55 protein-coding genes, 1 tRNA gene and 3 pseudogenes are annotated in these 52,674 nt (G+C 68.9%); 29 read left to right on the forward strand and 30 right to left on the reverse strand.

The window, feature by feature from the left end:
- Window positions 1–295 precede the first annotated feature (295 nt).
- The 6 genes and pseudogenes from AB0D12_RS36865 to AB0D12_RS36890 all read right to left on the reverse strand — a co-directional run bounded on the left by AB0D12_RS36865 (window position 296) and on the right by AB0D12_RS36890 (window position 4,013).
- Window positions 296–505 (reverse strand): hypothetical protein, encoded by a 210-nt coding sequence (locus tag AB0D12_RS36865; RefSeq protein WP_362693168.1) that lies wholly within the window; start codon window positions 503–505, stop codon window positions 296–298.
- 581 nt (window positions 506–1,086) lie between these two features.
- Window positions 1,087–1,950, reverse strand: a complete 864-nt coding sequence (locus AB0D12_RS36870; RefSeq protein ID WP_362693171.1) for an ROK family protein — start codon at window positions 1,948–1,950, stop codon at window positions 1,087–1,089.
- Window positions 1,951–2,032: 82 nt separating this feature from the next.
- Window positions 2,033–2,143, reverse strand: a pseudogene (locus AB0D12_RS36875) (IS5/IS1182 family transposase); the annotation flags it as partial.
- A 230-nt stretch (window positions 2,144–2,373) separates the two neighbouring features.
- Complete coding sequence (locus AB0D12_RS36880) at window positions 2,374–2,808, reverse strand: GNAT family N-acetyltransferase (RefSeq protein ID WP_362693174.1); 435 nt, start codon at window positions 2,806–2,808, stop codon at window positions 2,374–2,376.
- A gap of 265 nt (window positions 2,809–3,073) precedes the next feature.
- Window positions 3,074–3,214, reverse strand: coding sequence for a hypothetical protein (locus AB0D12_RS36885; RefSeq protein WP_327327246.1), 141 nt, complete (start codon window positions 3,212–3,214; stop codon window positions 3,074–3,076).
- Window positions 3,215–3,302: 88 nt separating this feature from the next.
- Window positions 3,303–4,013 (reverse strand): endonuclease V, encoded by a 711-nt coding sequence (locus AB0D12_RS36890; protein ID WP_362693177.1) that lies wholly within the window; start codon window positions 4,011–4,013, stop codon window positions 3,303–3,305.
- A gap of 78 nt (window positions 4,014–4,091) precedes the next feature.
- On the opposite strand from AB0D12_RS36890, the gene AB0D12_RS36895 reads away from it, so the two are divergent.
- Window positions 4,092–4,391, forward strand: a complete 300-nt coding sequence (locus tag AB0D12_RS36895; protein ID WP_327327244.1) for a YciI family protein — start codon at window positions 4,092–4,094, stop codon at window positions 4,389–4,391.
- A gap of 21 nt (window positions 4,392–4,412) precedes the next feature.
- Here the strand turns inward: AB0D12_RS36895 and AB0D12_RS36900 are convergent, their stop codons facing one another.
- A complete protein-coding gene (locus AB0D12_RS36900; protein ID WP_362693180.1) occupies window positions 4,413–5,519 on the reverse strand; it encodes an oxidoreductase in 1,107 nt (368 codons plus the stop codon).
- A 74-nt stretch (window positions 5,520–5,593) separates the two neighbouring features.
- Here AB0D12_RS36900 and AB0D12_RS36905 point away from each other — a divergent pair, with 74 nt between their 5' ends.
- Together AB0D12_RS36905 and AB0D12_RS36910 are read left to right on the forward strand one after the other, a co-directional pair.
- Entirely contained in the window at window positions 5,594–5,998 is a 405-nt protein-coding gene (locus AB0D12_RS36905; RefSeq protein WP_362693182.1) for a (4Fe-4S)-binding protein, read from the forward strand.
- A 144-nt stretch (window positions 5,999–6,142) separates the two neighbouring features.
- Window positions 6,143–6,559 carry an SsgA family sporulation/cell division regulator gene (locus AB0D12_RS36910; protein WP_362693185.1) on the forward strand — a complete coding sequence of 139 codons (417 nt, stop codon included), beginning with the start codon at window positions 6,143–6,145 and terminating at the stop codon, window positions 6,557–6,559.
- 56 nt (window positions 6,560–6,615) lie between these two features.
- Here AB0D12_RS36910 and AB0D12_RS36915 read toward each other — a convergent pair whose 3' ends face one another.
- Window positions 6,616–7,293 carry a GPP34 family phosphoprotein gene (locus AB0D12_RS36915; protein WP_362693188.1) on the reverse strand — a complete coding sequence of 226 codons (678 nt, stop codon included), beginning with the start codon at window positions 7,291–7,293 and terminating at the stop codon, window positions 6,616–6,618.
- Between the two features lie 331 nt (window positions 7,294–7,624).
- Between AB0D12_RS36915 and AB0D12_RS36920 the strand changes: the two genes are divergently transcribed.
- From AB0D12_RS36920 to AB0D12_RS36935, 4 genes are all read left to right on the forward strand, one after another.
- Window positions 7,625–9,262 carry an ABC-F family ATP-binding cassette domain-containing protein gene (locus tag AB0D12_RS36920; protein WP_362693191.1) on the forward strand — a complete coding sequence of 546 codons (1,638 nt, stop codon included), beginning with the start codon at window positions 7,625–7,627 and terminating at the stop codon, window positions 9,260–9,262.
- A gap of 293 nt (window positions 9,263–9,555) precedes the next feature.
- Window positions 9,556–10,332 carry a dimethylargininase gene (gene ddaH / locus AB0D12_RS36925; RefSeq protein ID WP_362693194.1) on the forward strand — a complete coding sequence of 259 codons (777 nt, stop codon included), beginning with the start codon at window positions 9,556–9,558 and terminating at the stop codon, window positions 10,330–10,332.
- 115 nt (window positions 10,333–10,447) lie between these two features.
- Window positions 10,448–11,422, forward strand: a complete 975-nt coding sequence (locus tag AB0D12_RS36930; RefSeq protein WP_362693197.1) for an acyl-ACP desaturase — start codon at window positions 10,448–10,450, stop codon at window positions 11,420–11,422.
- A 99-nt stretch (window positions 11,423–11,521) separates the two neighbouring features.
- On the forward strand, window positions 11,522–11,938 hold the full coding sequence (locus AB0D12_RS36935) for a hypothetical protein (protein WP_362693199.1): 417 nt from the start codon (window positions 11,522–11,524) through the stop codon (window positions 11,936–11,938).
- Window positions 11,939–12,062: 124 nt separating this feature from the next.
- Here AB0D12_RS36935 and AB0D12_RS36940 read toward each other — a convergent pair.
- A tRNA-Trp gene (locus AB0D12_RS36940) sits at window positions 12,063–12,139 on the reverse strand.
- 265 nt (window positions 12,140–12,404) lie between these two features.
- On the opposite strand from AB0D12_RS36940, the gene AB0D12_RS36945 reads away from it, so the two are divergent.
- Genes AB0D12_RS36945 through AB0D12_RS36960 form a run of 4 tightly spaced genes read left to right on the forward strand, consistent with a single transcriptional unit; the run spans window position 12,405 to window position 15,246 of the window.
- Window positions 12,405–12,707 carry a hypothetical protein gene (locus tag AB0D12_RS36945; protein ID WP_362693202.1) on the forward strand — a complete coding sequence of 101 codons (303 nt, stop codon included), beginning with the start codon at window positions 12,405–12,407 and terminating at the stop codon, window positions 12,705–12,707.
- Window positions 12,700–13,935, forward strand: coding sequence for a hypothetical protein (locus tag AB0D12_RS36950; RefSeq protein ID WP_362693205.1), 1,236 nt, complete (start codon window positions 12,700–12,702; stop codon window positions 13,933–13,935). Before AB0D12_RS36945 ends, AB0D12_RS36950 begins: the two co-directional genes overlap by 8 nt.
- Before the next feature lie 55 nt (window positions 13,936–13,990).
- Window positions 13,991–14,644: a hypothetical protein gene (locus tag AB0D12_RS36955; protein WP_362693208.1), complete on the forward strand. Its 654-nt coding sequence runs from the start codon at window positions 13,991–13,993 to the stop codon at window positions 14,642–14,644.
- A complete protein-coding gene (locus AB0D12_RS36960; RefSeq protein WP_362693211.1) occupies window positions 14,641–15,246 on the forward strand; it encodes a hypothetical protein in 606 nt (201 codons plus the stop codon). Before AB0D12_RS36955 ends, AB0D12_RS36960 begins: the two co-directional genes overlap by 4 nt.
- An 18-nt stretch (window positions 15,247–15,264) precedes the next feature.
- On the opposite strand, the gene AB0D12_RS36965 is transcribed toward AB0D12_RS36960, so the two are convergent.
- Together AB0D12_RS36965 and AB0D12_RS36970 are read right to left on the reverse strand one after the other, a co-directional pair.
- Window positions 15,265–15,510, reverse strand: coding sequence for a WhiB family transcriptional regulator (locus AB0D12_RS36965; protein ID WP_327327228.1), 246 nt, complete (start codon window positions 15,508–15,510; stop codon window positions 15,265–15,267).
- 150 nt (window positions 15,511–15,660) lie between these two features.
- The gene (locus AB0D12_RS36970) at window positions 15,661–16,458 is read right to left on the reverse strand and encodes a VOC family protein (RefSeq protein WP_362693214.1); all 798 of its coding nucleotides are present in this window, start codon (window positions 16,456–16,458) and stop codon (window positions 15,661–15,663) included.
- Window positions 16,459–16,744: 286 nt separating this feature from the next.
- Between AB0D12_RS36970 and AB0D12_RS36975 the strand changes: the two genes are divergently transcribed.
- Window positions 16,745–17,617 (forward strand): hypothetical protein, encoded by an 873-nt coding sequence (locus AB0D12_RS36975; protein WP_362693217.1) that lies wholly within the window; start codon window positions 16,745–16,747, stop codon window positions 17,615–17,617.
- Between the two features lie 5 nt (window positions 17,618–17,622).
- On the opposite strand, the gene AB0D12_RS36980 is transcribed toward AB0D12_RS36975, so the two are convergent.
- Complete coding sequence (locus AB0D12_RS36980) at window positions 17,623–18,621, reverse strand: multicopper oxidase domain-containing protein (protein WP_362693220.1); 999 nt, start codon at window positions 18,619–18,621, stop codon at window positions 17,623–17,625.
- Between the two features lie 197 nt (window positions 18,622–18,818).
- Here AB0D12_RS36980 and AB0D12_RS36985 point away from each other — a divergent pair, with 197 nt between their 5' ends.
- On the forward strand, window positions 18,819–21,302 hold the full coding sequence (locus AB0D12_RS36985; RefSeq protein ID WP_362693223.1) for a ThuA domain-containing protein: 2,484 nt from the start codon (window positions 18,819–18,821) through the stop codon (window positions 21,300–21,302).
- Window positions 21,303–21,358: 56 nt separating this feature from the next.
- Window positions 21,359–23,503, forward strand: a complete 2,145-nt coding sequence (locus tag AB0D12_RS36990; RefSeq protein WP_362693299.1) for a family 16 glycoside hydrolase — start codon at window positions 21,359–21,361, stop codon at window positions 23,501–23,503.
- A 60-nt stretch (window positions 23,504–23,563) separates the two neighbouring features.
- On the opposite strand, the gene ligD is transcribed toward AB0D12_RS36990, so the two are convergent.
- Window positions 23,564–24,607, reverse strand: coding sequence for a non-homologous end-joining DNA ligase (gene ligD, locus AB0D12_RS36995; protein WP_362693226.1), 1,044 nt, complete (start codon window positions 24,605–24,607; stop codon window positions 23,564–23,566).
- Window positions 24,608–24,661: 54 nt separating this feature from the next.
- On the opposite strand from ligD, the gene AB0D12_RS37000 reads away from it, so the two are divergent.
- Together AB0D12_RS37000 and AB0D12_RS37005 are read left to right on the forward strand one after the other, a co-directional pair.
- Window positions 24,662–25,732, forward strand: a complete 1,071-nt coding sequence (locus AB0D12_RS37000; RefSeq protein WP_362693229.1) for an ATP-dependent DNA ligase — start codon at window positions 24,662–24,664, stop codon at window positions 25,730–25,732.
- Window positions 25,733–25,840: 108 nt separating this feature from the next.
- On the forward strand, window positions 25,841–26,044 hold the full coding sequence (locus tag AB0D12_RS37005; protein ID WP_362693307.1) for a hypothetical protein: 204 nt from the start codon (window positions 25,841–25,843) through the stop codon (window positions 26,042–26,044).
- On the opposite strand, the pseudogene AB0D12_RS37010 reads toward AB0D12_RS37005, so the two are convergent.
- Window positions 25,982–26,222: pseudogene (locus tag AB0D12_RS37010) on the reverse strand (long-chain fatty acid--CoA ligase); the annotation flags it as partial. The gene AB0D12_RS37005 and the pseudogene AB0D12_RS37010 sit on opposite strands and share 63 nt — an antisense overlap.
- A gap of 142 nt (window positions 26,223–26,364) precedes the next feature.
- Between AB0D12_RS37010 and AB0D12_RS37015 the strand changes: the two are divergent.
- The gene (locus tag AB0D12_RS37015) at window positions 26,365–26,622 is read left to right on the forward strand and encodes a hypothetical protein (RefSeq protein WP_327327219.1); all 258 of its coding nucleotides are present in this window, start codon (window positions 26,365–26,367) and stop codon (window positions 26,620–26,622) included.
- Window positions 26,623–26,653: 31 nt separating this feature from the next.
- On the opposite strand, the gene AB0D12_RS37020 is transcribed toward AB0D12_RS37015, so the two are convergent.
- Window positions 26,654–27,616, reverse strand: a complete 963-nt coding sequence (locus tag AB0D12_RS37020; protein ID WP_362693232.1) for a helix-turn-helix domain-containing protein — start codon at window positions 27,614–27,616, stop codon at window positions 26,654–26,656.
- Between the two features lie 212 nt (window positions 27,617–27,828).
- Here AB0D12_RS37020 and AB0D12_RS37025 point away from each other — a divergent pair.
- A pseudogene (locus AB0D12_RS37025) lies at window positions 27,829–27,909 on the forward strand (DJ-1/PfpI family protein); the annotation flags it as partial.
- A gap of 68 nt (window positions 27,910–27,977) precedes the next feature.
- Window positions 27,978–28,424 carry a hypothetical protein gene (locus AB0D12_RS37030; protein ID WP_362693235.1) on the forward strand — a complete coding sequence of 149 codons (447 nt, stop codon included), beginning with the start codon at window positions 27,978–27,980 and terminating at the stop codon, window positions 28,422–28,424.
- Between the two features lie 77 nt (window positions 28,425–28,501).
- Here the strand turns inward: AB0D12_RS37030 and AB0D12_RS37035 are convergent, their stop codons facing one another.
- A complete protein-coding gene (locus AB0D12_RS37035) occupies window positions 28,502–28,936 on the reverse strand; it encodes a YchJ family protein (protein ID WP_327327216.1) in 435 nt (144 codons plus the stop codon).
- A gap of 114 nt (window positions 28,937–29,050) precedes the next feature.
- Here AB0D12_RS37035 and AB0D12_RS37040 point away from each other — a divergent pair, with 114 nt between their 5' ends.
- Window positions 29,051–30,853: an FAD-dependent oxidoreductase gene (locus AB0D12_RS37040; protein WP_362693238.1), complete on the forward strand. Its 1,803-nt coding sequence runs from the start codon at window positions 29,051–29,053 to the stop codon at window positions 30,851–30,853.
- A 109-nt stretch (window positions 30,854–30,962) separates the two neighbouring features.
- Here AB0D12_RS37040 and AB0D12_RS37045 read toward each other — a convergent pair whose 3' ends face one another.
- The 8 genes from AB0D12_RS37045 to AB0D12_RS37080 form a co-directional block, all read right to left on the reverse strand.
- Window positions 30,963–32,780, reverse strand: a complete 1,818-nt coding sequence (locus tag AB0D12_RS37045; RefSeq protein WP_362693241.1) for an alpha-L-fucosidase — start codon at window positions 32,778–32,780, stop codon at window positions 30,963–30,965.
- Window positions 32,777–34,228: a glycoside hydrolase family 28 protein gene (locus tag AB0D12_RS37050; protein ID WP_362693244.1), complete on the reverse strand. Its 1,452-nt coding sequence runs from the start codon at window positions 34,226–34,228 to the stop codon at window positions 32,777–32,779. The genes AB0D12_RS37045 and AB0D12_RS37050 overlap by 4 nt, the downstream gene beginning before the upstream one ends.
- A 64-nt stretch (window positions 34,229–34,292) precedes the next feature.
- Window positions 34,293–34,568, reverse strand: a complete 276-nt coding sequence (locus tag AB0D12_RS37055; protein WP_362693247.1) for a hypothetical protein — start codon at window positions 34,566–34,568, stop codon at window positions 34,293–34,295.
- A gap of 55 nt (window positions 34,569–34,623) precedes the next feature.
- Window positions 34,624–35,523, reverse strand: a complete 900-nt coding sequence (locus tag AB0D12_RS37060) for an ABC transporter permease subunit (RefSeq protein ID WP_362693250.1) — start codon at window positions 35,521–35,523, stop codon at window positions 34,624–34,626.
- Entirely contained in the window at window positions 35,523–36,428 is a 906-nt protein-coding gene (locus tag AB0D12_RS37065) for a sugar ABC transporter permease (protein WP_362693253.1), read from the reverse strand. Before AB0D12_RS37065 ends, AB0D12_RS37060 begins: the two co-directional genes overlap by 1 nt.
- A 151-nt stretch (window positions 36,429–36,579) precedes the next feature.
- A complete protein-coding gene (locus AB0D12_RS37070) occupies window positions 36,580–37,701 on the reverse strand; it encodes an ABC transporter ATP-binding protein (RefSeq protein ID WP_362693256.1) in 1,122 nt (373 codons plus the stop codon).
- A gap of 14 nt (window positions 37,702–37,715) precedes the next feature.
- Window positions 37,716–38,927 (reverse strand): extracellular solute-binding protein, encoded by a 1,212-nt coding sequence (locus tag AB0D12_RS37075; RefSeq protein WP_362693259.1) that lies wholly within the window; start codon window positions 38,925–38,927, stop codon window positions 37,716–37,718.
- Window positions 38,928–39,005: 78 nt separating this feature from the next.
- Complete coding sequence (locus tag AB0D12_RS37080) at window positions 39,006–40,007, reverse strand: LacI family DNA-binding transcriptional regulator (protein ID WP_362693262.1); 1,002 nt, start codon at window positions 40,005–40,007, stop codon at window positions 39,006–39,008.
- 268 nt (window positions 40,008–40,275) lie between these two features.
- On the opposite strand from AB0D12_RS37080, the gene AB0D12_RS37085 reads away from it, so the two are divergent.
- The 4 genes from AB0D12_RS37085 to AB0D12_RS37100 are packed head-to-tail and all read left to right on the forward strand — an operon-like array spanning window position 40,276 to window position 43,305.
- Window positions 40,276–41,331, forward strand: coding sequence for an NAD-dependent epimerase/dehydratase family protein (locus tag AB0D12_RS37085; RefSeq protein ID WP_362693265.1), 1,056 nt, complete (start codon window positions 40,276–40,278; stop codon window positions 41,329–41,331).
- Entirely contained in the window at window positions 41,328–42,020 is a 693-nt protein-coding gene (locus tag AB0D12_RS37090) for a glycosyltransferase family 2 protein (RefSeq protein ID WP_362693268.1), read from the forward strand. The genes AB0D12_RS37085 and AB0D12_RS37090 overlap by 4 nt, the downstream gene beginning before the upstream one ends.
- Window positions 42,017–42,655: a DUF2064 domain-containing protein gene (locus tag AB0D12_RS37095; RefSeq protein WP_362693271.1), complete on the forward strand. Its 639-nt coding sequence runs from the start codon at window positions 42,017–42,019 to the stop codon at window positions 42,653–42,655. Before AB0D12_RS37090 ends, AB0D12_RS37095 begins: the two co-directional genes overlap by 4 nt.
- Entirely contained in the window at window positions 42,652–43,305 is a 654-nt protein-coding gene (locus AB0D12_RS37100; protein ID WP_362693274.1) for a methyltransferase domain-containing protein, read from the forward strand. Before AB0D12_RS37095 ends, AB0D12_RS37100 begins: the two co-directional genes overlap by 4 nt.
- A gap of 276 nt (window positions 43,306–43,581) precedes the next feature.
- Here AB0D12_RS37100 and AB0D12_RS37105 read toward each other — a convergent pair whose 3' ends face one another.
- Complete coding sequence (locus tag AB0D12_RS37105; protein WP_362693277.1) at window positions 43,582–43,989, reverse strand: hypothetical protein; 408 nt, start codon at window positions 43,987–43,989, stop codon at window positions 43,582–43,584.
- Window positions 43,989–45,167, reverse strand: a complete 1,179-nt coding sequence (locus tag AB0D12_RS37110) for a molybdopterin-dependent oxidoreductase (RefSeq protein WP_362693280.1) — start codon at window positions 45,165–45,167, stop codon at window positions 43,989–43,991. Before AB0D12_RS37110 ends, AB0D12_RS37105 begins: the two co-directional genes overlap by 1 nt.
- Before the next feature lie 113 nt (window positions 45,168–45,280).
- Here AB0D12_RS37110 and AB0D12_RS37115 point away from each other — a divergent pair, with 113 nt between their 5' ends.
- The gene (locus tag AB0D12_RS37115; RefSeq protein WP_362693283.1) at window positions 45,281–46,672 is read left to right on the forward strand and encodes a glycosyltransferase family 87 protein; all 1,392 of its coding nucleotides are present in this window, start codon (window positions 45,281–45,283) and stop codon (window positions 46,670–46,672) included.
- A 64-nt stretch (window positions 46,673–46,736) separates the two neighbouring features.
- On the opposite strand, the gene AB0D12_RS37120 is transcribed toward AB0D12_RS37115, so the two are convergent.
- Window positions 46,737–47,750 carry a LamG-like jellyroll fold domain-containing protein gene (locus tag AB0D12_RS37120; RefSeq protein ID WP_362693286.1) on the reverse strand — a complete coding sequence of 338 codons (1,014 nt, stop codon included), beginning with the start codon at window positions 47,748–47,750 and terminating at the stop codon, window positions 46,737–46,739.
- Window positions 47,751–47,991: 241 nt separating this feature from the next.
- Between AB0D12_RS37120 and AB0D12_RS37125 the strand changes: the two genes are divergently transcribed.
- Entirely contained in the window at window positions 47,992–49,914 is a 1,923-nt protein-coding gene (locus tag AB0D12_RS37125) for a M64 family metallopeptidase (protein ID WP_362693289.1), read from the forward strand.
- 66 nt (window positions 49,915–49,980) lie between these two features.
- Here AB0D12_RS37125 and AB0D12_RS37130 read toward each other — a convergent pair whose 3' ends face one another.
- The gene (locus AB0D12_RS37130; protein ID WP_362693292.1) at window positions 49,981–50,217 is read right to left on the reverse strand and encodes a DUF397 domain-containing protein; all 237 of its coding nucleotides are present in this window, start codon (window positions 50,215–50,217) and stop codon (window positions 49,981–49,983) included.
- Window positions 50,218–51,078 carry a helix-turn-helix transcriptional regulator gene (locus AB0D12_RS37135; protein ID WP_362693295.1) on the reverse strand — a complete coding sequence of 287 codons (861 nt, stop codon included), beginning with the start codon at window positions 51,076–51,078 and terminating at the stop codon, window positions 50,218–50,220.
- A gap of 124 nt (window positions 51,079–51,202) precedes the next feature.
- On the opposite strand from AB0D12_RS37135, the gene AB0D12_RS37140 reads away from it, so the two are divergent.
- From AB0D12_RS37140 to AB0D12_RS37150, 3 genes are all read left to right on the forward strand, one after another.
- Complete coding sequence (locus AB0D12_RS37140; RefSeq protein WP_362693297.1) at window positions 51,203–51,694, forward strand: ATP-binding protein; 492 nt, start codon at window positions 51,203–51,205, stop codon at window positions 51,692–51,694.
- A gap of 53 nt (window positions 51,695–51,747) precedes the next feature.
- Window positions 51,748–52,107, forward strand: a complete 360-nt coding sequence (locus tag AB0D12_RS37145; RefSeq protein ID WP_362693302.1) for a hypothetical protein — start codon at window positions 51,748–51,750, stop codon at window positions 52,105–52,107.
- Window positions 52,108–52,171: 64 nt separating this feature from the next.
- Window positions 52,172–52,465, forward strand: a complete 294-nt coding sequence (locus AB0D12_RS37150) for a hypothetical protein (protein ID WP_326653826.1) — start codon at window positions 52,172–52,174, stop codon at window positions 52,463–52,465.
- Between the two features lie 122 nt (window positions 52,466–52,587).
- Here AB0D12_RS37150 and AB0D12_RS37155 read toward each other — a convergent pair.
- Window positions 52,588–52,674, reverse strand: an 87-nt coding sequence (locus tag AB0D12_RS37155; protein ID WP_362693304.1) for an adenosylhomocysteinase, incomplete at its 5' end; no start/stop codon positions are given.

Raw genomic sequence — 52,674 nt, forward strand, 5'->3', positions numbered from 1 at the left:
GTGGAGTGGTCAATCTCGTCCAGATGACCATCGGTGGCCACCTGTCTCCACGGCTCCCCACACCAGCAAGATCACGATCTACGGCTGGAGTACTAACCCGCGAAAGGTCTTGAAAGCCGTCGTGGCAGCGATGTCACCGTGGGTTCAAATCCCACACCCACCGCAGGTGAATGGCCCCTGACCAGGTAACTCGGTCAGGGGCCATTCCCGTAAGCGTTGTCCGTCAGCGACCGCTGTTCCCCGCTGTTTCCCGACCGAACGGGCACGGGAAGGACACGGCCCCTTCTGGTCTGTTCTAGAACGCCGCAGCAGCCAGTGCCCCGACACCAACGATCATGAACACGCCTCCGAGCACCCGGCACGTGGTGGCACTCCCGGGCCATGATCGGTACGCGTAGGACATGGACTGAAGCCGCTCAGCGGCGCCCCAAACATTGGTCGCCAGGATTCCCCCGCCGACCAGCACGAAAACTCCCCAGGTCAACTCGAACAGGTAACTGGTCACGCCACGAGGATAGCCGCGCGGTCGGTGTAGCGGCCTTGGGCTGGAGCTGCCATGGGGCGAGAGATCATGGCCCCTTACGCCGGCCGCGAATCGGGCTGGCTCCTCGCCTGCGGGCAGGGACAAGCCTGCCCGAGTTGCGGGCCAGGGTACGGCCCCCTGACCATGCCCGATCCCAACCCGAGCAGGACACCGGCCAAAGCCGCTCCGGCCGCGTGCTCCGGCTCGCCACCCACTCATCACCCACGATCGCATCCGTCGCCTGTGCACCCTGCAACCTTCTCCACTTGCCAACTGAGCTATTAGTGAGTGGAGTTGGAGCCAGCTCGAACGCGAGCACGACAACAACCCCGGTACCACGGGGGCCCAGCCCCCTTCCCTGCCAGGCGGGGGCGCACCAGCAGGGCGTCTTGAAGCGGCGTCAGGCCAGGGCCGGTAGCGGTTGTTCCGGCGAATCGAGCCAGGCGGTTTACCCTTCCGCAGTCACGGTGAGCCCGAACCGCTCCGCGAGTAAAGGTCTTGTGGCTCGGCTCGGCTCCAAAGGCCGCCGTAGTCCGGCTGGGGTTCGCCTTCGCACGGTACGGTCAGACGTACTGCCTGACCCATGTCTCGCCGTCTGCCGCCGCGGCAGCCAGGCGGAGGGCTCCACGGGCGACGACCAGTTCGGGGTCGTTGATGCGGTCGACGGCGCAGGCGTCCCATAGTTCGGGGAGCGAGTGAGTACGGGCCGTGGCCAAAGCAGCGTCCCAATAGCCTGGGTAGCCGAGTGTGCCGCCTGCGGCCCGGAGGGTGTCCGGGTTGAGGATGTTCACCAGCGTGGCCATTGCCAGCCCAAACGACTCACCGGCCGCGTCCACGATGTCGCGGACGGAGCTATCCCCGGCGGCGAGCGCGGCATGGACTTGTGCGGGGCTAAGGCCCGTAGCACGAACGATGGCTGCGCCACCGGCCAGTTCGTCGAGTCGGAGGATGCCCTGGGGCGTCGGCACAGGCATGTAGCCGATTTCGCCGGCCCATCCGCGGGAACCGCGCACCACTCTTCCCTGATGCAGGTACGCCGACCCCACGGCGGTTCCGCAGAGCAGGACTGCGACGGTTGGGGACTCCGCGAGCCCTGCCGCCTCCTCCGCCAGGGCGCTGCGGATGTCGTTGACCAGGATGTGGGGGGTGCCATTGGCGGCCGGGCCCCGCCACCCATTCAGCTTGGGGAGGACATCACAGACGGTTACGTGTCCCTCTTTGACGAGCCCGGGGACCGCGACACCCACGTAGGAGGGAGTCAATTGGTGTTCGGCGAGGAACCTCTGGATGGCAGCCTCGATCTCGTCGGGAGTTGTTGCGGCCCCAGTGGCGAGGCGGCGGATCAAAGGTTCGTCATGACCAGTCCTTTGAGCGACCATGAGCAGCTTGGTTCCACCGATGTCGATCCCTATTGTTGAGTGCGTCATCGCCTGCCTCCGCATACGTAGAAGCTGAAGCGCCACCCCATCGACCGTCAATCCGATCTCGTGAGACCGGTTGGCAAATGGATCACGTGAGACGCCGGGTGGTGGGACGGCCGCCCCACCGGTAGTGCTTGGTGGAGCGACGGATGAGCATGCGGAGCGTGGCGAATGCGGCGGCGACGTAGAGGTAGTAGTCCGCACAAAGAGCCTCACGCGGTGAAGTGCGGGATCAACCGGCTGAAACGCCACAGGTCCGTGGCGACCAGGTACGACTGTGAGGATGACCGGGTACCGCCTCGGGCGGCGGTCTGGCCCGAGGTACGACTGGCGTTGCTGCCTTGAGCTTGATCTGCCGACCGCTGTCTGAGGCGGTGCGTGCTGGTCGCGGCCATCAACGAGTGGCTGCAACCGGCACCGCACCACTGCCTACAGAGTGATCCAGTAGCGGCGCTTGATGCCCGCGCTGGTTGTGCGTACGTCCTCCAGGACGCCACCGTTGCCTTCGATGCTGCGTGCCGATCCGATGTTGTCGTCGTCGCAAGTGACGAGGACCCTGTCCAAGCCGAGCGTACGGGCCTCGGGCAGAACCGCCCCGAGGGCCCACGTTGCCAAGCCGCGTCTCCGGAAGGAGGGCCGGACGCTGTAGCCGATGTGCCCGCCCACATCGAGCAGAAAGACGTTCAGGTAGTGCCGCAGATCAATGGCCCCCAGATAGCTGTCGCCCTCGGTGATCCACCAATGAGTGGCGTGGACGCGATCTTCTCCCACGGCAACCGACCTGTCCGACTGCTGCTGCAGTCGCTCGACCCACGCCGAGAAAACTTCGCGGCTGTCGAGGTCGGCGTCAGGCGCGAGACGCAAGCCCGTCCCGTCCTGGTGGGCACCTGGAGACCACTCGTCACGCGCCGCGAGCCATGAGGATTGCAATCGGCCTGTGGGTGCGATCAATTCAGGCATGCGGGCGACGCTAGCACTCGTTCGTCCCTCGTGGATCACGTGTTTTGCGCTTGTCCGGGCCCAGGACTGCTCGCCGCCACACCGCGTGGGCATGTTCATAAACGGCCTTGATCCACTTTCGCAACAGCCCCTCTAGTTACTACCCTTGGCCGGTCGGCCGGGCACGCCGTCAGCCGGACAGTGCCGTGTAGACCATCGCCCCCACCCAGCCGAAGCCCGCCAGCGCGGACAGGATGAGCACGGCCGTCAGGGTGCGCTCGACGGGGTGGGTGGTGGTCTCGGTGGCGCTGTGCGTCGTCTGTGTCGTCATGCGAGGGAGCATGCCGATCAGAGTCGGCTCATGACATCCGCTCAGGTACTCAGTTCCCCTACTCAGCTCTCCGACTCAGTTCTCCGACTCAGTTCTCCGGCCCGGATGCCTGAGTAGCTTCCTCCAGTGCGCGCCGGCAGAGCCGGTCGGCCCGGCGCGTGGTCTCGGGGAGCCGGTAGCGGGACGCGAGGTGGAGGGTGTGCGCACAGGCGTTGTCGAGTGTCGTGCGGTGGCCGACGGAGACGAAGACCGGCTTGACTCCGTCCTGGGTGCGCAACGCCCGGCCGACCTCCTCGCCGTCGTCGGCGAGCAGCGGGGCGAAGTCACCGCGGTGCGGGCCGAGTTCGCCGTAACTGAAGACGAAGGGGTTCTTGGCGACGCCGATCACCGGCAGCTCGGTCAGTACGCCGAGGTGGGAGGCGAGTCCGAAGCGGCGGGGGTGGGCCAGGCCGTAGCCGTCGCAGACGACCAGACCGGGGTCTGTCGTGAGGGATTCCAGGGCGGCCAGCACGGTCGGGATCTCCCGGAAGGCGAGGAGACCCGGGACGTACGGGAAGGCGACCCGGCCGACCGCCGTGGCCTCCTCGACGACGGTGAGCGTCGCGGAGTCCAGGACGACGGCCGCCGCCGCGACGACATCGTGCTCGTCGTCGTACGCCACATCGACGCCCGTCACCAGGCCGGTGGCAACCGGCGGCCCCGCCTCGTCCAGAACGACCCGCGTGCGCAGTTCGTCCTGGACGGCCAGGGCCGCGGTCTCGTCGGCGGGCCAGGCGGGGGGCGTCTCGATGATCTTCATGGTGCCGCCCAGCCTACGGCCCGGTCGGTCCGGCACCAGGGCCTGATCGCGATTCCCGCCTGGCGTAGCCTGGCGATCATGTTCGTACTGGAATTGACCTACACCGCACCCGTCGAGCGTGTCGACGAGCTGCTCGAGGCACATGTGGAGTGGCTGGACGCGATGTACGAGGAGGGCGTGTTCATCGCCTCCGGCCGCAAGAACCCGCGCGACGGCGGCGTGATCCTGGCCGTCGGGGACGACCGCGCGCGGATCGAGACGATCGCGGCGGCCGACCCCTTCACGGTCGGCGGCGTGTGCGCGTACCGGATCACGGAGTTCATCGCGACCAAGACCGCGCCCGAACTCGCCCCGTACCGTCAGCAGCTGCCCTCGTAGGACCGCGGTGCCACGGTTCGGCTAGAACTCCAGCCGCGCGACCCGGCCCTTCTCGCCCGAGGCCCAGCAGCCGAGGTCGGGTGTGCAGTCGACCGTGTCGTACGAACCGGTGTCGACGGTGCGCCAGCTGCGGCCGCCGTCCACCGTCAGATCCGTGCCGGTCGGGCCGACGGCGAGCGCCGCCGACCGGCTGTGCGGCAGCCAGGCAATGCCCGAACGGTACGCCGGCGGCGGTGTCTTGGACTGCTGCCAGCTGCGCCCGCCGTCCCGGCTGACCGCGCCGGCGCTCGGGGATGCCTGGTCGGCGCGGTAGTCGCCGCCGACCGCGATGCCGTGGGTGCGGTCATGGAAGGCGAGCGCGAAGACTCCACGCGCCGGATCCCCGGCGGGGATGGTCGATTCGGCGACGGTCCAGTGCAGACCGCGGTCTGCGGAGTGCAGTACACGCGCCGTGGCGCCACCGCCGGTCGCCAGCCACACGTCCTTGCTCCCCGAACTGACCAGGCACTGGCCGCTGGCGGCGAAGGCCGCCTCGCCCGGCAGCGCCGCCGGCATCCCGGTGTTCGGCAGCACCTTCCATGACCTGCCGCCGTCGCCGGTCGACAGGATGCGGTACTTGCCGTCCACCGGGTCGCTCATGGCGAGGCCGTGCCGGCTGTCGAAGAAGGTGACGCAGTCGTAGAAGGCCTTCGCATCGGTGTTGCGGAAGGACTCGGTCCAGCTCGATCCGCCGTCCTCCGTACGGAAGACCCGGGACGCCTCGCCCTCGCCGATGGCCAGCACCACCGCGCGACGGCCGTCGAAGGCCTCGATGTCGCGGAACTCCAGCTCGCCCGCCCCGGCCGGAGAGACGTTCTGCCAGCTGCGGCCGCCGTCCGCGGTACGCAGCACGGTGCCCTTCGAGCCGGCGACCCACGCGGCCTTCCGGCTGACGGCCGCCAGGCCCCGGAACCGTGCATTCGTACCGGTGTCCTTGAGGCTCCAGCTCGGCCCCCTGCCGTCTGTACCTTCTGCCGTAGCACTGCCCGATGGCTGGGCCGCCTGCGCCGGCGCGGCCAGGGCCGCGGCCAACGCCGCGGCACACAGTCCCATCGACACCGTTCGTCTCGTCTTCCCCATGGACGTCATGGCGCTGGAAGCTAGCCCACGAGCCGTACCCCGTCCAGGGTGCGGCGGACGGCGCGGGTTCCTGGGCTGAGCTCATGTCCCAGCCCAAGGAGTACGAGGGCCGGGAGGTCACCGTCATCTTCGAGTCACGGCGCTGTCTGCACGCGGCCGAGCGCGTACGCGGTCTCCCGCACGTCTTCGACCTGTACGGCCGGCCCTGGGTGCAGCCCGACGGCGCCGCCGCCGACCGGGTCGCCGAGGTCGTACGACGCTGTCCGTCCGGCGCCCTGCAGTACCGGCTCGCCGACGGCTCGGCCGAGGAGCCGGACCGGCCGACCACCGTGACCCGCTCCCTCGCCGGTCAGCTGGCGATACGCGGCGATCTCGACATCCGCACGGCCTACGGCGACCGTCACGAGACGCGGGTGATGCTCTGCGGCTGCGGCGCGAGCGGCAATCAGCCGTACTGCGACCATTCGGGGCTCTGCGCCGAACGGTGACGACGTGACGCGGTGACGCGGTGACGCGGTGACGCGGACACGGTGACGGAGGTCACGTTCCCTTCCGATGCACGCAATCGCTCGTTCTGCCGTCTCTCCCGGTGTCAGGGAGACGTCAGCGAGCCGCGCACGAAGGAGCAGGCCTTGTCCACCGTCATCGAGCAGGCCGTGCAGGCCCGCCTGGTCGCCTCGGCACCCCAGATGGAGTCTGTTCCGGCCACACTGCGTTACGACCGCGAGGATCCCTTCGCCGTGCAGATGGCCTTCCCGCCGCCGGCGACGCTGGAGGGCAACGAGGTGTCGTGGGCCTTCTCGCGTGACCTGCTCGCGGCGGGTGTCGACGGACCGGCCGGCCTCGGCGACGTACGCGTCAGGCCGTTCGGCTACGACCGTACGGTGGTGGAGTTCCGCGCACCCGAGGGCATCGCCATGGTGCACATCCGCACCAGCGAGGTGCGCCGCTTCCTCAAGCGCGCCCAGGGCATGGTCCCCACCGGCTGCGAGCACCTCTATCTGGACCTCGACCACAATCTCGCCGAGCTGCTGCGCGACGCCTGCTGACGCCCGGCGCCGTGGCCGGCCGGATCCCGGCGTCACCCTGCCGGCGAGCAGAGGTGTCAGCTGCCGCCGGAGGCGCCCGCTGCGGACGCCGACGTCACCTCGAAGATCACCGCGTCCCGTACCTCCTGGATGACGTTCCTCAGCGTGGGAGCGGCCGCACCGCTGCGTTCCGTCAGCGCCTCGATCCGGTCCTTGTGGCGCTTGCGCTCATCTGCGGTGGCGAGGGTGCGCACTTCTGCCGCGGCCGCGAGTGCGACGAGGGCGGCGTCGCGGTCGGAGATCTCGGCCACCGGCACCGGACCTCCGAGCACAGCCCGCGTCTCCTCGCGCAGCGACTTCACCACGTCAGCACGGTCGAGTTCGTACTGCGCGGCGGAGAAGAGGCCGAGCAGCCGCCCGCGTCTCCTGCGCAAGTAGCCGGCTCCGGCCAGCTGCTTACGGACGGCTTCGAGGGTGTATGTGGCGTGGTGCGTCACCCACCTCTTCCATGTGCGGGGCCTGGACTCCTCGACGAGTTCCAGCAGTTCGTCGAGCACCGGGTCACCGGTGAGGTTGTCGCCGACGGGCCGGGCAACGCCGTCGGCTTCGGCGAGCATGCCGCGCTGGGCCAGCTCGGTGAGCGCCCCGGCCCGTACGAGAGGGGCGAGGCAGGAAGTGCCGGTGGGCGTCATCCGCTCGGTGTCCCAGGACAGGAGATAGAGCCGGGCGGCGAGCGAGAGCGATCCGTTGGGCACGGGCGGAGCCTCCTTGTCCCGGTGCTGTCCCGGTCGGTCCCGGGCGGTCGCGCAGGTCCCGATCACGATAATTCGTTGACAGCGCCCGAGCGTCTTCGTACGGTGTATAGCGGTCCTGTTGTCGCCGATTGGAGTAGGACGTTGCTCGTCTGAGGTCCTGAGACACCGTGCGGTACAGCTGCTTCAAGCATGCTGCGCGCATCGCGTGCGACCTCGGCGCTCGAGCCGTCCTCCCCGACCGGGACCTTTCTCGTGTTCCCGGCGATCGTCGCCCGTATTCCGGTGTCTCCACCCGTTGCCCTTGCCACTTCCACGCAACCGGGAGACCCGTATGTCTACTTTTCCCACCCACATCACCTGCTCCTCGCTCACCTTCGCCTGGCCGGACGGCACCGGGGTCTTCGACGACTTCCAGCTGGCGGTCGGCCCGGGCCGGACCGGCCTCATCGGCCTCAACGGATCCGGAAAATCAACGCTGTTGAAGCTGATCTCCGGTGAACTCACGCCGTCGGGCGGAGCAGTACGCACCGCGGGCGAGATCGGCCGGCTACCGCAGAACCTGGTGCTGGACACCGCTCTGCGAGTGGACGAGGTGCTGGGCATCGCCACCACGCGCGCCGCGCTGCACGCCATCGAGGCGGGTGATCCGAGCGAGGAGAATTTCACAGCGGTCGGCGACGACTGGGACGTCGAGGAGCGGGCGCGCGCCACCCTCGACCAGCTCGGTCTCGGCCATATCGGACTCGACCGCACCATCGGCGAGGTCTCGGGCGGCGAGGGCGTACTGCTGCGGCTGGCCGCACTTCTGCTGGCCGGACCGGATGTCCTGCTGCTCGACGAGCCGACCAACAACCTCGATCTGTACGCACGTCGGCGGCTGTACGACGCGGTCGCCACCTGGTCCGGCGTACTGGTCGTGGTCAGCCACGACCGTGAACTTCTGGAACTGGTCGACCAGATCGCCGATCTGCGTGACGGGGAGGTCAATTGGTACGGCGGAAACTTCACGGCGTACGAGGAGACGCTCGCCGTCGAGCAGGAGGCCGCGGAGCGCATGGTGCGTGTTGCCGAGGCCGACGTACAGCGGCAGAAGCGTGAACTGGCCGACGCCCACATCAAGTTGGCCCGCCGTAAGCGGTACGGGCAGAAGATGTGGGACTCCAAGCGCGAGCCGAAGATCGTTATGGGGGCGCGCAAACGCGCGGCCCAGGAGTCGGCCGGCAAACACCGCATCATGCACACCGAGAAGCTCGACGAGGCGAAGGAGCGGCTCGACGAGGCCGTGGACGCGGTCCGCGACGACGACGAGATCCGTATCGAGCTGCCGTTCACCAAGGTCCATCCGGGCCGTGGTGTGCTGCGGCTGAACGAACTGACGCTGCGTTATGGGGCAGAGGTGAAAGGCGAGTTCGAGGTACGCGGCCCCGAACGGATCGCGCTGGTCGGGCGCAACGGAGCGGGCAAGACCACTCTGTTGCGTACGATCACCGGCGATCTGGAGCCGGTCGCCGGCGAGGCGGTGGCCGAGGTCCCGCTCCGTTTTCTGCCGCAGCGGCTCGACGTGCTCGACGACGGGCTGAGCGTAGTGGAGAACGTGGCGCGGTTCGCGCCCGATGCGACCAACAACCGGATCAGGGCGCGGCTGGCCCGCTTCCTGTTCCGCGGCGCCCGTGCCGACCAGCCGGCCGGCACGCTCTCGGGCGGAGAGCGGTTCCGTGCGGCACTCGCCGCGCTGCTGCTCGCCGAGCCGGCGCCGCAGCTGCTGATGCTCGACGAGCCGACGAACAACCTGGACATGGCGAGCGTACGGAGGCTGACGGCGGCGCTGGAGTCGTACGAGGGAGCGCTGATCGTGGCGAGTCACGATGTGCCGTTCCTGGAGTCGATCGGCATCACGCGCTGGCTGCTGCTGGACGGTGAGCTCCGTGACATCACCGCGGACGAGGTACGGGACGGGGGCTTCCGATGACGTGAGCGCGATGCGCCTGATGTGAGCGTGATGCGCCTGGATCGTTGGCGATGCGTGGTTCCCCGGCCGGCCGGGATTCCGGACAGAAAATGTCCGGAATCCCGGTTGGTGCCAGGTCTCCTGCGGAGAACATCGTCATCGCCGGTGCGCGCGCAGCCGGGCGGCACGGCCGCAAAGACCCGGCGCCACCGGCAACGCCCGCTCCCACGGGCGGCCCACCGGGGATTCCATCGCCCCGGGACGGCGGGCCATGATGGGCGCGACCAGACCCCGGACAGACCTGGAGAGCGCTCGTGCCCAGCAGGAAAGCCCTGATCCGTCGCCCCAGCCCGCGCCTCGCCGAGGGCCTGGTCACCCATATCGAGCGGACCACGGTCGACGCCGCACTGGCGCTCGAGCAGTGGGAGACATACGCCGAGACGCTGCGCGAACACGGCTGGGAGACCGTCGAGACAGAGCCGGCCGACGACTGCCCGGACGGCGTCTTCATCGAGGACACGGTGGTCATGTACCGCAATGTCGCGCTGATCGCCCGCCCCGGAGCCGAGTCCCGCAGGCCGGAGACGGCGGCCGTCGAGGAGACGCTGGCACGGCTCGGTTGCTCGGTGAACTGGGTCTGGGAGCCCGGCACCCTCGACGGCGGCGATGTCCTGAAGATCGGCGACACGATCTACGTGGGCCACGGCGGGCGTACGAACGCGGCAGGGGTGCAACAGCTGCGCGCCGCCTTCGAGCCGCTCGGCGCACGTGTCGTGGCCGTGCCGGTGAGCAAGGTGCTGCATCTGAAGTCCGCGGTGACCGCGCTGCCGGACTCCACCGTCATCGGATACCCGCCGCTGGTGGACACCCCTACGGTCTTCCCGCGGCATCTCCCGGTGCCGGAGGAGTCGGGTGCGCATGTGGTGCTGCTCGGCGGCGGAAAGCTGCTGATGGCGGCGAGCGCGCCGAAGTCGGCGGAACTGTTCACGGACCTCGGCTACGAGCCGGTCACGGTGGACATCAGCGAGTTCGAGAAGCTCGAAGGGTGCGTGACTTGCCTCTCCGTACGCCTCCGCGACCTGTACGCATAACTGAACGTAATAGGAGATCTCCCTACCGGGCTTGGCCGAAGGCTTACTGCCGCCTTAACCTACGGTCTCGTAACCTACGAATCCGTAGGTAACTCTCCCGTCCCCAGGAGCACCCGTGACGATCACCTCTCCCCACCTCGGCAGTTCGGAAGCGTGGACCGACGCCCGACTGCTGTTCGCGCTGGAGGAGGTGGTGGAGAAGGAACTCAACCGCCATCTCAAGGTCGCCAAGGACTGGATGCCGCACGAGTACGTCCCGTTCACCGACGGTCGCAACTTCCCCGGTTACTTCGAGGACGGCCAGGCCTGGGAGCCTGAGCAGTCCAAGGTCACCGACATCGGCAAGATCGCGCTGGTCGTGAACCTCCTGACCGAGGACAACCTCCCCAGCTACCACCACGAGATCGCCTCGCTCTTCGGCCGCGACGGCGCCTGGGGCACCTGGGTGCACCGCTGGACCGCGGAGGAGGGCCGGCACGGCATCGTGATGCGCGACTACCTGCTCACCTCGCGCGCCGTCGACCCGGACAAGCTGGAGCAGTTCCGGATGGCGCACATGGCGGAGGGCTTCGAGTCCGACAACCGCCACTCGATGCTGCACTCGGTGGCGTACGTCGCCTTCCAGGAGCTCGCGACCCGCGTCTCGCACCGCAACACCGGCCACGAGTCGGGCGACCCTGTCTGCGACCGGATGCTGGCGCGTATCGCCACCGACGAGAACCTGCACATGGTCTTCTACCGCAATCTGCTGGGCGCGGCCTTCGAGCTCGCCCCGGATCTGACCATGCAGGCCGTGCGCGATGTCGTCGTCAACTTCCGGATGCCGGGACATGGCATGCCGGGCTTCGAACGGGCCGCGGCGCAGATGGCGATCGGCGAGATCTACAACATGCGGATCCACCACGACGACGTCCTGCAGCCGGTGCTGCGCTTCCTGAAGGTGCTGGACATCGACGGGCTGGGCCCGGAGGGCCTCAAGGCGCAGGAGGAGCTGGGCCTGTACATGGGCGGGCTGGACTCCGAGGCGACCAAGTTCGACGAGAAGCTGGCGGCGCGCAAGGCGCGGATGGCAGCGCGGGCGGCGGGCTGACCGTCCGGGCGCCGTTCCGGCCGTCTGAGCATCCCGGCTGACCGGCCCTCCCGGCCGTTCGGGCGCCGTCCCGGCTATTCGTACGTCGTCACCGTGCGCATGGCCGCATCGCGCACGTCCGCGTCCGCGTCCGCATGGCGACGCAGTTTCCGTAGCTGCACCCGCCACGGCTCGGCCCAGGACGTGCGCGAGCCGCCGGCCGAGGTGACCGTCACGGCGAAGAGCCCTTCGGCGCGACCGCCGGCTCGGCGAGCCAGTCCGGGTCCGCGAGCCGACCCACTCGGCGTCCCCGCCCACAGCGGCCGCGACGACGGCGAGCCCGCGTTCGTAGGGACCGCGCTGATCGAGCTCGGCCAGCAGCGACCGCAACTCCGTACGACGCATCTCCCCGGCGCGCACGACAAGTTCACGCATGCGGAGCCGATACGGGAGTGGGTCGAGCGCGTCCAGGAGGCGGTCCGTGTCGCGTCGGCGAGGGTGGGCCGTGCGCGAAGTCTGCCTGCTGAGAAGCGGTGAACCGTACTGAATGGCCGAGCTGTACGGAATATCGGGCCCGTGATCGACGGACCTCCACCGGGGCCGCGCCCGAGCTGATCGTCACAGCGGGTGTGCCGTCGCCGCGAGCGCGACGAGGGGTGGAGGGGGCGGGGCGGCTGGAGTCGAACCAGCGTGTTCCGGTTTTGGAGACCGGCGCGTCTGCCTCTGCGCTACGACCCCACCCACCGGTCCCGTGCGGTGGTCCCGCGCGGTGGTCCGCGCGGCGGTCCCGGCCGGATTCGAACCGGCGTATCCGCCCTGACAAGGCGGGGCGCCTGCTTCTGCGCTACGTCCGGGCATTGGCGGCGATCTTAGCCGCTCGCCTTGCCCGGGGCGTCAGCGCCCCGTGACCCCCGTCACCCGTCACCCGTCACCCGTCACCCGTCACCCGTCAGAGTGACGTGGTTTATCCAGGTTTGGCGTTGATCTGCAAAGGTGGTCAGCCATGGAATCCGATCTTCAGGTGAACACCGACCAGTTGGGCCGTTTCGCCACTGCGCTGAGTCGCTCGCTGACCTCACTCAGCGAGGCGAGAAGGGCGCTGGAGCACGTACGGGCCGCCCAGTTGGGCACGAAGGAGCTGGACGAGGCGTGCGACGGCTTCCAGGGGCGGTGGAAGTACGGGGCGGACCAACTGAGCGCGAGGATCAGGACGGTGCACGTCGGAGTGAAGCTGAGCCGCGAGGGCTACGCCCAGGTCAACAAGGCGATCGAGTCGGCGTTCAGGGCGGTGGATTCGCGTGCCTGAGTACCCGCATCTGGGCTGGAACCCGGTCCCGGGAAGCCCCTCGGCGATCGCCGCACTCCAGACGAAGCTCAGCACGTCGGCAACGGCACTGGGCACCGCGCACCGCCTGGTCGACCAGTTGCTCGGCGAGAGCGCGTACTGGCGCGGCGAGGCGGCGGACGCGTTCCGGGAGGCGCTGGACGGGGACTTGCCGCGGCACTTGAAGAACGCGCACCGGTCCGTGTCCAAGGCGGCGTCGAAACTGCGGAGGTGGCACGACGATCTGGTGGGCTACCAGGCGACGGCGAAGAAGTACGACACGCGGGCGAAGCTCGAACAGGCGGCGCTGACGCAGGCGGAGACCCAGCGCGAGCGCGTCCGGACGGCGCCGGACCTGCCGGAGTCGGATCTGACGGCGGCGACGGCCGCGGTGACGAAGGCACGGGAGGCGCTTGAGTCGGTGCGAAGGCTGGCGCGGGAGCTGGAGGAGACGCACAGGGTGGAGGCGGGGCGGATCGCGAAGGCGCTCAACGAGGCGACGGACAAGCTCGCGCCGCAGGAGCCGGGTGTTCTGGACTCTGTCCTGAAGTGGGTGGACGAGGACCTCGGTGACGTCCTGTCCGACGTTTCCGCCGCCGCCGGTTTCGCGGCGTTGGTGATCGGCCCGTTCTTCCCACCCGTCGGACTGGCGCTGCTGTTCGTGGCAACCGGTGCCAGCATCGGCGCCCTCGCTCTTCACCTGACGGATTCAAGGGTTCAGAAGTCCTTGAAGAACGGGTTCACGAAAGGGGAGTTCGATGCCGACTTCTGGGACAGCGCCGTGACCTTGACCGGCGATGCACTCGGCGCCGTACCGGGCGTGGCAGCAGTGGCGCATGGGGCCAAGGCGGCTTCGACCGCCTCTCACGCAGCAACTGCCTTCGCCGATGCCGGAGCTCTCGCAGCGGCGCGCGCCGGCTCACACGGCTTCCCCCATGGCGCCTGGGACGCGATGGACGGGATGCGCCAGGTGGAAAACCCACTCACGGATTGGGCCTTGCGGAGAACACCTTCTGCGGTCCAGGAGACAGTGAAATACACCCTCTCGGGGACAGGCGCGGTCACAGCCGCCAGTCATCTGCCTGTGTTCGATGACAACGAAGCCGCCGCCGGCTGCGCGACTGCAGTCGACGGCGCCCGCGCAGTCCTCGACGACGCACCCGGCTCCGCAGCAAAGGCAGCCCACGCATGGGCATCACTGGCCAGCTAGACACGACCGTAAGGCAGTTCTCATGCCCAATGGACCCATCACTCCCCCACCTCCGATGTGGTTCCGCCTGCCGCCGGGCTACCACACGCTCGACGCGATCGCACTCGACGAGCTGGAGAGTGTCACCTCGGCGCTGCTGACGCCGATCCTTCAGAGCAAGCGGGAAGTTGACCACTCCCTCCGCGACGCGCGCGCCTTTCTGAGCCTGCTCGACGCGATGCACCAAGGCGAGAGCATCCACACCTCAATCGGGGTGCATCCCGACGGTGAGGATGGTGCTTGTGTCTCACTCTTCTCCTTGTCCGTCACCGACATCGCGGCACGGACAGCTGGGCTGGCGGTCGCCCAGAGCGCGCTTGCTCTGGCGAACTCCCCTCTCTGGAGCGGCAATACCCGAAGAATCCTTGAGTTGCCCATCGGTGTGTCGGCGGCGGTGGTGGCGGGTACATTGTCGGCTCCGCCGCGCGGCCTGCTGGAGGACGCGGGCATCAGTGCGACTCCGAGCGAGGTGTTCCAAGCTCGCCTGACCGTGTCGTATCCGAGTGGCGCGCATATTGCCGTTGCCGATCTCACCAGCGCGGCGACCCGCCATGCCGGGGCGTACATCGACATCCTCGAGGGCATCGCCCAGACGATCACCTTCGCTGCGCCTGCTCCCGCCGCCGCGTGCGCTCCAAGTTCTTCCCGCATCTTGGAGGTGCTCTCATGACGCCCCAGCCGCCAGCACTTCCTCTGACCAAAGCAGCGTTCGACCATCCGCCCACCGCGCTGGGGCATCAACACCTCGTCATTAAGCGCTGGGCCTGGCTGGTTGTGGTGGTGTCCTTGGCGACGGCGTCCGCCTACGTGTGCGCCTCGCAACCACTGTCCAAGAGCATCGGATTCATCCTGGTCAACCTCGTCGTCTTCCCCCTGATGTTGTTCGCTACGCTCCTGGCTCTGCGCCGCACGAGGCGGGTAGCCGACATCCTCAGGACCTATCCCTGGCGGGCATACCCGTGCGAGTATCCGCACCGCTCCACGGAAAGCCCGAAGGTAATCATGATCAGGTTCGCCGACGACTACACGCCGGTCCTGCGCTTCACACCGTTCTCGGTACACCTCGAGCAGAAACAGAATCTGCACCCAGACACGATCTGGTTCGTCGGCGACCCCCGCTACGGCGGTGTCGTCTCCCCTGTCGGCGGACATTTCCCCGTTCGCGTCGTCCTCGAGTCCACGGACCAGACCGTCCCCGACGGCACACCTGAAGACGACGCACTGGCAGAACGTGCCGGACTCGTCAAGAACGGCAGGGTCCGCACCACGTAGAGCTACGCTGGGACAGGTTCAGCTCCGCCCGCGCTGGAGGCGGTACCGCTCCTTCTCCGACAGCCCGCCCCACACCCCAAATCTCTCGTCATGCGCCAGCGCGTACTCCAAGCACGCCACCCGCCCCTCGCAAGCCCCGCACAGCTGCTTCGCCTCCCGCGTCGACGACCCCGGGGCCGGGAAGAAGAATTCCGGCCCCGTCTGGGCGCACAACGCGGTCTCCTGCCAGGAGAGTTCATTGTCAGTGATGGTGTTGATCGGCATGCAGGACACCGTGCCCCGCGCCGATAAACGCCCGGTCAATGAAGGATCAACGACCCCCACAGCCACCCGCGCCCACCGGCATCGAGGACCCGCCACGAACCGTACAGATCCTCGAGGCCGCCGACGATGCGGCGCGCCCCGCGCGAAGCGTCAGCTCTGCTGCTGCTCGCCCTGCATCACCGCGAACCGCGCGCCCGCCGGGTCTGCCAGTTTCGCGAAGCGGCCCACGCCCTCCATGTCGACCGGAGCCATCCTGACCTTGCCGCCCAGCGCATTCGCCATGGCGACCGACGCGTCGCAGTCCACGACCTCGAAGTACGGCAGCCAGCGCGGCCCGTCCGCCGCCTCCACCGGGTCCGCCGCGAGCGGGGCGACGCCGCCGAACATCGCGTCCGGGCTCGTGCCGGCCGGGTTGACCATGATGTACGAGCCGCTGCCGTCCGGCAGCGGCATGGTGTTCGTCTCCCAGCCGAAGACACTGGTGTAGAAGCTCACGCCCGCGCCCGTGTCCGGCGTGTACAGCTCCATCCAGCACAGCGAGCCGGGGTCGTTGACGAGGTCCAAGCCCTTGTTCCGGCCGGGCTGCCACGTCGCGAAGCCTGCGCCGGACGGGTCGCTGAAGACCGCCATGCGGCCCATTTCGAATACGTCCATCGGTTCGAATACGACGGCGCCGCCGGCCTGCTCGACCGACTTGGCGGTGGCGTCGGCGTCGGGCGACTGGAAGTAGACGCACCAGCCGGGGGCGCCCTGCTCCGGAGTGACCGTCATGCCGCCGGCGACGGTCTTGCCGTCCTGCTGGAACATGCCGTAGCCGCCGGCCTCGGGTCCCGCCGACCGGAAGGTCCAGCCGAACAGGCCGCCGTAGAAAGTGCGCGCCTTCTCGATATCGGGTGTGCCGAGGTCGATCCAGTTCGGGGAGCCGGTGACAAAGCGGGTGGTGAGCATCGTGCGCTCCTTCTTGGGATCCCGTTGCCTGTCGTCCGAGTCTGCTCCCGATCGCGTAGCGGCGCATCCAGGAAGACCGGCCCCCGCAACGGCGTCGTACACCGTATAAGTGGGCGAATTCCATTTGCGCGCGAGCCATCGGCCCATGCAGGATCCCGGGCATGAGAAACAGAAAGGCTCATGCCGCGTAGGCGCCGCATGCCGTCGCCCTCGGCCAACGCATCGCCGCCGGACCCCGTGATCCGCCGCGGATGCCGTCAAAACACAGCCCTTGCCGAGGAGCGCCTTGAAGCCCGTACCTCTGACCCCGTACGCACGCCTGCCGCGCGCGCACCGGGATCTGCCGATCATCACCAGCACGGTGGATGCCTACGACCGCGCGCACTGGCTGCTCGTCGAGCGGCCCGATGCCATGCCGAACGGTCCGTACGACGCGCTCGTCGTCACCGTGGACGACGGCAGCGTCCACCGGACCCATCTCAGCGCGGTGACGGCGGAGCACCCCCTGCTGGACGCCCTCCCGGACGGCGGTTTCGTCCTCGCGAACGCGCGCAGCCCCAAGCACCGGCACAGGGACCAAGTACAGATCTTCGACGCGCTCGGTCGCCCCTCCTGGACCTTCACCGTCGGCGACGGTATTGCGCATCTGCTCGCCGACGAGGCGGGCGATCTGTGGATCGGCTACTTCGACGAGGGTGTACTCGGCGATCGCCTCAGCGCCCCGGGGGTGCGGCGCTGGTCCCCGAGCGGGGATGCGGTCTGGGAGTTCAAGCCGACGTCCGGAGCCGACTCGATCCTCGACTGCTACGCCCTCAATGTGGACCGGCGCGCCGCCTGGGCCTACACCTACACGGCCTTTCCGCTGCTGGAGATCCGCGACGACCGCCCCGTCAAGGTGCGCACCAGCCCGGTGAAGGGCGCTCATGGAATCGCCGCGCACGGCGACCGGGTCGCCTTTTTCGGCGGGTACGGGGGTGACAGCGGCCGCCTCGTCGTGTGCGCGCTCACCGAAAGCGCCGCCGAGCCGGTCTCGTACAGCACCCTCGTCCGGCCCGAGGGCGGCGAGATCGGCCGCCGCCGGGTCGTCGGCCGCGGCCCGCGTGTCTATGTACAGGACGCGCCGTACACCGACTGGGGCGTATGGGACCTCAGCGGCTGACACCGTCAGTGGCTGTGCCCGCCCTGCGCCGAGTGCGAGTCCGCGGCGACATGGTGCGGCTCGTACCCCGGAATCGTCCCGTCCGGCTTCGCCACCAGGAACAGGCCCGCCATTCCCATGTCGGAGTGACTCTGCACATGGCAGTGGTACATCCACGCGCCCGCGCCCACATGTTCGCCCGCGATGACCTGGAAGCCGAAGGAGTCCGCCGGTCCTGTGATCTTGTTGTCGATGACGCGGCTGACGTCGGCGGGCCCCTCCAGCAGACCCGTCCTGTTGTCCGCCCAGCGGTGACCGTGCATATGGAACGTGTGGTAGTACTCGCCGTGCGTGATCATGACGATCTCGACCCGATCGCCCACCGTGGCCCGGAAGTTGGGGCTCTGGTCGCCCGTCTTGTTGTTGATCGTCATGTCGTTGAAGACGATCGTGAACTGCTTGTCCGGGAGGATGTCGCCCTTCCTGCGGACCACCACAGGCCCGTAGAGACCCTTGCGGATGCCGCCCGTCCCGTGGTCCGTGCCCACCACATGGTCGTGGTAGTGCCAGTAACCCGCGCTGCCCGCGCGCCAGGTGCCGTCGGCCCGCTTGCCCGCGGTGTGGGTGCGCCAGGTGTACGTACGCGTGCCGCCGGGTTCGACATGGCTCCTGCTCATCCTGGTGCCGTCGTTGGCGATGTCGTAGTCAACGCCGTGGGCGTGCAGGCTTACCGGTACGTCCGTGGTGTTCTCGAACTCGATGTGCAGCGTGTCGCCCTCGATCAGCTCGATCGGCGGTCCCGGGACAGCCGCTTTGCCCTTCTCCAGGCCATAGCCCATCTGACCGTCCGCCAACTTTTCCGCGTACAACGTGAGATGGCGTATCCGACCTCCGTCCGGCGCGGTCCTCGGTGCGCTCTCCGCCGAGGTCGCGTCGGTGGCCGAGGCGAGGGACAACGATGTCACGCCCGTCGCCGCGACCGCGCTCCCGGCCAGCAGGCGCTTGTTGAAGCTCCGTCTGTCCATGCCGAACTCTCCAGTCTCGTACGGAGATTGACGGGGTTCAGCTGACCCCGGGGTCGGCCACACGGTAGCCGGGCGATCTTCGTTTATCCACAGTCAGGACAAAGTTCGTGCCATTGAGGTCATTCCTATTGGCGAACCGCGAAAAGGGGTCTAGTTTCCAAGGCTGTTGTTGTGACCTAAGAGGGGTGGGTGACCACATGCAGCGCACACCACATCACCGGTCGAGATCCCGAAGAAGCGGTCTGGCGGCGGCACTTGGAGTCGGCGCACTGGCCGCTTCCCTGCTCGGCGGCGGGACCGCAGCTTCCGCCAAGCCCTATCCGGAGCCACCGTCGACAACGTTGTCCCTGCCGTCGCCGCCGGGCGGCCAGAACGTACGGGTGCTCGTCTTCCACGCCTCGGCCACCGAGGAGTCGCCGACCGTCGACGCCGGTATCGCGGCGATAGAGACCATCGGGCAGACCGGGCCCGCCGCAGGCCGTTTCAAGACCGAGGCGACCGACGACGCCTCGGTCTTCACCAATGCCACCAAGCTCGGCAAGTACAACGCGGTCGTCTTCCTCACCGGCGGCGGCGATGTGCTCGACCCGGAGCAGGAGGCCGGGCTGGAGTCATATCTGGAGGCCGGCGGAGGCTTCCTCGGCATCCATGACGCGGCACGCACCGAGCCGTACTCCGACTGGTTCACCGGGCTGATCGGCGCCCGGCCGGCCGGTGCCGCAAGTGCGGTCCAGCGCGCGGTCGTCGAGGTCGGCGACCGTCAGCATCCGGCCACCAAATCGCTACCGCTCCAGTGGAAGCGGCCCGACAGGTGGTTCAACTGGGCGGTGAACCCCTCCGGCAACGTGCACACCGTGGCCCGCGTCAAGGAGAACTCCTACACGCCGGGCACCGGCGCCAACGGCTGGGACCACCCGGTCTCCTGGTGCCGTGACTACGACGGCGGCCGCTCTTTCTACACCGGCATGGGCGGTACGGTCGACAGCTTCGCCGAGACCGACTTCCGCGACCATCTGCGCGGCGCACTCGCCTGGGCCACCCGGCTCTCGCGCGCCGACTGCAAGGCGACCATCAACGCCAACTACACCGCCGAGCGCGTCACCCAGCCCAACAAGCCCGGACAGAACGACCAGATCGGCGAGCCGCACGGCCTGGTCACCGCCCCGGACGGGCGGGTCCTCTACATCGGGCGCGGCGGCGCCGACTCGAGCAAGCCCGTCGTCACCGACTGGAACAACCCCGACATCGGCAAGGGCCAGGGCGAGATCCACGTCTACGACCCGAAGACCAAGAAGGTCACCCTCGCCGGGGCGCTGACCGTCTTCGGCAACAAGGGCGGCGGTGATGAGCTGATCAAGGTCGAGGAGGGGCTGCTCGGTATCGAGCTGGACCCGGACTTCATGTCCAACGGCTGGGTGTATCTGCACTACACACCGCACTCGCAGATCAACCGCGACACGCAGATGGCCGAGCGGCGCGTCTCGCGCTTCACGCTCGACCTGGCCGCCAACAAGCTGGATCTCGCCTCCGAGAAGGTCCTGCTCAAGTGGCCGGTACAGATTCACAGTTGCTGCCACGCGGGTGGCGGGATGGCCTGGGACTCCCAGCAGAATCTCTATGTCGCCACCGGTGACAACAACTCCTCCGGTTTCAGCGGCGGTTACTCCGGCAACAACCCGGAGCCAAACTTCAAGGGCGTGTCATTCGCCGACGCGCGCCGTACCGCCGGCAACACCAACAACCTCAACGGCAAGATCCTGCGGATCCACCCCGAGGACGACGGGACGTACACACTCCCGGCGGGCAACCTCTTCACGGGCAAGGAGCAGGACGAGGGCGGCGGCAGGACGCGCGGCGAGATCTATGTGATGGGCGTACGCAACCCGGCGCGCATCTTCGTCGACAAGTCGACGGACATCCTCTACGCGGGCTGGGTCGGCCCCGACGCCGGTGCGCCGAGCACCACCTGGGGCCCGGCCAAGTACGACACCTTCTCCGCCATCATCAAGGCGGGCAACCACGGCTGGCCGTACTGCATGGGCAATAAGCAGCCCTACCGCGACCGCAATCTGCCCGATCCGGGCAAGCCGCTCGGCTGGTACAACTGCGACGCCCCGAAGAACGAGTCCCCGAACAACAACGGCCTGGTGAATCTGCCGCCGGTCACCGGGAACACCATCTGGTACTCGCCGCAGGGCGGCGGCGTGGACTATCCCCGCGACGCGGGCGGCATCCCGAGCTACAAGGTGGAGGAGCAGAAGATCCTGATGCCGTGGCTCAAGGGCGGCGGCCAGGCGACCATGAACGGTCCGGTCTACCGCTACGACGCGGCGAGCGCCGGCAAGGACAAGTGGCCGTCGTACTGGGACGGAAAGTGGTTCGTCGGCGACTTCTACGACGGCGACCAGCCACGGCACGCGGTGCTCACCGACCCCAGGACGGTCGGCAAGGGCGGCATCCCGGTGCATGCCGAATCCCTGAAGAAGATCATCCCGGTCGGGGCCGACGGCATCCGCAACCTCATGGACTGGAAGTTCGCGCCGGACGGTTCGCTGTACGTCCTGGACTACGGGCGCGGATTCTTCACCTCCGACGCCAAGTCGGCGCTCTGGCACATCACATACAAGGGCGGCGAGGCGACTCCGTCCGCCGACAACCTGGCACGGAAGGCGGCGCAGTGAGACACGTGAGACACAGAACGGCAAAGCTGTGGACGGCCCTGCTCGCGTCGGTGGCGATGGTCCTCGGGCTGATGTCGGCGGTCGCCTACGGCCAGAGCGACGATCCGGCGGCCGATCAGGTCCTCACCTGGACGGCCGGTGACTCGATCGAGAAGTACGCCTCGTTCCCCACCACCGCGGTGGCGGGGAGGACGACGATCGTGTTCGAGAACAGCACGGCGACCGGCAACACCATGGGTATGCCGCACACGCTGACCTTCGACGTGTCCGATCCCGAGTACAACAACGACGTACCGCTGAACATCCTCGCCAATCCCGGCGACGACCAGGGCGGCAAGCACACCGTCGAGGTCACGCTCACTCCTGGCCGGTACCGATTCCACTGCACCATCCCCGGCCACGGCGCGATGCAGGGGATCCTGACCGTCACCGAGGGCGGCGGCGAGGACACCACGGCTCCCGACACGACGGCGAAGGTCGACGGCGACAAGAACGCCGACGGCGCCTATGTCGGCCAGGCCACCGTGACCGTGTCGGCGACCGACGCCGGCTCGGGTGTGGACAAGATCGAGTACGCGGTCGGTGCGGCCGGCGCCTGGCAGGCATACACCACGCCGGTCGTGGTGAACGAGGTCGGCGGACACAAGATCCGCTACCGGGCCGCTGACAAGGCCGGGAACATCGCCGCGGAGAAGGCGGTCGATTTCTCCGTCGTCGCCCCGCCGACGGACGACAGGACCCCGCCGGAGACCTCGGCGACGGTGAGCGGCGAGAAGAACGACCAGGGCCAGTATCTGGGCATGGCCACGGTCACGGTGACCGCATCCGACACCGGATCGGGCGTCAACACCATCGAGTACGCAATCGGCACGAGCGGCGCCTGGCAGCCGTACACGGCCCCGGTGATGGTGCATGAGGCGGGCACGCACAAGGTCCGCTACAAGGCGACCGACAAGGCCGGGAACGCGGCCGTCGAGAAGTCCGTGGACTTCACGGTCGTCACGCCGCCGGCCGAGGACAAGACCCCGCCGGAGACCTCGGCCGGGGTGACCGGTCAGAAGAACTCCGACGGCGCCTACATCACCAGCGCCAAGGTGACGCTCACCGCGACCGACGCCGGCTCCGGGGTCGACAAGGTCGAGTACTCCCTCGACGGCGGCCCCTACCTCGCCTACACCACGCCGGTCATCATCGACCGGGTGGGCTTCCACACAGTTCTGCACCGGGCCACGGACAAGGCGGGCAACACCTCCCAGGCGCAGAAGGTGACGTTCACCGTCGCCGAGGGCGGCGGGGTCCCGGCGCCCAACTGCCCCGAGTGGGACGAACGGTTGACGGTGATCGTCGGCACGGTCGACACGGGTGTGCCCAACCGCATCACCCGCAGCCGCTGCACCATCAACGAGCTGATCGAGGACGAGAAGGACTGGTCCTCGCACGCGCTGTTCCTCAAGCACGTGGACAAGGTCCTCGACCAGCTGCTCGCGGACGGCGTCATCGACCAGCGCGAGCACAAGAAGATCTACAAGGCGGCCAAGCAGTCCGGCATCGGCAAGCCGGGCCGGCACACCGGCTACCGCGATCTGTTCGACGGCACGCAGGCGTCGTTCAGCAAGTGGCAGCATGTGGGCGGCGGTTCGTTCGGCCTGGGCGCCGACGGGTCGATGACGAGCGGCACCACCAAGGGCGGCCTCGGCATGCTGTGGTTCCCGCAGCGGCAGTACGGGGACTTCTCGCTGAAGCTGCAGTGGCGGGACGACGCTCCCGGCACGGGCAACGCCAACAGCGGTGTCTTCGTGCGCTTCCCGTACGTCCACGACAATCCGGAGGAGCCCCGCCCCGAGTGGGTCGCCATCAAGTACGGCCATGAGGTGCAGGTCCTGGACCGGCCGGACGGCGACATGTACAAGACCGGCTCGATCTACGGCTTCGACCGGGTCGGACTCGGCGGTGCGGGTGTGACGCCGAAGGGCACCTGGAACGACTACGAGATCCGAGTGGTCGGCCAGCACTACTCGGTGTACCGCAACGGCGTCCTGATCAATGAGTTCGACAATGTGGGCGGCCAGGAGTTCGTACCGCCGCGCGCCGACGACCCGGGAACGGACGGCCGACGGTACGCCTCCGGCTATATCGGGCTCCAGGTCCACAGCACGACGGACGTGATCTCGTACCGCAATATCCGCATCCAGGAGCTGTAGCCCCCGGCCCGGCCCGCCGTCGACTCCCTTCCCGCAGGCGGGAAGGGAGCCGACGGCTGCTCAATCGCTCTCCTTCTCTTTCCCCTTCTCCTTCTCCTTCTCCTTCTTGGCGCGGCTCGGCTGTACCCGCTTCGGCTCGCCCGGCATCTTCGGATAGTCCGGCGGGTACGGCAGATCGCCCAGGCCGTGGTCGCGCTCGTCCTTGCGGGCGAGCTCCAGCAGGCTCTCCAGGGAGAAGGCGTGGTCGTCCATGTCGGCATGCACATCGCCGAGTTCGGCGTAGCGGGCGGGCATGGTCACCAGGTCGAAGTCGTACGGCGACACATCGTCGAGTTCATCCCAGTGCAGCGGGGCCGAGACCGGGGCGTGCGGCTTGGGACGTACGGAATAGGCCGAGGCGATGGTGCGGTCGCGGGCGGTCTGGTTGTAGTCGACGAAGATCCGCTCGCCGCGCTCCTCCTTCCACCAGGCCGTGGTCACCTTGCCCTCCATCCGCCGCTCCAGCTCGCGGCCGACGGCGATGGCCGACCGCCGCACATGCGTGAAGTCCCAACGCGGCTCGATCGGTACGAAGACATGGAGGCCTCGGCCGCCGGAAGTCTTGGGCCAGCCGCGCAGGCCGTGCTCGCCGAGGATCGCGCGCAGTTCGTGTGCGGCCCTGACGGCGTCGTTGAAGTCGGTGCCCGGCTGCGGGTCCAGGTCTATGCGCAGCTCGTCCGGGTGGTCGACGGCGTCTCCGCGTACCGGCCAGGGGTGGAAGGTCAGCGTGCCGAGATTGGCCGCCCAGATCACGGCAGCGACCTCGGTCGGGCGCATCTCGTCGGCCGACCGTCCGCTGGGGAAGGAGATATGGGCCGTCGGGATCCAGTCGGGGAGGTATTTGGGCACGCGTTTCTGGAAGAAGGACTCGCCCTCGACGCCGTCGGGGTAGCGCTCCAAAGTGGTGGGGCGGTCGCGCAGGGCGCGGGTGATCCCCTCCCCCACGGCCAGGTAGTACTGGGCCACGTCCAGCTTGGTGAAGCCCCGCTCGGGAAAGTAGATCTTGTCCGGATTGGACAGCCGTACGGTGCGCCCGCCGGCCTCCAGTTCCACCGCTGCACCCATGTGCGCCACGGTAGGCCGAGCGCAGATATGCCGCATATCGGGCAGAATCAATGCATGGATCTTCCTGTGATGCCGCCTGTCAAGCCGATGCTGGCCAAGCCAGTGAAGAAGATCCCGCCGGGTATGCAGTACGAGGCCAAATGGGACGGCTTCCGGGCGATCGTCCACCGGGACGGCGATGAGCTGGTGATCGGCTCCAGGACCGGCAAGCCGCTCACCCGCTACTTCCCCGAGCTGGCCGACGATCTGCGGGCCAATCTCCCCGACCGCTGTGTCGTCGACGGCGAGATCGTCATCGCGCACGAGGGGCGGCTGGACTTCGACAAGCTCACCGAGCGTATTCACCCGGCCGAGTCCCGGGTGAGGCTGCTCGCCGAACAGACCCCTGCGAGCTTTGTCGCCTTCGATCTGCTCGCCATCGGTGACGAAGCTCTGCTGGACGCGCCGCTCTCGGTGCGGCGCACCACTCTGGCCGCCGCACTGGCCGACGCCGGGCCGCCGGTACATCTCGCGCCCGCCACCACCGATGCCGAGCTGGCGCAGGAGTGGTTCGAGCGGTACGAGGGCGCGGGACTCGACGGGATCATCGCCAAACCGCTGGACCTGCCGTACCGGCCGGACGCCCGGCTGATGTTCAAGATCAAGCACGAGCGCACGGCGGACACTGTGGTGGCCGGCTATCGCTTCCACAAGAGTGGCCCGATCGTCGGCTCACTGCTCCTGGGCCTGTACGACGACTCGGGCGCGCTGCAGCATGTCGGCGTCTGCGCCGCGTTCTCCATGAAGCGGCGCGAGGAGCTGGTCCAGGAGCTCGAGCCGCTGCGGATGGATCCCCCGGACGACCATCCATGGGCGGCGTGGACGGACGAGAGCGCCCATGAGAGCGCCCGGCTGCCCGGTGCGACCAGCCGCTGGACCGGCAAGAAGGACCTCTCCTGGGTGGCGCTGCGGCCCGAGCGGGTGATCGAGGTCGCCTACGACCACATGGAGGGCGACCGCTTCCGGCACACCGCTCAGTTCCGCCGGTGGCGGCCGGACCGTGATCCCCACGGTTGCACCTACTCGCAGCTGGAGGAACCGGTGCGATACGACCTGTCCGAGGTGCTGTCACCCCCTGGAGAATGAGCAGGACGGTGATCAACTCACCGACTGCGAGAGCTGTTTGGCGACCGAGGACGCATTGTGCGCCCGCCGTCCGCGCGAGCGCAGCGACGGCTCATCGCCCTGACACCCGTGGCCCCGCAGGTCATTCACGCATGGAGCGCCTCGATCTTGTTCGCCTACGCGGCCGGGCCGGCACAGCGATTGATCGTCAAGGAAGGGATCAGCAACCTGGTCAACCCCTTTGCCACAACGGCCACTTCGCACATGAAGGGCCACAGCAGTAACCGGCCGCCACTGTCCGTCACTTCTCTTTCGCCGCAGGACCACCGATGAGGGAGCCTCGACCGCGTTCGCGTAAGGTATGTCGGCGGTGCCGCCGGAGGCGTACGGCCGGGCGAGCCGGGCAGTGGGCACTTCTCGTACGACACCGTCGTTCCTGACCAGTTCGACGGGGAGACGTTCGGCAAGATCGCCGCGCTGTTTCGCCCTTCAGATCCTTGCGTACGCCCATGGCCGGCTCCTCAAAGGGTGATCCGAAACGGTTGCCGCACAGAGACAATCCCGCCGTCAAAGCCGGAAACCCGTCCGGTACGTATGGAGGGGTAGGACGCCGACCGCCGGTGCCCGACGGAAGAAGCAGAGAAGGACTACACGTGACCGCGTCACCCCTCATCCCCGTACCGATCCCCGATGGCGTCGCCGCGCTGATCGGGTCCTGCATGCCGATCCACATTCTGCAGGCGGAGATCGACGCCGAGTGCGCCGTGCGTGAGGTGTACCGGTTCCGTGGCCCGCTGTGTGCGGAGGACCGGGCGGACCGCGAGCACGCGCTGTCCACGCTGGCGATGTCCAACAAGATCCTGGCCGCATACAACCCGCGACTGATCATCAAGCCGGGCCGCACCTACTGACCCGCCGCGTCCGGGCGACGATCCCGGGACATCAGATCCGCTGCGCCCCGGGCGAGCCCTGGAAGGCGCGGCGGTAGGCGTGCGGGCTGGTGCCGACCTGCCGTTTGAAGCGGTCGCGGAACGCCGTCGGTGAGCCGAAGCCGACCTGGGTGGCGATCCGGTCCACCGAGTACGCCGTCGTCTCCAGCAGATACTGGGCCTGGCGCACACGGGCCCGGTGCAGCCACTGCACGGGTGTGGTCGCCGTCTGTTCGCGGAAGCGGCGGTTGAGGGTGCGGGTGCTCAGGCCCGCGTGCGCCGCGATGGCTCCGACAGTGAGCTCGCGCCCGGCGTTCTCCTCCATCCAGCGCAGCAGAGGTTCCAGGGTCGCGCCGTCCGGGTTCGGCGGCTGGTCGTGAACGATGAACTGCGCCTGCCCGCCCTCGCGTTCCAGCGGCATCACCGACAGCCGTGCCGCGTCCGCCGCCACCGCCGAGCCGTGGTCCCGGCGGATCATGTGCAGACACAGGTCGAGTCCTGCGGCGGCCCCGGCCGAGGTCAGGAACTGTCCGTTGTCGACGTACAGCACATCGGGGTCCACCTCGACCTCGGGGTGCAGTGCGGCGAGCCGGGCCGCGCCGAGCCAGTGGGTGGTGGCACGCAGGCCGTCCAGCAGGCCGGTGGCGGCGAGGACGAACGCGCCGGCGCAGATCGAGGCGATACGAGTACCGCGAGCGGCAGCTGCCCGCAGCGCGTCGAGCGCCTCGGGCGGGACCGGCACGGTCGGATCGGCGCAGCCCGGCAGGATGATCGTGTCCGCCTCGGCCAGTGCTTCCAGGCCGAAGGGCGCGCGCAGCGTGAACGCGCCCGCGTCGACCTCGTCCGCCGGAGCGCAGACCAGGACCCGGTACGGGGCCCTGCCGTCGGGCAGCCGGGTGCGGGCGAACACTTCGAGCGGCGTGGACAGGTCGAAGGCGATGACCCCGTCCAGGGCGAGTACGGCCACGGTGTGCATGGCCATAACGTAAGCGCCCGTGGCTTTCCGGCCAAGAGCCTGTGAGCTGCTCTTCTGTGTCAGCAGCCTCTGTGAGATGGCCTGGCGGGAATCCGTTGGAAGGTGGCATTCATGCCACTGTCCATCGTCGTCGGCGCTCATTAGCGTCGGTCCGGCCGCCCCTCCGGGGGCGGCTCTTCACGAGATTCCCGAGACATAAGGACTGGTGCCGGATGCTCGCCCAGATCGTTCTGTTCGACGGCTCCGCCCCGTTGGACGTCATCGCCCCGTACGAAGTGCTCGGCGCCGGCGGCATGGGCATGCGCCGGGGCACGGTCCGGAGCGCCCGCGGCGCGGCCCCCCTCCTCGAGGGCCGGCCGGCATGATCAAGATCCTGCTCATCGTCCATGTCCTGGCCGCGATCATCGCGATCGGCCCGGTGACCGTCGCGGCCAGCGCGTTCCCGGCCGCCGCCCGCCGTGCCGCGGCCGAACCCGACGGCGACCAGGCGCTCGGTGCCGTACGCAATCTCCACCGCATCTGCCGCGTCTACGCGACCATCGGTGTCGTCGTGCCCGTCTTCGGTCTCGCCACCGCCAACAGCCTGCATGTCCTCGGCGACGCCTGGTTGATCGTCTCCATCGTGCTCACGACGGTCGCCGCCGGAGTCCTCGCGCTGCTGGTACTGCCCGGGCAGAGCGCGGTCCTGGAGAACCTCGGCGCTGTCGCCTCCGCCAAGCTCGCCATGTCCACGGGGGTGTTCAATCTGCTGTGGGCGACCGTCACGGTCCTGATGATCGTGCGGCCCGGATCCACGACAGGCGCGTGACGGGCGGCATGACGAGGTCAGGAGTCGCCTGGACCGCCGTCACATGCACCCGACCCGGGGTTGTGCGCCCTCGGCGCTCACTCCAGGAAGACACCGTCGACGTACACCCAGGCGCCGCCGTGCCGTTCGAAGCTGCTGCGCTCGTGCAGTTCGCCTCGCTTGCCGTGATGCCGGTAGCGGGCGCGGAAGGTGACCGTTCCCGAGGAGTGGAAGGGGCTGCCGTCTGTGGTCTGAAGGATCTCCAGCCCCTGCCAGTGCATGCCGGGGTCGGGTTCGAGATGCGGCGGCCGGGTCGCGGGGTGCCAGGTGCGCAGCAGATACGCAGCGTCCTGGGCTACGAAGGCGCTGTAGCGGGAGCGCATCAGCAGCTCGGCGGTGGGGGCTGCGTGCTCGCCCGAGTGGAAGCGGCCGCAGCACTCGCCGTAGGCCGCGGGCAGCCCGCAGGGGCAGGGCGAGTCTGCGGTCAGGGCGGGTGGGACGGTGCGTTTGGGGCGTGAGCTGCGTCGGGACATGACTCCATTTTCCAGCCATTGCACGAATGGGCCCGCGCGTGGCTTCCGGGTCATGAGGGATCTCCGTATGCTCCTGCGCCGGACGCGACAGTTACCGTCGGTAAGGGGTTGGGGATGGATCGGGTGGGAAACACACGACGCACCTTCATGGCGGGCGCTGCGGCGGTCGGCGGCACAGCGGCGCTGACCTCGGCGGAAACGGCTGCCGCGGCCGTCGCGGCGGAACGCACCGCCGTCCACGGCACACCTGCCGCTCCGGCCGCCCAGTCGGTCGCCGTACTCGGCGGCGGGGTCGCCGGACTCACCGCCGCTCACGAACTGGCCGACCGCGGATTCCGGGTCACCGTCTACGAGCGCAGAGCACTGGGCGGCAAGGCCCGGAGCATGGACGTCCCCAACAGCGCGAAGGGCGGCCGCCGGCCGCTGCCCGCCGAGCACGGCTTCCGCTTCATCCCCGGCATCTACCACAACCTGCCGGACACGATGCGGCGCATCCCGTACCCGGGAAACGCCAACGGGGTCTGGGACAACCTGGTGGCGCCGGCCGAGATGTCCTTCGCCCGCACCGGGCGCGAGGACTTACGGATCCCGCTGCCCTGGCCGGGCCACAAGCCGGCCCAGCTCACACTCGACGAGATCCGCCGCGCCCTGACCGCCGCGCTGGACACGGCCCTGGGCATCCCGGCCCATGAGACGGCCTACTTCGTGAACCGCGGGCTCGTCTTTCTCACCAGCTGCGACGAGCGGCGCGACGAGACGTGGGAGCGCACGCCGTGGTGGGAGTTCATCCGGGCCGAGCGGATGAGCTACGACTACCAGCGCGTCCTGGCCGTCGGACTCACCCGGAACATCGTCGCGACCAAGGCCGAGGAGGCCAGCACCCGTACGGTCGCCACTCTCCTCGAGGCCTTCGTCTTCAATGCGCTGGGCCGGGGCGCCGACGGACCACTCGACCGGATACTCAACGCCCCCACCAATGAGGCATGGATCGACCCCTGGGTGACCCATCTGGAGAAGCTGGGCGTCCAGTTCAAGATCGGCTGGACGGTACGGGAGGTGACGTACGGCTCCGGGCGGGTCACGGCCTCGATGATCGAGGACCCGCAGGGAGTGCGCCGGCCGGTCACCGCCGACCACTACATCTCGGCGATGCCGGTGGAGCACGCGCGGCGGACCTGGGGAGCCGAGCTGCGCGCGGCGGACTCGCAGCTGGCGCGCTGCGACAAACTGGAGACGGACTGGATGACGGGCATTCAGTTCTATCTGACCGAGCGGGCTCCGCTGCTCAACGGGCACCTCAACTGCATCGACTCTCCTTGGTCCCTGACAGCCATCCAGCAGGCGCGACACTGGCCGTCCCGGAACTTCCCGGCCGACTACGGCGACGGCGTCGCGGTGGACTGCCTGTCCGTGGACATCTCCGAGTGGGACAAGGCCGGCATCCTGTACGGGAAGACCGCCAAGCAGTGCACCCGTGCGGAGGTCGCCCGGGAGGTGTGGGCCCAGCTCAAGGCGAGTGTCAACGACACCGGCCGCACGGTGCTCAAGGACAGCGCGCTGCACTCCTGGTTCCTCGACCCGGGTGTGGCCGGCCTCGGCACCCCGAACCCGACCAATGAGGACGAGCTCCTCATCCACCCGGTCGGCACCTTCCACAACCGCCCGAAGGCAGCCACCCGGATCCCCAACTTCTTCCTGGCCGGCGACTATGTTGCCGTCGACATCGACCTGGCCACGATGGAGGGAGCCAACGCCTCGGCCCGCGCGGCCGTCAACGCCCTGCTGGACAACGTCGGTTCTCCGGCGGCGCGCTGCACGGTGAAGCCGCTCTTCCGCGCCCCGGAGATCGAGCTGATGAAGCACCACGACCGCACCCGCTACCGGCTGGGGCTGCGCAACGCGTTCGACCTGGGCTGAGGGGTTCAACGCCGGGTATCCCACGGCCCGTTCACCCTGTTGCGATCACATGAATTCCGGACGGCCGGTGTGCCCGGGACCCACACCCGGGCACACCGGCACCGCCCCCTCAGTGGTGGCCGTGGCTGCGCGGGTAGGCGTACCCCACCTGGATCTCGTCGATCTGCAGCTGCTTGTAGAACCGGGGCACGGTCTCCTTCGACCAGGTGCTGTCGACGCCCAGCCTGATGTAGCGCGCGCGGACCCCGAGGTCGAGGAAGCGGGTCCCGCGGGCCCTCTCCAGGACGCCTGCCTTGACCTGACGCCAGATCGCGCCGTCGTTGCTCACCGAGACCGTGTAGTCCTTGATGCGGGCGGAGTCCTCGGCCCTGCCGAAGGTCTCCCTGTTGTAGGTGGGCGACCACTCGCGCTGGTTGATCGCCAGGTACTGGGCCCTCCTGACCTTGCCGAGGTCCAGGGTCAGCGCCACGGGAAGGACACCCTTGTTGTCGTAGTACGTGGTGAAGTCGCCGTCGGCGATCGCCGGCTCGCTCGCCTTGACCCGTCCCGTCGGGTAGATGCCTTCGCGCTGCCGGCCGGTGTCGACACTGAAGACCGTGTCGTACGGGTCCCAGGCAGTGATGCCCTGGATGGTGAGGCTGCCGCCCTGCTGGTCGAACTTCATGCGCTTGCCGGTCCGCAGATCGGTGACGCGCTTGATGCGGTAACCGTTGTCGCGGATTTTCACCTCGTCACCGCTCGTCGGCCGGGTGGTGACATGGACGTACTGCCGGGTGCGGTCGGTCTTGCTGATCGTGAGATAGCCGTAGGCGCCGTTGTTCCAGGCGCCCGGCTGCATCCCGCCGTACATGTAACCGCCGCCCTCGACTCCGGAGAGCGACTTCCAGATCGGCGGGAGATAGTTCTGCATAAAGTCGGTGAACTTCTGCTGCTGGGGCGGGAATGTGCCGTCGACCATGGCGGTGAGGTCCATCAAGGACTTGATGGACGTTCCGGCGTTGGCGACATAGCGGCCGACGTTGAGTCCCGTGGTGACAGGCCGGTCCTGGCCGTCGTACCACCAGGAGCCCGAGTCGGGGACCTTGTAGCAGGACTCGGTCAGCCGCGGCATCGGGGTCCAGATCGCCGACGGCTGGTCGTACGGCGGTGTCATCCCGGTCTTCTGCTCGTGGGACACCATGTCCATGATCGGGGTGTCCTCATTGTTGTTGCTGAGCGTCATGTCCGGGCGCTTCTCCCGGATCTGCTCATAGAGCTTGTTCTCTTCCCAGTAGGCGTTGTCGTTGTCGATCCAGAACCCGGACAGCTTCGGGTAGTTGGCCATGACCTCGAAGAAATTGTCGTACGAGAATTCACCGAAGCCCGGGCGCTGGGTGAGGTCGACATCGCGGCCCTTGTAGGCGGAGTAGGCCTGGGAGTCGAGAGTCTCGAAGCCCTGCTCCTTGTGCCATTGCGGGTCGTCGGTCATATAGAGGATGACCTTGAGCCCCTTGGCATTCGCGGCCTTGATGAGCTCGCCGAGGATGTCGCGCTCGGTGGAGCAGCTGCCGGGGATCCTGGACGGCCAGGGGCGGGCGTAGCCGAGGCGCGAGTGGAAGGTCGCGAGGACTATGTAGCTCGCCTTGAGCTTCTTCGCCTCGTCGACCCAGTAGTCGGCGTTCCAGCCGCCGTCGGTGACGGCCTGCTCCCACTCCTTGCAGTCCTTGTGGATGGGCCGGGTGAACATGCCCCAGTGCAGGAAGAGTCCGGCGGTGGCATTGCGCAGCATGGCCTCGCGCGGAGGGTTCTGCGCGGCGGCGGCAGCGGGGGCCGCCGCCTGTGCGAGCGGTTCGGGCTTGGGCTGGGCGGCGGACGGGGCCGACAGCAGCAGCCCGCACAGGAGCGAAAGTACTGCTGTCCAGGCGAAGGAGACGGTGCGGCGTCTCATGGGTACGTCACCTCGGTTCCATTGACGAAGACCTTGCGGATGGTCGAGTCCCGCGCAGGGCCGATGATGTTGTCGTTGGCCATATTGGTGAATTCGCAGCGCTCGATATGGACGCCTATGAAGGGATCGGACTCCAGGCCCTCGAGATTGATGGCGCGGCGGGCCCCGTCGTGGACCATGTCCTCGACCTTGATGTTGCGGATGATCGCCGGCCGGCTGCCTTCCTGATTGCCGTAGCGCGTGGTCAGGTAGATGCAGTCCCGGTCGATGGCGCGGCCGGTGAACCGCCGGACGTACACGCCGTCGATGGAGCCGCCGCGTTTTTTGTTGGTCTTGATGAAGACCGGGTGGCGGGGGTTGAAGCGGCCGGGGAAGTCGAGCGGATTGATGCGGCAGTCCTCGGCGAAGACGTTCCGTACGCCGCCGGACATCTCGCTGCCGACGGCGATACCGCCCCAACGGCCGGAGAAGACGCAGTCGCGTACGACGATGTTCTCGCTGAGCTCACCGACCCTGAGACCGTCCTCGTCCCGGCCGGACTTGACCGCGATCGAGTCGTCCTCGGTGTGGAAGCGGCAGCCGGTGATCAGGACGTCGGAGCAGCATTCGGGGTCCACGCCGTCGCTGTTGTTGATCCGGCCGATGACATCGACGTCCTTCAGCGTGACATTGCGGCAGAGCACCGGATGGACGGTCCACATGGGAGGTTCGAGGACGGTGACATCCTGCAGCAGGATGTTGCGGCAGTTGTAGAACTGGATCATGTTGGGCCGCAGATGGTGCCCGGCGCCGAAGACCCGTTCCTTGACCGGTACGCCTTCGGTGCCCATACGGCGCAGCTCGGCCTGGTCGATCAGAGCGTTGCCGCCGGGGTCGCGCCAGCTCTTCCAGGGGCCGTCCATGCCCTGGCCGTCGAGGGTGCCCTTGCCGGTGATGGCGAGGTACTTCTGCCCGTACGCGTAGATGAAGGACGAGTAGTTGTAGCACTCGGTGCCCTCCCAGCGGGTCAGCACCACCGGCAGATAGTCCGCCGGGTCCATCGAGAAGAGGACCGTGGCTCCTTCCTCCACGTGCAGGTCCACATTGCTGCGCAGATGGATCGCGCCGGTGAGAAATCGGCCTGGCGGCACCATCACATGGCCGCCACCGGCCCTGTGACAGGCCTTGATCGCGCGCCTGAAGGCTTCGGTGTTCTTGGTGACGCCGTCGCCGACCGCGCCGTGGTCGGTGATGTCGAAGCGCCGCCGGTGGAACGTGGGCGGGCGGATACGGGCGAGGATGTCCGGGACCCTGCCCCAGGGGTCGCGGGCGAGTCCCGTCACGGTGGCCTCGGCCGCCGCGACCGTCTCGGCCGAGATCACCGAGGGGAGGATCGCGGCCGCGGCCGCAATGCCCGCATGGGTGAGGAAGGAGCGTCGGTTCGTCGGGAACGGCTGCACGGAGGTCACCTCTCAGTCCTTCGGGTGGGCTACGGCGATCAGGTCTCGTCGAGTCCGCTCCGGATCAGCCGCTTCATCGCTTTATCGCGGCGCGTATGGCGGCCGTGTTCTTCGTCAGCCCGTCCCCCACCGCCCCGTAGTCGGTGATGTCGAAACACGGCCTGCGGAATGTGGGCGGACGGATCCGGGCGAGGATGCGGGGCACCTGTCTCCAGCCGTCGTGGAAGGCGGATTCGGCGTCGCCGGGAGCGGCATCGGCACGGCCGGCGGCGGCCGTGGGCAGCAGCGTGCCCGCTGCGAGCATTCCGCCGGCCTTCAGGGCCGAACGGCGCGAGTGGTGCGGACGCATGACACAACACCTCTCCATCGGGGGGAAAAGGTCAGGTGGGAAGCAGAATCCGAGGTCAGCGGGCGGTCGGGTCCTCCTTCACGCGGGTCACCAATTGCGTCGGGTTCACAAAGCGCAGCGCGATCACCAGCAGCACCAGCATCGACAGCGTGTACATCACGGCCATCGCGTCGATCGACTGCTGGGTACGGATACCTGCGGAGAACACCGCGTAGTAGAGCGCCACGATGAGGGTCTGACCGTCGGGGCCAGCGGTGAGGAAGCTCAGTTCGAACATGCCGACGGTCCTGACCAGGACGAGGACGGACGCGGCGAGAATGCCCGGCACGAGCAGGGGCGCCACGATCCGCAGCAGAACCGCGCGCGTCCCGGCCCCGCACATCCGGGCCGCCGCCTCGATACGCGGATCGATCTGCTCGATGAACGGCGTCATCGTCAGCACCACGAAGGGCACCGAAGGCACCAGATTGGCCAGCACCACTCCGGTGAGCGTGCCGGCCAGCTGGAACTTGTAGAGCACCGTCGCGAGCGGGATGCCGTAGGTGATCGGCGGGACCAGGATCGGCAGCAGGAACAGCAGCAGCACCAGCCGTTTGCCGGGGAAGTCACGGCGGGCGAGAGCGTACGCGGCCGGGACGCCGACGAGAACCGAGATGCCGACGACGAGTACGGAGGTCAGAGCGGTGGTCCAGAAGACCTGGCCGAGGGAGAACTCTCGCCAGGCCGAGCCGTACCACTTCGTCGTCCAGCCGTCCGGCAGCCAGGTGGTGAACCAGCGCGTGCCGAAGGAGTCGACCAGCGGTACGCCGATGACTCCGGCGAGGTTGATGAAGAAGAAGCCGAAGACGAGTCCGGTCAGCCAGGTGACGGGGCGTCCGAAGCGGTGCGTCTTGCGTACCGGCTTCTCGGGGGCGGGCGCGGTCACCGCATCGTGGGTGTCCAGGACGTCGGTCATCAGCCCTTGCCTCCCGTTGAGCCGCGGTACAGCATCGAGCGCCACGCGAGCACCAGGATCACGACCGTCAGCATCACCGCGGCCATCACCATCGCGATCGCCGAGCCGAGGGAGTAGTCGAACTTCTGGAAGGCCGCCCGGTACGCCTCGATCGAGATCACATGCGTACTCCCGCGCGGGTCGCCGACGAGCTGCGCCGACGGGAACACCGCGAAGGCCAGGACGAACGAGAGACAGAAGGTGATCGCAAGTCCCGGGGCGAGCAGCGGCAGCATCACATGACGGAACCGCTGCCGCCGGTTCGCCCCGAGCGTGGCCGCCGCCTGCTCGAGGCTTGGGTCGATACCGGTGAGATAGGACAGCGTGAGCAGATAGGAGAAAGGAAAGCCTGTGATCACCAAGGAGGCGAACACACCCCAGTAGTTGTGCACCAGCGTGAGTGGCTCGTCGATGACGCCGATGCCCAACAGGGCTTTGTTGAGCCAGCCGTTAGGGCCGAGATAGCCGAGCAGGCCCTCGGCGGTGAGAACAGTACCGAGCGTGATCGGCATGACCAGCAGGGTGGTGACGAGCCGACGGCCACGGAAGGTGCCACGGGTGCGGAAGGCGACGGGGACGGCGGCGAGACAGTTCACCAGGGCGACGGGCACGGCCAGTTCGAGGGTGATCCAGATCGTCTCGCGCAGATACGGGTCGGAGAAGAACTCCCGGTAGTTGGCGAGCGCGCCGCCGCCTTCCTGCGGCTGGAAGGAGAGCTGGAGGCCGTAGAGGAAGGGGTAGCAGAAGAGGAGCACGAGAAAGAGCGCGCCGGGCGCGAGGAGGATCAGCGTCCGGTCGACGCCACGCTCGGCGAGCCGATGCCGCAGCGCGAGCCGGGTCCGCGTGGCGGCGGGTGTGGAGGTCATGGCCTCCCCCCTGCAGTGCGGCCGGACCACAACGGGCTTGGCCCTGGGAGCCTGTGCGCCGGGACGACCGGCCCTCTCGCCGGGCCGGTCCTGCCCACAAGATGTGCGACACGACCGATCGGCCCTCGCGTCCAGCCGATCGGCCGCGGCCTCATGACGTCACCGCCTTCTGGCGCGGGACGTCCTCGACCGGCTCCGGCGGCCGCTCGCCCTCCGGGGCGAAGACCAGGACCCGCTCGGGCGCCGCCGCCAGATCCACCCGGTCTCCGGGCGCAAGCCTGCCGCCGGTGCGGAAATGGACCTGCTGGCCGTCCGACAACCGCGCCTGGACGGCGAGTTCACGGCCGTGGTACTCGACGACCTCGATGCACGCCGGGATGCGCCCGCCGGCGTTCTCCCCCGCGACATCCAGGTCCTCGGGTCGTATCGCCGCGACGCCGCGACCACCCGCCGCGAGCGCGTCGCGGTCCAGGCCCGTCAGCTGTGCGTCGGCGAACCGGAGCGAGAGCCGGTCGCCGGTCGCCGACGCGACCGTGACGTCCAGCATGTTGCGGTACCCCATGAAGCCGGCGACATAGCGGTTCGCGGGCCGGCCGTACACCTCCTCGGGCGTGCCGACCTGCTGCATGATCCCGTCGCGCAGTACGACGAGGCGGTCGGCGAGCGACAGCGCCTCCTCCTGGTCGTGGGTGACGTACACCGTCGTCAGCCCCAGGCTCTGGTGCAGACGCCGGATCTCGGTGCGCATCTCCAGACGGAGCGAGGCATCGAGGTTGGAGAGCGGCTCGTCCATCAGGACCAGCCGCGGCTCCAGCACGATCGCACGGGCGATCGCAACGCGCTGCTGCTGTCCGCCGGAGAGCTGGCCGGGCCGCTTGTGGGCGTGCTCGGTCAGCTGCACCATCTCCAGCGCCCGGTCCGCCCGGCGGGCGATGTCCGCCTTCGGCACCTTGGCCATCTTCAGACCGAAGGCGACATTGCCGCGGACGGTGAGGTGCGGAAAGAGCGCGTAGCTCTGGAAGACCATGCCGAAGCCGCGCCGCTCCGGCGCGATCCGGTCGATCCGCTCGTCATCGAGCCGGATCGCGCCGCCGGTGAGCGGGAGAAGCCCGGCCAGGCAGTTCAGGGCGGTGGACTTGCCGCAGCCGGACGGCCCGAGCAGTGCGACGAACTCGCCGCCCCGGATCTCGAGTTCCAGTTCCCGCAGCGCCGCGTGGCGGCCGAAGCTGCGGGACACCTTGTCCAGGCTGAGCGTGGAGAAACGGGACATCATTCCCCTGATCCCCTTTACCGGCCCGCGACTTCGCGGTTCCACATGCCGAATGCCTTGACCTGCTGCTCGGCCGGCAGCGACGGCTTCTTCGGGAACTGGTCGATCCACCGGTCGAACTCCGGGACGCCGAACTCCCTCAGTGTGTTCTGCGACTTCTGCGGCGCCATCGTGACCGGCACGTTCTTGATCGCGGGCCCGGGGTAGAAGTAGCCGTCGTCGTACGCCTTGGCCTGCTGCTCGGGCGTGAGCATCCACTTGACCAGCTGGAGCGCCGCGGACATGGTGTCGGCGTCGACACCCTTGGGGACCACGGCGTACTGCGCGTCGGTCACCCACGTCATCCTGTCGAAGTGCCCGGCCTGCATCTTCTTCGGCACGGTGCCGAGCGCACGCGGGTTGATGTACCAGCCGGTCGTCGACATCACCATGTCGTGCTGGCCGGAGGCGAGGTTCTTCATGGTCTCGGTGGTGCCCGAGCCGTAGACGCCGACGTACTTGTCGAGTTCCTTGAGGTACGCCCAGGTCTTGTCCCAGCCCTTCACCGGATCGCTGGGGTCCTTGTCGCCCAGCAGATACGGCAGTCCCATCAGGAAGGTGCGGCCGGGGCCCGAGTTGGCCGGGTCGGCGTACTGGAACTTCTTGGGGTGCGCCTTGGCCCAGGCGAGGAGTTCCGCCGGGCTTTTCGGCGGGTTCTTGACCTTGTCGGGGTTGAACTCGACGAGCGGGCCCGACGGGTAGTAGACGATCGCGGTGCCCTGGCCCTGCGCGAGCTTCTGCATCTCGGCGGCCGGCTCGAGATAGTCCGGGGTGCCGATGAGCGACTGGTGCTCCGTCATGGAGCTCCACAGCTTCTGCGAGAGACCGGCGGCGAGGCCGTCCGTTCCGGTGAGGACGAGATCGATCTGGACGCGACCTGCCTGCTGCTGCGCCTTGATCTTGCCCGCGAGGTCGGGGGCCGGGGCCTTGGAGTAGGTGACTTTGCCGATGATGTCAGGGTGCTGTTCGACGAACTCGTCGATCATGCCCTGGGTCAGCTGCAGGTTTCCCGCGACATCCAGGATGTCGAGCGTCACCGGCTTGCTCGGCTTCGCGGGGATCTTCCGCGGGGACTCGTCCATGGATCCGGAGTCCCCGTTGCCGGGCGCGCCGCAGCCGGCGGCTGCCACGGCGAGCAGCAGTCCCGCAAGCGCGATCCTTGCTGAACGGTGGCGCAGTTGACGGGACATGGCGACTCGCACCCCTCTGATGAGATAGCGCTTACTCGGCCTGGTGCCCGAACAAGGTCCACCCCGCCAGGAGCCGTGTCAAGAGAGTGCGCCTGTTGAACTGCGAACTCGCAGCTCAACAGGGACTGTTGCGGGCTCGACGTCCTCGTCGCCGCCCATGATGCGGCCGAGCGCCTCGCCCGCGATCCGGCCCAGTCGGTCCCGCGGAACCGCTACCGTGGTCAGCGGCGGCGCGGAGAAGCGAGCCATGTCGATCTCGTCGAAGCCGGTCAGTGACATGTCGTCGGGCACCTTGACACCCAGTTCGCAGAAGCGGGCGAGCACGCCCAGCGCGACGAAGTCGTTGTACGCGATCACGGCCGTGGCGCCGCTCTCCAGGGCCGCGGGAGCCGCCGCGTATCCCTCGTCGGTGGTGGATCCGCAGGGCACCGAGTGCACCTCGAGACCGAAGGCTTCGGCACCTGAAAGGGCGCGCAGCCGCTCGCCGTTGGCCCAGGCGTGCTCCGGACCCTCGAGATAGACGACCTTGCGGTGTCCGAGCTGTGCCAGATGCCCGCAGACGGCCATGATCCCGCGGAAGAAGTCCACTGTGATCGAGTGCAGTGCCAGGCCCGCGACCTGGCGGTTGGTGACCAGCATGGGGGTGCCGCGGCCGGCCAGCGCGGCGAGGTCGGCGCGCGGCATCCGGGGTGAGCAGAGCAGCAGCCCGTCCGCGTAACGGATCAGGTCCTCGGTCAGCTCCCGTTCCACATCCGGGTCTTCGTTGGAGTCCATCACCAGGACACGGCTGCCGGCGTCCCGGGCCACGACGGAGACGGATTTGATGATGCCGTGGAAGTAGGGGTTCGCGAGATCGGGGACGAGCACACCGATGGTGCCGGAGCGGCCGCGCGCGAGGCCCTGGGCGGCGGCGCTGGGCCGGTAGCCCAGATCGCCGATGGCGGTCCTGACGCGCTCGGCGAGGTCGGGAGCGACGGTGTCCACGCCGTTCAGTACGCGGGAGACGGTCGCGACAGAGGCCCCGGCCTCCCGTGCGACATCGGCGATTGTGACCCTTTTGGCACGCTTCGCGGCAACCATCAGGACGCTCTCCTTAGCCCGCACGGTTGAGAAACCGGTTTCTCGCCTCAGGAAAGTAGCAGAGCACTAGGCCACTCGGACCATGGCCGTGACTCACGACCGGGCGCACCAGGTCGCGACAGCCGTACGGCCGGGCATCCCGGCCTCACCCGTCCGACCGGCGCCCGACCGGCGCCCGACCGTGCCGTAGGGCTGAACTCCTTACGGACCTGTGACGGCACGGCGCGCAACGCCGGTGAGCAGGGCTTCGGCCCGTAGCGTCGCAGTCATGCGTGTACTCGTCACAGGAGGCGCGGGCTTCATCGGCTCGCAGATCGTCGCGGCTCTCGCCGCTCTCGGCCATGACCCGATCGTGCTCGACGCCCTGCTCCCGGCGGCCCATCCGGTACCCCCACCGATGCCCGACGCCGAATGGATCCACGGAGACGTCCGCGACCGGGCGGTGACGGCGCGCGCACTGCGCGGCGTGGACGCGGTCTGCCACCAGGCGGCCATGGTCGGCCTCGGCAATGACCTCGCGGACGCACCGGAGTACGTGGCCTGCAACGACCTCGGCACGGCCGTCCTGCTGGCCGTCATGGCCGAGGCCGGTGTCACGGAACTCGTGCTGGCGGGCTCCATGGTGGTCTACGGCGAGGGCCGCTACGACTGCCCGCGCCACGGACAGGTGCGGCCGGGACCGCGCGCGGGCGGCGATCTCGCGGCCGGGCGCTTCGAGCCCCGCTGCCCCGACTGTGGCGCCGAGCTGACGTCCGGTCTGGTCGGCGAGGACGCTCCGACGGACCCGCGCAATGTGTACGCGACGACAAAGCTGGCCCAGGAGCATCTGGCCGCGGCGTGGGCCCGCGCCACGGGCGGGCGGGCCGTGGCGCTGCGCTACCACAATGTGTACGGGCCGGGGATGCCGCGCGACACGCCGTACGCGGGCGTGGCCTCGTTCTTCCGGTCCGCGCTGGAGCGGGGTGAGGCGCCGCGGGTCTTCGAGGACGGCCACCAGCGGCGGGACTTCGTCCATGTACGGGACGTGGCGGACGCGAACGCGCTCGCACTGGAGGCGGTACACGGCCGCGAGGCGGGAGTGCTGACCGCGTACAACACGGGCAGCGGGACGCCGCACACGGTCGGTGAGATGGCGGGCGCGCTGGCCGTGGCGCACGGCGGTCCTGCGCCGGTGGTCACCGGGGAGTTCCGGCTGGGCGACGTACGGCACATCACCGCGGACTCGCGACGGATCAGGGCCGAGCTCGGCTGGAAGGCGCGGATCGGCTTCGCGGAAGGGATGGCGGAGTTCGCCACGAGCGGGCTGCGGGGTGGCGTGTCATGACGGGCGGCGGAGTGGATGTCGTGCTTCCGTGTCTGAACGAGGCCGAGGCGCTGCCGTGGGTGCTTGAGCGGATCCCGGACGGATGGCGGGCGATCGTGGTGGACAACGGCTCGACGGACGACTCGGACCGGATCGCCCGCGGGCTGGGCGCGAAGGTGGTGTACGAGGGGCGGCGCGGCTTCGGGGCCGCCTGCCATGCGGGGCTGCTGGCGGCGGAGGCGGAGTATGTCTGCTTCTGCGACTGCGACGCCTCACTGGATCCGGGGCTGCTGACCGGTTTTGTACGCCAAGTTGCCGACGGCGAGAGCGACTTGGTACTGGGCCGGCGACGGCCGCAGACCCGCGGGGCATGGCCGTCGCATGCGCGGGCCGGGAATCTGGCACTGTCGCGCATGCTGCGCCGGCGCACCGGGCTGCGACTGCGCGATCTGGGCCCACTGCGGGCCGCACGCCGCGAGGACCTGCTCGCCCTGGACCTGACCGACCGGCGCAGCGGCTACCCGCTCCAGATGGTGGTCCGTGCGGCGGACGCGGGCTGGCGGGTGACGGAGGTGGATGTCCCGTATCTGCCGAGATCGGGAAAGTCGAAGGTGACGGGGACGTGGCGGGGCACCTGGCAGGCGGTACGGGACATGCGTGCGGTGCTCGCGGAGCCGTCGGCGCGCGGGGTCGGGGGTGGCGTTCGATGAGCTCCTCATCCGCGGGCACGCTGCTCGTCATCGCCAAGGCCCCCGTCCCCGGTCGGGTGAAGACCCGGCTCACCCCCGCGTACTCCCCGGCCGAGGCCGCCTGTCTCGCCGAGGCCGCTCTCCTCGACACCCTCGACGTCGTGCTCGCCACTCCCGCACGCCGACGGGTCCTTGTACTCGACGGTGTACCCGGCGACTGGCTGCCGGCCGGCATCGAGGTCGTACCGCAGTGCGCGGGCGGGCTCGACTCCCGGCTCGCCCATGCCTTCGGGCTCTGCGACGGACCCAGCCTGCTGATCGGAATGGACACCCCACAAGTGACAGTTGAACTCCTCGCCCCCGGACTGGAATTGGGCGAGGGAGAGGCATCCTTCGGCCCGGCCGACGACGGCGGGTTCTGGGCGCTCGGGCTGGCCGAGCCGGATCCCGCGCTGCTGCTCGGGGTGCCGATGTCCGCGTCCAGGACCGGCGCCGTACAGCGAGAGCGGCTCACCGGCGCCTGGCTGACGGTGCGTGATCTGCCGCTGCTGCGGGACGTCGACACGGCGGAAGACGCCAGGCTGGTCGCGGCCGAGGCCCCGCACACCCGGTTCGCCGCGACCCTCGCCGCGCTCGCCGGGACCGGGGCGCGATGACCGCGCCCGCCTGGCAGGCCGATCCGTACACCGACGCTCTGCGCAACGGCCGCGGCCCGCTCTTTCTGCGCCGCCCCGACGGCTGGCTGCTGCCGCTGGAGGTGGAACGCTGGTGCGCCGCGCCGGACGCCGCCGATCTGACCGTGCTGGAGCGCTGCCGAGGGGCGGTGCTCGACATCGGCTGCGGCCCGGGCCGTCTCGTCGCGGCGCTCGCCGAGCTGGGACGGCCGACGCTGGGCATCGATGTGAGCCCCGAGGCGGTTGCCCGCACGGTACGGACGGGCGGCAGCGCGCTGCACCGTTCCGTCTTCGATCCGCTTCCCCGCGAGGGGAGTTGGGGTACGGCGCTGCTCATCGACGGCAATATCGGCATAGGCGGCGACCCCCGCGCCCTGCTGGCCCGCGTGTCCCGCCTCGTCGCCGAGGACGGTGTGCTGCTCGTGGAGACCAACCCGCTCGATGTGGACGAACGCGCCCAGGTCCGCGTCTTCGACGGCGGCAGCGCACAGGGCTCGGCGTTCCCGTGGGCCCGCCTCGGCACTCCCGCGCTGCTCCGGTATGCGCGGGAGTCCGGCTGGGCGGTGCCGAAGTCGGGGGTCGACCGCTGGACTGCCGCCGGGCGCACCTTCGTCGCGCTGCGCCCCGCATAGTCTGCGGCGGCCGGACCCGGATCGGCTGGACCGGCTGTCAGGCCCGGGCCGGGCCGACGTCGGCCGGACCCGGATCGGCTGGGCAGTCGGCCATACCCGGGCCGGCCGCTCGGCCGTGGCGTGGTGCAGCCGCGCTGCGGACCGATACCGGTCGGCTGCTGCCCGCTCGACGTGGCCTGCCACAGCAGGACTCCCCGCTGCCGCTGCCACCTGGCGGTCCGCCCTGCCCAGCCACACACCCATGTCCCGTGGGCCGGCAACCAGTTCGCCGAGGATTCAGCCACGTGGCGCGCGGCGGTAGGCCGTCCACCGGCGCAGCACCCGCATCCCCACCAGCGCTGCGCCCGTGAGCACCGCCACCGCCGCCAGGGCGATCAGCCAGTTGCGCAGATAGTCCAGCGGCAGCACGGAGGCGTTCTTCGGCGCCCCCGGCCTCAGCAGTACCGGCAGCGCGATCACCGTCAGGCAGCCGGCCACCACCATTGCGCCGCGGACCGTGCCGCGGGCAGGGACGGCCGCCAGCAGCAGGCCGGTGCCGAGCACCAGCGGGGCAACGACCCCGTCGTGCAGGACGATCGCGCCCGCCAGCCAGAGCGCCACGTCCTTCAGCTGCCCGCCCGTCACCAGAAGTGACGCGCCGACGGCCATCAGCGCGAGGCCCACCCCGCCCGTCACGAGCCGCATCACATGACCTCCATCCTGGTGACCCACTTCGTCTGCAGTACGCCCGGGCGGTTCGGGGCGATGATGCGCGCCGGGAAGCCGTGGTCGGGGGAGAGCACCTGGCCGTTGAGGCGCAGGGCGAGCAGGGTGAGCGGATCACGGGTGTAGCCGCTGCCCATCTCCATCACGCGGTAGGAGCCGCGCCGCTCCAGCGACACCACCCGTACCGCCGCGTCGGGCCGCGCTCCGGCCCGGTCCAGCAGGTCACGGACGCGTACGCCGGTCCACTCGGCGGACTTGCTCCAGCCCTCCACACAGGCGATGGGCAGGGTCACGGTGTGCTGGGGCAGCGCGGCGAGTTCGTCGAGACTGAGTGCGTACGAGTGTCTGCCGACCACCGTGAGCCGCCAGTCCTGGGTGGACAGCCGCGCCACCCCGGCGGCGGCCGCCGTCCGGTTGACCGGCACGCCCTGCGAGCCGTGGTCCGGGTGTCGTGGTGCGAGCAGGTCGAAGCCTTTCAGCGGGGTGAGGGACTGGCCGACGGTCGTCAGCGTGACCGCACCGACCGCTGCCGCGACGCCGGTCAGCAGAGAGCGGCGGTCCGGTCCGTCCACCGCCGGGAGTTCGAGTGTGCCGGGTGAGCGCTTGCTCCAATGCGCTCTGATCTGCGGGTATTTGACCGCGATATGCAGGACGACCGCACCGAGAAGCAGCCAGGCGACGGCGTAGTGCACGGGTACGAAGGAGAACGGCCACGGGTACCACTGCACGGTGTTGAGCAGCCCGGTGAAGAGCTCGAAGACGGCGGCCGCGACCAGCACCGCCACGGACAGCCGCTCCAGCGCATGGCGCCCCGACCGCAGCGGCGGCCATACGAACAGCCGCGGATAGACCGTCCACAGCTTGGCGAACAGCAGCGGGATCGCCGCGATCCCGCTCGCCACATGCAGGCCCTGGGTCACCCGGTAGCCCCATGACGGCCGGCTCGGCAGCTCGTCCGCGAGCCAGTCCGGCGGGTGCTGCAGATAGTGGCTGATCACCCCGGTCACAAAGCACACGGCTATGGCCCCGCCCAGCCAGCGGCCGATCGAGGTGGCCGTGCGGGCGTCGTGCAGCCTGCCCGAGAAGGCCGGGAGGGCCGGTGAGGAGATCCGGGGCAGTCGAGGCGGTCGGGGCAGTCTGGGTGGTCGGAGCTTCATGTCCCCATAAGACCTCCGCGACGGGCCGCGCGGACGGGTCCAACACCTTACGGAATGCGGACGTCAGAGGGCGGCGCGCGGTCCGGGCCGGTTCCGGCTGCGACGCTGAGCCTGTGATCAACCCGCGTACTCTCGCCACCGGCACCCTGCTCGCGGCCCTGACGGCCGTTCTCGCCCTGACCATCCGCAAGGACGGCTATACCGACGATCCTGCCGGTCTCTCCTGGTGGTACGCCGCCTGCTGGGTGCTGTTCGCCGCGGCGGTCTTCGCGCTGCGCAGGGCTCCGGTGCGCCATGCCGTGGTCCTCGTCGTCGCGGGCGGTATCGCGGTGACCGCGACCGGGCTTCTCGCTCCCCCGCGCACCAGCACCGACTCGTACCGCTACGCCTGGGACGGCAGGGTGCAGGCGGCCGGGATCTCGCCGTACGACCACGCACCCGCCGATCCCGCGCTCGCCGGGCTCCGCGACGACTGGCTCTTCCCGACCGGGACGGCGTGCGAGCTGCCCGAGCGGGTGCGGATCTCCGGTCCCGCGGGCGAGATCCACTGCACCCGGCTCAACCGGCCGCAGGTGCACACCATCTACCCGCCGGTGGCGGAGGGGTACTTCCTGCTCGTCCACGCGCTGTCGCCGGACGGTGTACGGCACAAGGCGCTGCAGACGGGCGGCGCTCTGCTGGCGCTGGGCACCACCGCGGCGCTGCTGCTGGTCCTGCGGCGGCGCGGCGATCCACGGCATGCGGCGTACTGGGCCTGGTGCCCGATCGTGCCGATCGAGGCGGTGAACAATGCGCATGCCGATGTGCTCGGCGTGCTCCTGACGGTGGTGGCATTGGGTGTCGTGGTCCGGCGGCGCGTCCTCGGCGGGGCGCTGCTCGGCGCGGCGATCGTGACCAAGCTGCTGCCTGCCGTGGTGCTGCCGGGCGCGCTGTCCGGTGTTCGGCGGGTGCGGGACGCGGCGGCTGTGCTGTTGCCGGCCGCCGCGGTGGTGGCGCTGAGCTATCTGCCGTACGTCCTCGTCTCCGACGGCTCGGTCTTCGGTTTCCTCGGCGGCTATGTGGAGGAGGAGGGGTACGACGACCCCTCCGCCCGCAACCGCTATGCCCTGCTGCGTCTTGTGCTGCCGGACGACTGGGCGCCTGCCGCGGTGATCGTCGTGATGCTGGTGGTCGTCGTGCAGGTGCTGCGGCGTGGCGATCCCGAACGCCCCTGGAGCGGCGCCCTGTTGGTCACCGGCACCGCCTTTCTGCTGCTGACTCCGGGCTACTCCTGGTACGCGCTGCTGCTGGTGGCGCTGGTCGCCCTCGACGGCCGGTGGGAGTGGTTGGGTGTCGCCGTGGCGGGCGCGGCGAAGTACGTCACCGTGCACATGGACGCCGAGCCGGAGGTGGTGGGCACCACGGCGTACGCGGTCGCAGCCGGCGCGGTGCTCGCCGGCTGCGTACTGCGTCGTCGTTACGGCCGGCAGGTCGGAACGCGTGCCGCCCAGGCGGTCCGGTCGTAGCGGATCACGGCCGGGCCGAGCGGCGCGACCAGGAGCCTCGGGACTGCTCGCATACGGTGCACCCCTACGTGGTCCGTCGGTACTGGGCCCGGATCTCGCCCGGCGTGAGGGCCCGGTCGAGGAACATCAGGTCGTCCATCCGGCAGTTGCAGGGGTTGCCCTCCTTGTTGTTCTGCGGATAGCTGCCGCCGATCTTGATACCGCGCGGGTCGGTCGGCGAGGCGACGTCGGGTTCCGGCGGTCCTTCGACGGCCCACGGATCGCCGGTGAGGGTGTAGAAGCCGGGCACCGGGCGGCCGTTGCGGTAGAGGGCCATCGTGCCGTTGTCGTAGTCGAAGGTCGCCGCGAGGAACACCCATGTGTCCTGCGGCAGCAGCGTCCTCCAGTCGGCGTCGGCGGCGAAGGTCTGCGAACTGGCGCCGTCGACGCGCCTGCCGAGGGACACGACCTTCATCTCGCCGTTGACCGTGATGAGTTCGAGAAGGGCCCGTACGTCATGGCCCTGCGAGGTGCCGTTGAGGATACCTGCCAGTCCGATCGCGCCGTATCGGTCGTCCGGGTTGTCGGAGCCGGAGTTGGGGCTGGGGTTCTCACCGGTCATCTTGAACCAGCCCATGACGGTCGTCTCGCGGACGCCGTTGAAGGCGTGCAGCGTGGGCACACCGGTCGGGCCGTAGACGCCGGCCTTCCAGTCGTCGTTGCCCTTGGTGGTGGGTGAGACCTGTTGTGTCTGCAGAACACGGCCGCGGTCACGATCCCGTACCCGCATCTGTGAACCGCCGTTGACCAACTGGATATCGGTGCCGGACCGGCCCCGGTCACGCTCCCAGGCACGGTTGCCGTGCACCGGGTGCCCGAAGTCGTAGTACGCGATCAGGTTCCGCTTGAGGCTGGGCAGTACATGACCGGATGTGCCGGTCGCGCCTGCGCTTCCCGCGGGTGCGAGCGTCAAGGGCAGCACGGCCACTGCGAGCGCTGCCAGGAGGAGCCCTCTTCTACGGTGACCGGGCACCTTCAGCGGCTTACGCGGCCTTGGGCCGCGCTTGTCCTCGATCGCCGGACGGGCTGGATTTCGCATCGGCCACCTTCCGGGTCTTGTCGCTGACCGGCCTCTTCCTGGCTTGGGCATCCCGCTCACCTCGTCGGCTCGGACTGCACAGAAAGCGCTTCCACTCAGCGCCTGCGCCAAGTTAACAGGACAGCGTTCCGGACAACAGCGGCTCCGAGTTGCCGCGGATCGCACTGCGCCGTCACTGCGGCCGCATGGCCAACTCTGCTGTCTTTACGGCCCGTTGGGCAGAGTCGTACGCTCCGGCCCCATGACCTCACCCGGTATACGCCCCCGAAGAGCGGCCACCCTGCTCGCCACCGTGGGGACCCTTGTCGCCGCCTGCCTCCTGGGCACGGCAACCCCGTCCGGCGCGGCCGAGGATCCGGTGACCGCCCAGGCCACCGTCGTCCCCGTGCAGACCACAGGACCCGCCGACAAGCGCTTCAACATCATCGTTCTCGGCGACGGCTACACCGCCGACGAGATGCCGGCGTTCCGCGCCGATGTCGAGAAGCACCTCAATGTGCTCTGGTCCACCGAGCCGTTCGCCTCGTACCGCTCCTACGTCAATGTGTGGGCGGTGGAGGTTCCCTCCGCCGAGTCGGGTGTGGACTGCGACCCGGGTCTGGACTCACCGCGCCGCGACACGGCCCTGAACATGGGCTTCTGGGGCGGCTGCGACGCCGACAGCGTGCAGCGGCTGCTCACCGTCGACAGCGGTTCGGCGACGGCGCTCGCCGACCTCGTCCCCGGCTCCGCGAACGCGAACCGGCAGATCGTGGCCCTCGCCAACAGCGACACCTACGGCGGCGCCGGCGGCACCTACGCCACGGCCTCCGGCGGCAACGCGCTCTCCTCGCTGATCACCCCGCACGAGATCGGCCACTCGCTGGGCAAGCTCCAGGACGAGTACGACTACTACGCGCGCGGTGTCCCCGGCGGTGCGTACAGCGGCGGCGAGCCCTCTTCCGTCCACCAAACCCTGCTCACGGAGGAGCAGATGAAGCAGCAGCGCGCCAAGTGGTGGCGCTGGCTGGGCGAGAGGAGCGAGTCCGGCGGAGTCATCGGACGGTTCGAGGGCGGGATGTACAGCACCAAGGGCGTCTGGCGGCCCAGCAAGCACTCGATCATGAAGACCCTCGGCTACCCCTTCGACCAGGTCGAGCGCGAGGTGATGGCGCAGAAGATCTCCGCCAAGGTGGACCTTGTCCAGGGGCACACACCGAACACCGCCGCGATCGGCGACGACGGGACGGTGTGGGTGGACACGCTGCATCCGGTCGGCGGTGAGCTCGATGTCGTGTGGCGGCTCGACGGCCGTCCGCTGCGCTTCACCGGCGACGTCCGCACGCTCGATCTACGGCGGATCCACCCGGCCCGCGGCACGCACAGGCTGACGGCCACGGTCACCGACCCCACGCCGTTCGTGCGCGACCCGGCGATCCGCGCGTCCGCGGCGCTGACCCGCACCGTCGCCTGGACCGTTGACGCGGCCGTCACCACCCCGCGCGAGCCTGTCGGGGCCGCCTTCAACGGTCACACCGACACCACGGCCCCGGTGGGCTCGGCATCGGTCGTGTACGCCGACACCACACATCCCGTCGACCGGACTCCGACGGTCCGCTGGGCGCTCGACGGCCGCCCGCTGGCCAACCCGGGCAACGACCGCGATCTCGACCTGGGCGCGCTACGGCTGCGACCCGGCACGCACCGGCTCACAGCCCGTATCGCCGGTACGCCGTCCACACTGACCTGGACGGTGGACGCGGTCCCGGCGACGGCGGCGTACGCGCTCTCGAAGCCCCTGCGTACGGTGCACCGGCCCGGCAGGCCGGTGGAGTACGTCTACGACGGACCCTTCACGATGAAGCTGACGGCCCGCGACGACCGGGCCGGCTCTGTGGTGACGCAGTTCAGGGTCGACGGTGACGGCTGGCAGACGTACTACGGCTGGCCGACCGACGCCGACGCGCCCTTCCTCTTCACCCCGAGCGGCACTGCCATCGACGATCTGGTCTACGGCAAGCTCGGAAGGACGCGCGCGGTGCCGTGGGACGAGGCCACTCCCGACTACGGAACGCACACGATCGAGTACCGGACGCTCGACTCGGCCGGGAATGTCTCGGCGCCGAAGTCGTTCCTCACGACGCTGCTCCCGCCGGGAGCGGCGAAGGGGGCCGCGGCGGGCTGACCAGGCCTTGCGGGCGACGCCGCATGTCGCTCCACGTGTCTCGGCCGGGGAGCGGCGGCCGGGGAATCAGGTGAGGAGGAAGTCCGCCTTCCCCGACTTGGCCCCCTGAATGAACGCGGCGATCTCGCCGGAGGTGTAGATCAGCGCGGGGCCGTCGGGGTCGGAGGACTGACGCACCGCGACCCTGCCGTCGGCGAGCTTCATGGTCTCGAAGCAGTTGCCGCCGTTGCCGCCGCTCCACGGCTTGTGCCAGCCCTCGGCACCCAGCTCGGCCGCGGGCATGCCGTTGTATATGCGATCCATTCACAGCTCCTCGCGGAGATCCCTGAGGATCTCCTTCGTACGTTGTGCAGTCGCGGCCTGCGCAGCCATGCGGTCCAGGACCTCAAGATGCGATGCGACCTCGGGGCGCGCGTCCAGATAGACGGCGCCGGTCAGATATTCGCTGTAGACCATGTCCGGGAGCTCGGGGACGGCGAACCGGAAGAGGACGAACGGCCCATAGGTGCCGGGGTGGTGTCCGGTCGCGAACTCCGCTATCTGCAGAGTGACATGGGGCAGTTCGGCACCTTCGAGCAACCGGTCGATCTGCGCCCGCATGACGCCGGGACCGCCGACGGGCCTGCGGAACACCGTCTCGTCCATGATCACCCAGAGTCTGGGTGCGCCTGGCCTGGTGAGCAGGGACTGGCGTTCCATCCGCAGCGCCACATGGCGCTCGATGTCCGCCGGATCGGTCCGCCCGACGGCTCCGCCGAGCATGATCGCCCGGGCGTAGTCCTCCGTCTGCAGCAGGCCGGGCACAAAGTGCGGTTCGTACGCGCGGATGAGGCCGGCCGCGCCCTCCAGGCTGACGTACATGCTGAACCAGCCCGGCAGTACGTCATGGAAGCGCTGCCACCAGCCCGGCTTATTGGCCTCTTCGGCCAGCTCGATAAAGCCGCGCGCCTCGTCGTCCGCGATCCCGTATGCGCTCAACAGAAGCTGGACATAAGGGATTTTCAGCGCGACCTCGGCCGTCTCCATCCTGCGGATCGTGCCCGCGGCGACACGCAGCACCTTGGCGGCCTCTTCACGCCTGAGACCGGCCCGCTCCCGCAAATCCTGCAAGCGCTTACCGAGAACGACCTGGCCCACGGTTGGGGCGGACCGCGGTTCGCTCACTCCCAGACCTCCCCCTGTGCTGTTGCGAGCAGTGTGCCACGCCCCCGCAGTGATGAATATGCCCACTCTGCAATTTTCAGAGTGGGCCTTGCCAATGTGCGTCCTGCAGGGAGAGAGTGGCCGTGTGAACCGTGACGCGCTCACTCCATGGCACCTGAACCCGTGCCTGGGGGCTCCTCATCACCGGTATGGCTTCGAGCTACCGGCGCGCGTCGAATTTGTCGCCAGTGCCCGAAAGCTCGCCCGCCAGCGGCTGCACCACTGGGGCATAGGCGGCGACATTCACGAAACGGCGATGCTGGTCATCTCCGAACTGGTCACCAACGCGGTCGTGCACACCGCCGGCCATCTGGTCGCCTGCGAACTGCTCAACGGCATCGAGCGCTTGCGCATCACCGTGCACGACCAGGGTTCCGCACCCACCGGCCCACATGTGTGCCGCGCCATCGATGAGGAACGCGGACGCGGGCTGCTGCTGGTCGAGTCCCTGAGCAGCGCCTGGGGTTCGCACGAGTCCCATCTCGGCCCGGGCCGCATGGTGTGGGCCGAACTGCCGCACGAGGACGAACTGCCGTACGGAACAGAAGTGGCGTACTGGTCGGAGAGTCCACGATGAAGAACCTGGCCACCCTCCTCTCGCAGGGCGGCCGCCGTGCCGGCGAGCGCCGGATGACCAGACTGATTCTGCCGCCCGCGCTGCCGGCCACGCTGGGCTGCGACGCCGTGGGCTTGCCCGCCCGGTACGGATTCCGGCTCCTTGGGCGTCTGCCGCGGAACGGCTGTGTATTCGCGGACAATGACTGGTGGTGGTGGATCGTGCCCGCCGGCTCGGACCTCGAGCTGACCTGGCCGCTGCCCTCGCACTACGCCCGCGGTGCATATGTACCGGCGACGAAAGCGCGACTTATCCGCCGGCCCGACGGCACCAGCCCCTACACCCCGCCGATCCCTCTCTATCTGCTGGCCTGCCAGCTCACCGGCATCGCGCCGCTGTGGACGGCCGAGGTCGGCAGTGCACGCGGTGCGTGACCTGAGCGGATCACAAGTCGGCCCGGCGCGGCCCCCGCGGAGATGCGACGGCTAGTCTTCGGGCATGTCAGAAGCCAATTCGAGCCCGGAGCGGCAGGGGCTCACACCACGTCAGGCACGCCGCATACGGATAGCTCTCTCCGCGGTCATCATGATCGCCGTGGGCGCCACCCTGGTGTTGCGGCTCGGCAGCACGCACTCGGTGCTGACCATGGGCTTCTACGGCATCGCGCTGATCCTCTCGGGCAGCGCGCTCGTGCTCAGCCGACAGGGACGTACGCGCGTGGCCACGGCAGTGCTGGGGGTCGGCGTCGCAGTGGCAGTGGCCTCGGAGTGGGCCGTCGCGTCGATGCGCTGACGGCCAGTGCTGACGGCCAGTCAGAGTATGGGCGGGGCACGGGAGAAGCGGGAAAAGGTCAGGCCCCCACCCGGGGGATAGGTGGGGGCCCGGTCTTCGGGTGGATCAGCCTCCGTAGCCGATCAGTAGCGGTAGTGGTCGGGCTTGTACGGGCCCTCGACCTCGACGCCGATGTAGGCGGCCTGCTCGGGGCGGAGCGTGGTCAGCTT

This window comes from Streptomyces sp. NPDC048479 (genome assembly GCF_040651435.1).
Classification (GTDB): Bacteria; Actinomycetota; Actinomycetes; order Streptomycetales; family Streptomycetaceae; genus Streptomyces.

Coding starts and splice junctions, on each gene's coding strand:
- AB0D12_RS36890 (WP_362693177.1), bottom strand. CDS start 4,013: ATGAAGATCATCGAGACGCCCCCCGCCTGGCCCGCCGACGAGACCGCG.
- AB0D12_RS36990 (WP_362693299.1), top strand. CDS start 21,359: ATGGTCCTCGGGCTGATGTCGGCGGTCGCCTACGGCCAGAGCGACGAT.
- AB0D12_RS37095 (WP_362693271.1), top strand. CDS start 42,017: ATGAGCTCCTCATCCGCGGGCACGCTGCTCGTCATCGCCAAGGCCCCC.
- AB0D12_RS37035 (WP_327327216.1), bottom strand. CDS start 28,936: ATGTCCCGACGCAGCTCACGCCCCAAACGCACCGTCCCACCCGCCCTG.
- AB0D12_RS37045 (WP_362693241.1), bottom strand. CDS start 32,780: ATGAGACGCCGCACCGTCTCCTTCGCCTGGACAGCAGTACTTTCGCTC.
- AB0D12_RS36970 (WP_362693214.1), bottom strand. CDS start 16,458: ATGCTCACCACCCGCTTTGTCACCGGCTCCCCGAACTGGATCGACCTC.
- AB0D12_RS37145 (WP_362693302.1), top strand. CDS start 51,748: ATGACCAGACTGATTCTGCCGCCCGCGCTGCCGGCCACGCTGGGCTGC.
- AB0D12_RS37085 (WP_362693265.1), top strand. CDS start 40,276: ATGCGTGTACTCGTCACAGGAGGCGCGGGCTTCATCGGCTCGCAGATC.
- ligD (WP_362693226.1), bottom strand. CDS start 24,607: ATGGGTGCAGCGGTGGAACTGGAGGCCGGCGGGCGCACCGTACGGCTG.
- AB0D12_RS36960 (WP_362693211.1), top strand. CDS start 14,641: ATGACGCCCCAGCCGCCAGCACTTCCTCTGACCAAAGCAGCGTTCGAC.
- AB0D12_RS36985 (WP_362693223.1), top strand. CDS start 18,819: ATGCAGCGCACACCACATCACCGGTCGAGATCCCGAAGAAGCGGTCTG.
- AB0D12_RS37080 (WP_362693262.1), bottom strand. CDS start 40,007: ATGGTTGCCGCGAAGCGTGCCAAAAGGGTCACAATCGCCGATGTCGCA.
- AB0D12_RS36885 (WP_327327246.1), bottom strand. CDS start 3,214: ATGACGACACAGACGACGCACAGCGCCACCGAGACCACCACCCACCCC.
- AB0D12_RS36980 (WP_362693220.1), bottom strand. CDS start 18,621: ATGGACAGACGGAGCTTCAACAAGCGCCTGCTGGCCGGGAGCGCGGTC.
- AB0D12_RS36905 (WP_362693182.1), top strand. CDS start 5,594: ATGTCCCAGCCCAAGGAGTACGAGGGCCGGGAGGTCACCGTCATCTTC.
- AB0D12_RS36955 (WP_362693208.1), top strand. CDS start 13,991: ATGTGGTTCCGCCTGCCGCCGGGCTACCACACGCTCGACGCGATCGCA.
- AB0D12_RS37110 (WP_362693280.1), bottom strand. CDS start 45,167: ATGAAGCTCCGACCACCCAGACTGCCCCGACCGCCTCGACTGCCCCGG.
- AB0D12_RS36920 (WP_362693191.1), top strand. CDS start 7,625: ATGTCTACTTTTCCCACCCACATCACCTGCTCCTCGCTCACCTTCGCC.
- AB0D12_RS37020 (WP_362693232.1), bottom strand. CDS start 27,616: ATGCACACCGTGGCCGTACTCGCCCTGGACGGGGTCATCGCCTTCGAC.
- AB0D12_RS36895 (WP_327327244.1), top strand. CDS start 4,092: ATGTTCGTACTGGAATTGACCTACACCGCACCCGTCGAGCGTGTCGAC.
- AB0D12_RS36935 (WP_362693199.1), top strand. CDS start 11,522: ATGGCCGCATCGCGCACGTCCGCGTCCGCGTCCGCATGGCGACGCAGT.
- AB0D12_RS36965 (WP_327327228.1), bottom strand. CDS start 15,510: ATGCCGATCAACACCATCACTGACAATGAACTCTCCTGGCAGGAGACC.
- AB0D12_RS37130 (WP_362693292.1), bottom strand. CDS start 50,217: ATGGATCGCATATACAACGGCATGCCCGCGGCCGAGCTGGGTGCCGAG.
- AB0D12_RS36900 (WP_362693180.1), bottom strand. CDS start 5,519: ATGACGTCCATGGGGAAGACGAGACGAACGGTGTCGATGGGACTGTGT.
- AB0D12_RS37150 (WP_326653826.1), top strand. CDS start 52,172: ATGTCAGAAGCCAATTCGAGCCCGGAGCGGCAGGGGCTCACACCACGT.
- AB0D12_RS37125 (WP_362693289.1), top strand. CDS start 47,992: ATGACCTCACCCGGTATACGCCCCCGAAGAGCGGCCACCCTGCTCGCC.
- AB0D12_RS37065 (WP_362693253.1), bottom strand. CDS start 36,428: ATGACCTCCACACCCGCCGCCACGCGGACCCGGCTCGCGCTGCGGCAT.
- AB0D12_RS37075 (WP_362693259.1), bottom strand. CDS start 38,927: ATGTCCCGTCAACTGCGCCACCGTTCAGCAAGGATCGCGCTTGCGGGA.
- AB0D12_RS36945 (WP_362693202.1), top strand. CDS start 12,405: ATGGAATCCGATCTTCAGGTGAACACCGACCAGTTGGGCCGTTTCGCC.
- AB0D12_RS36870 (WP_362693171.1), bottom strand. CDS start 1,950: ATGACGCACTCAACAATAGGGATCGACATCGGTGGAACCAAGCTGCTC.
- AB0D12_RS37060 (WP_362693250.1), bottom strand. CDS start 35,523: ATGACCGACGTCCTGGACACCCACGATGCGGTGACCGCGCCCGCCCCC.
- AB0D12_RS37090 (WP_362693268.1), top strand. CDS start 41,328: ATGACGGGCGGCGGAGTGGATGTCGTGCTTCCGTGTCTGAACGAGGCC.
- AB0D12_RS37040 (WP_362693238.1), top strand. CDS start 29,051: ATGGATCGGGTGGGAAACACACGACGCACCTTCATGGCGGGCGCTGCG.
- AB0D12_RS37055 (WP_362693247.1), bottom strand. CDS start 34,568: ATGCGTCCGCACCACTCGCGCCGTTCGGCCCTGAAGGCCGGCGGAATG.
- AB0D12_RS37120 (WP_362693286.1), bottom strand. CDS start 47,750: ATGCGAAATCCAGCCCGTCCGGCGATCGAGGACAAGCGCGGCCCAAGG.
- AB0D12_RS37105 (WP_362693277.1), bottom strand. CDS start 43,989: ATGCGGCTCGTGACGGGCGGGGTGGGCCTCGCGCTGATGGCCGTCGGC.
- AB0D12_RS37000 (WP_362693229.1), top strand. CDS start 24,662: ATGGATCTTCCTGTGATGCCGCCTGTCAAGCCGATGCTGGCCAAGCCA.
- AB0D12_RS37100 (WP_362693274.1), top strand. CDS start 42,652: ATGACCGCGCCCGCCTGGCAGGCCGATCCGTACACCGACGCTCTGCGC.
- AB0D12_RS37070 (WP_362693256.1), bottom strand. CDS start 37,701: ATGATGTCCCGTTTCTCCACGCTCAGCCTGGACAAGGTGTCCCGCAGC.
- AB0D12_RS37030 (WP_362693235.1), top strand. CDS start 27,978: ATGATCAAGATCCTGCTCATCGTCCATGTCCTGGCCGCGATCATCGCG.